Genomic DNA, 57,671 nt, shown 5'->3' with positions numbered 1-57,671 from the left:
AGAGACTGATCAGACTTACTTAGCAACAATGAAACCGAAAGTTTGGTTGACTTGGAGTGAGAGTGTAGTGATAAATGTTGGGATTATCGGGCTGACGGCTTTTTCGTATAGTCAGAGTGTACGGCTCGTTAGCGAAGGGGCTATTCCTATCTCTAATTTCGTATTGTATGCTGGAATGGTGACCATTTTAGCTCAATCTATCCTGGAATTTATTAATGTAGTAGGAAAGTTTAGTACGAGTCTAAATGAAATGGGGAAATTTAATACATTTATGGCACAAGAACCGGTCTTTTTACATGGAGAAGGAGAAAAAGTACCTAAAGAGTCACTGAATATTGAATTAAAAAATGTAACTTATACTTACCCAAACAATGAAGCGCCCACGATTAGAAATATTAATCTTCAAATCAGGCCAAATGAAAAGCTAGCGATCGTAGGAGAGAATGGTGCTGGTAAGTCTACCTTAACGAATTTAATCAGCGGTCTCCTTCAGCCAGATGAAGGAGAGATCTTGATTAATTATTTACCACAAAAATCCTTTAACATTTTGGACTATTATTCTCTATTTGCTTCTGTATTTCAAGAAAAACTTTTGTTAACTTATACGATCAAAGAAACGATCATCCAAGGACTACCATTTGATCAAAAGAAGTATGAAAAAACGATTGCGTTAAGCGGATTAAAAAAATTAATCAGTCAACTTCAGAAAGGGGATGAAACAGCGATTGTGAAGGAAGTAAACGCGGATGCTATACAGCTATCAGGGGGACAGCTGCAAAAAGTAAAATTAGCGCAAGCGTTGTACAAAGATACACCCGTGCTTATTTTAGATGAACCGACCGCGGCGCTAGATCCCATTGCTGAACATCAGATATATAAAGATTACTTCAAATTTTCTAAAGATAAAACCTCTCTATTTGTCTCTCATCGATTATCTTCTACTCGTTTTTGCGATCGAATCATCTATTTAAAGGATGGTGAAATTGCAGAAATAGGCACGCATCAGGAACTGATAGAAAAGCAAGGTGATTACTATCGGTTATATGAAGCGCAATCTTACTATTATAAACAGGATAAGGATAGTGAACAAAGAGAACGAGTGACGGGCGGTGGGACACTATGAATAAGTATCGGGTTTACGGAAGAGCAGCGAAAGATTTATTTCGAATAGGGAAAAAGCATTATCTCTACTATTCAATTATGACGATTGCGAGGCAAAGTATGCCTTTTATCGGCTTTATCTATATGAGAAAGATTATAGATACCTTAATCAGTAATCGAATAGGAGATACGCATTCACTGATTATTCAATTCATATGTACTTCCCTTATTTTACAATTAGTACAGGGAATGATGCAGCCGTTAGTGGATAATGAGCAGGAAATATCTGAGAAGAAAATGTACGCGGAAGCTAGTAGAAAGATGTTACGCATGCATTTTCATCATGCAGAAAGCACAGCGGTAAAAGAAAGACTAGAAAATATTAATCAAATGTTATTAAGCAGCCAGTCTTCGCTTCCTTTACTAAGTCTGCGATTTAAGTACGTATTTCCTTCGTTGATTTCTATTATTTGGGGGATCATTTTACTGCATCCGTTATTTATAGTAGATACTGCTGTCATACCCAGTCAATTTTGGTGGGTGCATCCTGGGGCAATTATAACCATGTTTGTTTTAGCTATTTCGATTAGTTTATTTATCCAAGTGAAATCGTCGAAAAAGTCAGCAGAGGCATTAAGTCGAACGATACATGAAGCTAGCGAATGGAGAAAACAAGCATTTTATGAAGAAAAAGTATTGGAAGACATTAAATCTGGAAAAGAAATTCGATTGTATCGATTAAGTGGACGTCTGTTAGAAAATTTTCAAAAACAACATCATTATTTAACGGATATAATGAACGGAATGTATAGAGTATTTCGAATAACAGCAGTCCCAACGAATATATTAGCACAATTAATGAGTTACATGATTTATTCATTTCTAGGCCTTCTCGTCTTGCTTGGCGCACTGAAAGTAGGGCTATTGGTTCAGTTATCTGGTGCACTAAGTCAAGTGATAACAGCCATTCCAACATGCATTCAACAATTGATGATGATGATATCAGATCCAGAATGGCTTAATGAGTATTATGCATTTATGGATTTGCCCGACGAAGAAACGATTGGATCCATACCGGTAGAAAAACGGATGGATAATCAATACGAAATAGCTGTTAGCAATCTAGCTTTTGCTTATCCTGGTTCAGAAGAACTTGTTTTGAAAAATATAACTGAACAGTTTGAAGTAGGGAAAAAGTATGCCATTGTTGGTGAAAACGGATCTGGAAAGACGACATTTATTAAATTATTGACTCGTCTATACGAACCGACTGAAGGGCTAATAAAAATGAATAAAATTGATTCCTCAAAATATGAACTTAGAGAGTATTTCAACTTATTCGGTGTAGTTTTCCAAGATTATCATTTACTTGGGTTTTCCATAGGACAAAATATCTCTGTAAATCCAGACTATAATCATTCAAAGGTAATGAATACACTAGATGAAGTAGGTCTAGGAGAATTCGTTCGTACATTACCTAAACAATCGGATACTTATTTAGGAACTGAATTTGATGATTCAGGAATGAATGTATCCGGAGGGCAAGAACAAAAAATCGCGATTGCACGTTCCTTGTATAAAGATGCTCCGATTATGATACTAGATGAGCCGACCGCTGCACTTGATCCGATAACAGAATTTGACATTTATCAGAACTTCGATAATCTGGTCAAGGATAAGACCGCTTTTTATATTTCTCATCGGCTTTCTAGTTCGAAATTTAGTGATGAAATATTAGTATTTGATAAAGGGGAAATCGTTCAGAGAGGGTCACATAAAAAGCTCGTTGAACAAGATGGTAAATATCAGGAATTATGGAATGCTCAGGCACAATACTATCAGTGAAAATAGTAGCAAGAAGGATACAGATAATACTCAATCTGTATCCTTTTTTTAGAATCTTAGTAGATGATCGGCAATCTACTTATTATTTTGGTTATAAAATGATAACGGATTCAATTTTGTTGTAGTAAAGACTAAATAGTGATACGATTCAGTTGTTATCGTAAAATTTGAAAGCTAAATGCAATCAGTAGTTAACTGCAATGAGGAGGAAAATGAATAATGGAATACACTTATCTAGGACGAACAGGATTGAAAGTAAGTAAGCTTTGTTTGGGGACCATGAATTTTGGCTCTTATACAAGCGAAGAAGATGCATTTGCCATAATGGACAGAGCATTGGATGCAGGAATCAATTTCTTTGATACAGCAAACGTGTATGGTGGTAAAGGTGAAAGAGGAAGAACAGAGGAAATTATTGGTCGTTGGTTTGCCCAAGGCGGCGGACGACGTGAAAAAGTCGTTTTGGCTACAAAAGTATATGGTGGAATGGAAGACGAAACAGAAGGACCGAATCAAGGAAGTGGACTTTCTGCCTTTAAAATCCGTCGTCACTTAGAAGAATCTTTAAAAAGACTACAAACAGACCATGTTGAACTCTATCAAATGCATCATATTGAACGTCACGCACCTTGGGAAGAAATATGGGGCGTGTTTGAATCAATCGTCAACCAAGGAAAAGCCTACTATATTGGTTCAAGTAATTTTGCGGGCTATCATCTTGTACAAGCGCAAGCAGCAGCTGAGAAGAGACAATTTCTAGGATTAGTATCTGAACAGCACAAATATAATTTACTGTGTAGATTACCAGAGTTAGAAGTGCTTCCTGCCGCAGAAGATTTGGGTATCGGTATTATTCCTTGGAGCCCTTTAGGTGGCGGTATGCTCAGTGGTAAAATGCTTGACCCGGAACCTGGTTCAAGAAGCGAAAGTCGTGCAGCTGATCTCTCTGAACAGGAACGTACACAATTGGAAGACTATGCTAAATTATGTGAAAATCTTGGTGAATCTGAACCGAATGTCGCGTTAGCTTGGTTATTGGCTAACCCAGCTGTATCCGCTCCGATTATTGGCCCGAGAACAATGGAGCAATTAGAGCAAGCGCTGAGAGCTGTGGAGATTGATCTTTCAGAAGAGACGCTGAAAGAACTGGATAGCATTTTCCCAGGTCCAGGAGGTCGTGCACCAGAAGCTTACGCTTGGTAAAATATTAAATGGTTCACTTCAAGCTTAAACAAACAACCTATACCAGACGTTCAACCTCTAAAAAAGAGATTGAACGTCTGGTATTTTCATGTGAAAATAGAATGATAAAGCGTGAATGAAATGACTTTTGATATAACCTAAAAAGCCTTATAAAAAGTAAAAGAAAAAGAGGGAAGTCATGAATGTACATTTTGGAAAAGAAAAGTGGCATCAAGCAGCTGCGTTTTATGTGCGGCTGCAAGTATTTGTACTCGAACGTGGGATTAAGCTTGTAGAAGAATTTGATTCGGATGATCACGATGAAACAGAATACGTCGTGATATATGATGAAGAAAAGCCTGTAGCAACTGGACGCTATATGCAGATAGATGATCAAACGATTCGTCTAGGAAGAATTGCTGTTTTAGCAGCACACCGCAAGCATGGACTGGGACAAATGATGATTGAGGCGTTAGAAAAAGCAGGTAGAGAAAGAGGACAGTTACAAGTCGTTATTCATGGAGAGCTGACAGCCGCTTCTTTCTATGAACAGTTGGGTTACCGTAGAGATACAGATACGTATCTTGAAGATGGTGTAACGTGTGTGACATTGAGAAAGAACATGAAGGAAGTTTAGCATCTGAGCAGTATTCATTGCGGAAATAGTTGTTTAATCCAAGCATTTTTCAAATCGTCTTACTTATTCTTGGAATTCTGTCGTTGAATTATGATATAGTAGTTTTCGGAAAAAGATACGATGGAGGAAAATGAAATGCTTGAACGTTTAAAAGATGGACTGACAAACTTTAGAAATGTGACATATGAGAAGTACAAACACCTTTATCACGATCTAGAGCAAGAGCAGCATCCTCATACATTATTTATTGCGTGTTCTGACTCACGCGTCAATCCTGAGAGGCTACTTGATAGTCAACCAGGTGAAATCTTTATGGTGCGAAATATTGCCAATACTGTTCCGGCATATGAACTAAGTCAAAATGATCCTACAACCGTTGCTTCTATTGAGTTCGCCGTAGAAGTTTTAGGAGTAAAAGAAATTATTATCTGTGGGCACTCAAACTGCGGTGGATGTGCTGCTGCAATTAGTGGACAAGAGAATCTAACGCATATTCCGTTCACACAACACTATTTGAAACCATTAGAAAGTGTTAAAGAAAAACTTGAAGCGCACAACTCTTTTCCGGATGAGAACGCCAAAGCAACACAAATGGAACACATGAATGTTATTGAACAGGTAGATCACTTGAAAAGCTATCCTAACATTAGAAAACGTCTTGAAAGTGGTACGCTAGAAATTGAAGGCTGGCATTATGATATCAAGTCTGGGAATGTGTTTATTTATGATGAGACGACTCAATCATTTTTGAAATCCGAAGAATATCAAAGCGTTCAATAAGATGTAGTTGATCATTTATAAAAGAGATTGATTGAGGTTTTGACCTCAATCAATCTCTTTTGTTTTAGTTACGGATGATTTTTACTATAGATCGATTTGAAGTGCTACTGGGCAGTGGTCAGAACCCGTATAATCTGAAAGAATATTGGAATCGACTAACTGATCTTCTAGCCTTTTTGAAACAATAAAATAATCTATGCGCCAGCCATCTTGTCGCTCTCTAGCCCCATAGCAATGATTCCACCATGAATATGCACTCTCTTGGTCAGGATAGAAATAACGAAAGCTATCAACAAAGCCTTTTTTTAGTAGACGTTTGAATTGCGCACGCTCCTCGTTCGTAAAGCCTGGACTTCTGCGATGATTTTCAGGGTCCATTAAATCAATCTCTTGATGGGCAACATTTAAGTCGCCGCATAAGATTACTGGTTTTGTGAGGTCTAAAGTCTGAATATGTGCCTGAAAGTCATTTTCCCATTCCATCCGATAAGTAAGGTTTTTTAAATGAGACTGAGCACTAGGGGTATAACAAGTAACGACGATATAATCTTTGTATTCCAACGTAATGACTCTTCCTTCAGTATCATGGGAATCAATCCCAATACCATAAGTAACATCTAATGGTTTTTCCTTAGTATAAATAACGGTCCCTGAATCATCCGTTTTATTTGCGTAATTCCAATAAGAATAATAACCATCAAATTCAAGATCGATTTCTGCTTGCTTTATTTGAATGTCTTGTAGACAAAAAAAGTCAGCGTCTAATGAGCGAAACCGTAAAAAAGAATCTTTATTTATCAGGTTTTTCAATCCATCAACATTCCACGAAATCAGTTTCATAACGAGTCCTCTCCTTAAAATCCCTATAATCATAACGAAAAACGAACTTGAAATAAAATAAAACGGGTTGCAAGTGACAAGATTTCGATGAAAGAAATGGTCGATAAGTGTGAAAACATACATAAAAGCTTGACGGTTTCTTTACAATTAACTAGAATTCTTCTACTTTCGTGGTATTCGTGTTAGAATAGTAATGATTTTGCGAACACGAAAAATTGTTTAACCAAACGTAAGCCTACCAGGATCGAACGAATGTTAATTGAGAGGGTCGTTAGGATATATGGATATTAAATCATTTAAAGAGAAATTTTCGGATTCAATTATAAAAGTCAATGAATCCTTATCACAATTCACTTATACCAAGACAGGTGGACCAGCAGATGTACTGGTTTTTCCAAGACGTAAAGAAGAAATCGCAGCAATCGTTGCTTATATTCGAGAAAAAAATTGGCCATTAACGATATTAGGTAATGCAAGCAATCTAATTGTGAAAGATGGTGGGATCAGGGGCGTAACCCTTATCTTGACTGAAATGGATCAAATTACTGTAGAAGAAGACAAAGTCATTGCACAAGCGGGTGCTGCTTTGATCGATGTCAGTAAAAGAGCGCATCACTTTAGTTTGACAGGTTTAGAATTTGCCTGTGGCATCCCCGGTAGTATCGGTGGCGCTGTTTATATGAATGCTGGTGCGTATGATGGAGAAGTCAAAGATGTCATCCAGAGCGTGACCTTATTGAGTCTAGACGGCGAACTAAAAGAAGTTGCTAAAAAAGATATGAAATTCGTTTATCGTAATAGCTTGATTCAAGAAACAGGCGATATTGTTATCGATGTCTGCTTCCAACTAGCAAAAGGTGATCAGGAAGCAATCGGAGAACGGATGGATGAATTAACATTACTCCGTACAACAAAGCAGCCATTAGAGTATCCTTCTTGTGGGTCTGTTTTCAAAAGACCAACAGGCTATTTCACTGGTAAATTAATTCAAGAAGCGGGTATTCAAGGCCTGAAATGGGGCGGCGCTCAAATATCGATGAAACACGCTGGGTTTATTGTAAATATTGATCAAGCGACAGCGACGGATTATATTGAATTGATTGATCATATCAAAGAAGTGATCTTCGAGAAAAATGGTGTTCAATTGGAGACCGAAGTTCGCATTATCGGAGAAGACCCCATTGAAAGTAATAATGAAAAAGCAAAAAATTTACTTCAAAAGGCGACCCAAGGTTTCAAGAAGAAGATCAACAAAGAAAAATCAGTGAGTTTTGCTGACGAAAGATAGAGAGAAGTACGTGCTCCAGACGAATGGATGAAAGGTTGTCTAGAGTACGTGCTCTTTTTTTGAGACTTCAATCAGATATTTTTTACTGAAACAGCATTGAAAATAGACGAATTCTCTCATGGAGGTAAAGTAATATGAAAATTGGTGTTATTGGATTAGGAACAATTGCGCAAAAAGCTTATTTACCCGTAATGATGACAGAACATGATGAAGTAGAATGGCATTTGAGCACACGTAATGAAGAAAAGCTGAATCAGCTTGGAAAACAGTATCGAATCGATGCTGCGCAATTACACACTGATTGGGAAGCGTTACTTGAAGCGGACATGGACGCAGTCTTTATCCATACCCCTACACCAACACATGCAACGATCATCGAGCAAATGTTGAACAAAGGGATTCATGTTTTCGTGGATAAGCCAATTAGTGATGACTTAGAACAGACAAAAGCATTGATTGCATTAGCTAAAGAAAAAAATGTACTATTGACTGCTGGATTTAATAGAAGATTTGCACCAAAAGTCCAAGAACTAAAAGCGATTGAAGATAAAAATATGATCTTTTTTCAAAAAAATCAAGGAAACTATACAGCGCACGCATCAAGATATCGTATTTATGATATGATGATTCATCCAGTTGATACAGCGTTGAACATGATCGATGAACCCGTTCAGATCATCAACACAGGACTAGTGGGTTCTAAAGATCACTTCCAGCGTGCTTGGGTCTTGTTAGCATCAGCATCCACACATTTAATGGTTTCGATCAATGCGGAATCCGGCGCACGTTTGGAAACGATGGAAGTGCAAAGTCCTACACAAACGGTACGAGTGGAAAATTTGTCAGAATGGACGCAGTACGATGAAAAGAAATCTATTCATCAACCTTTCGGAGATTGGGATAACACGTTGTATAAAAGAGGCTTTTCTTCTATGATTGCAGCATTTTTAGAAGCAGTCCGTACCAATGGAGAAAATCCTGTCACACTTGAATCAGCATTCACTAGTCATGAAGTATGTGAAACGATTCTGACGAATGCTGGATTATAGCAGAACGCTAGCATAAAAATAGAGAGAACCAAGCGATCGTTCATTTAGAGCGGTCGTTTTTCATCCGCTTGATGCAAGATACAAGTTGTCAGCAATAAAAAAAGATCATAGAGCAGTTGTTTTGATTGTTACAAAAGATATCATAATAGAAAATTTATCAATGGAGAGAAAAGAAGCAAAGGGAGTGTAAGGCTGTGGGGGATAAGACCATTATTTCGTTTAAAGGTGTTCATAAGCAATATGATGAAAGTATGATTTTAAAAAATGTATCATTTGATTTAGAAAAAGGGAAATTCTATACTCTTTTAGGCCCATCAGGCTGTGGAAAATCGACGATCTTAAATTTAATCGCTGGATTCACACAAGTGACTTCAGGGGATATTGTATTGGACGGTAAAAAAGTCAATGCGTTACCGCCTAATAAACGGAAAGTAAATACTGTCTTTCAAGATTATGCCTTGTTTCCACATATGAATGTGTACGACAACGTCGCATTCGGTTTGAAAATCAAAAAATTACCAAAAGACCAGATTAAAGAGAAAGTAACCGAAGCACTGAGATCGGTCAGACTAACAGGTTTTGAAAAACGCGAAATTGCGGAGATGTCTGGTGGACAGCGTCAGCGTGTTGCGATTGCAAGAGCATTAGTCAATGAACCAGAGATTTTATTATTAGATGAGCCATTATCCGCACTTGACCTTAAATTGCGAACAGAAATGCAGTATGAATTAAGAGAATTACAACAACGATTAGGTATCACATTTATTTTTGTTACGCATGACCAAGAAGAAGCCTTAGCAATGAGTGATAAAATATTCGTGATGAAAGAAGGCGAGATCGTTCAAAGTGGTACACCAATCGATATCTATGATGAACCGCTGAACAAATATGTGGCCGACTTTATCGGAGAAAGCAACATCGTTGATGGGAAAATGATCAAAGATTACAAGGTCGAATTTGCTGGAAAGACATTTGATTGCGTAGACGGTGGGATGCCTGACGATGAACCAGTCGAAATCGTTATTCGCCCTGAAGACTTCGTTGTCACTAGACCAGCTTTGGGAGACTTGACAGTGATCGTTCAATCACAACTCTTTAGAGGGGTTCACTACGAAATTATTGGGGAAGATCCAGAAGGAAATGAATGGATGGTTCATACGACACGAAAAGCAGCGGTCGGTGAAGAAGTTGGCCTAGCTTTCGAGCCAAGAGATATTCATATCATGAGAGTAGGAGAGACAGAAACAGCCTTTAATGCCCGACTAGCTGAATATGCAGTCAACAATGGTTCAAGCGTACAAGAAGCCATAGATACTGAAAAGGGAGTGGAGCTGAACTATGATAACTAAGCAAAACAGGCTCCTATTCTTTCCTTACTTTATATGGGTTGGACTATTCGTCCTCGTTCCAATCGGTCTCTTGATTTATCAGTCATTTATCGGACTAGACGGCGGATTTACGGTTGCCAATTTCGTTACGTACTTCACGTCAACGACCTATTTAACAATGACCATACAATCATTCATCTATGCTTTTATCATTACACTGATCACGCTATGCATTAGTTATCCAACAGCGTACTTTTTAACGCAGACAAAGCGAAAAGATCTATGGATGCTGTTACTGATTTTACCGACTTGGATCAATGTGCTACTTAAAGCATATGCGTTCATTGGTTTACTCAGTCAACAAGGTAGTGTCAATACGTTCTTTGACTGGATCGGTGTCGGTCGTCAGCAATTATTATTCACTAATGCTAGTTTCCTATTAGTAGCTACGTATATTGAGATTCCATTTATGCTTTTACCGATCTACAACGCTATTGAAGAGATCAATCCATCCGTTGTACAAGCGAGTAGAGACTTAGGCGCGAATACATGGGAAACTTTTAGAAATGTTATTTTCCCTTTGTCCCTTTCAGGCGTTCGTAGCGGGATCCAAGTTGTCTTCATTCCGTCTTTATCTTTATTCATGTTGACAAGGTTGATTGGTGGGAATCGTGTGATCACATTAGGTACAGCGATTGAACAACACTTCTTAGTCACACAGAACTGGGGAATGGGTTCGACGATCGGTATCGTGTTGATCGTTTTAATGATCATCATTATGGCCGGTACTGCTGGAAGAAAAAAGGGGGTACGTAGATAATGAGAAAACCAAAATTAACGTTGGCAAATCTATATCTGATCGTAATCTTTCTTTTACTTTATATGCCTATTTTGTATTTGATTTATTATTCGTTTAATCAAGCAGGAACGATGAACGAGTTCACAGGTTTTACGACTGAACATTATCAATCACTTGCGAGTGATACAAGACTGATTCGAATCGCATTGGACACGTTTAGAGTAGCGCTATTATCTTCTTTACTGGCAACGATCATTGGCACACTAGGTGCTATCGGGATTTTCTTCGTCAGAAAACGCAGCAGGCAACAGACATTACTGGGACTGAACAATGTCTTGTTGGTTTCTCCGGATGTTATTATTGGCGCGAGTTTTTTATTACTGTTCACAATGGCCGGTTTTAGATTAGGGTTTTATTCTGTTCTTTTTTCTCATATTGCTTTTAGTATACCCATTGTTGTACTCATGGTACTGCCTAAACTACAGGAAATGAATCTGAATATGGTTACTGCTGCAAGAGATTTAGGGGCAAATAATTGGGAAGTGCTGAAAAGTGTCATTATCCCTAGCATTAAACCGGGTATCCTCGCAGGTTATTTCATGGCCTTCACGTATTCAATCGATGATTTTGCGGTCACCTTTTTTGTGACAGGAAATGGCTTTGCAACATTATCTGTTGAAATATACTCTCGAGCAAGACAAGGGATCAATTTGGAAATCAATGCGTTAAGTACGATTCTGTTTGTTCTGGCACTTGGACTGGTCAGTGGCTATTACTATGTGCAACAACAACAGCGTAATCGCAAGCGTAAACTGACAGATGTTGATCCGACAAACCATCAAAAGGCGGTGTCGCCATAATGAAAAGCTTAATCCGATTAGGACTAGCAATAGTTGGTATCACAGGATTACTGTACTTGAGTAGTTTGTTTATTGAACGTTCACAAGGCGCAGCCGGAGCGGATACACTGAATATTTTTAACTGGGGAGATTATATTGATCCAGAACTCCTCGAGCAATTTGAAGAAGAAACAGGCTATCGATTGGTGTATGAGACATTCGATTCAAACGAATCGATGTACACAAAAGTCCAACAAGGCGGAACGGCTTATGACTTAACAATACCCAGTGAATATATGATTGAACGGATGATTGAAGAAGACCTCGTTCTTCCAATGGATCATTCCAAAATAGAAGGCTTAGAAAATATTGACCCTGAATTTTTAGATTTATCATTCGATCCAAATAATCAGTATTCGATTCCTTACTTCTGGGGAACGCTAGGGATTGTTTACAATGACAAGATGGTAAATGAAGATGAAATTAGTTCATGGAGTGATCTGTGGGATCCAAGATTTAGAGAAGATATTCTCTTTATAGATGGTGCGAGAGAAGTCATTGGCATCGGTCTACAAACACAAGGATATTCATTGAACTCAAAGAATGATGAGGAATTGCAAGCTTCTTTTGACTTGCTGAAAGGTTTGGCCCCGAATGCTAAGGCGCTTGTAGCAGACGAAATCAAAATGTATATGATTCAAGAAGAAGCACCGGTAGCTGTTACATTTTCTGGTGAAGCAGCAGATATGATGTGGGAGAACGAGTCTTTACACTATATTTTACCGAAAGAAGGTTCAAATCTTTGGTTTGATAACATGGTCATACCAAAAACTTCTCAGAATGTAGAAGCAGCTTATGCGTTTATCAACTTCATGTTGAGACCGGAAGTAGCCGCTCAGAATGCTGACTATATCGGCTATAGTACACCGAACGAGGCAGCGATGGCCTTACTTCCGGAAGAAACAACAGAAGATGAACAATTTTATCCATCAGAAGAAACGATTGAAAGGCTAGAAGTTTATGAAGATCTCGGACCAATATATATTGAAAAATATAACGACCTTTTTCTTGAATTTAAAATGTTGAGATAAATGAAAACAGTCAGCACCCCTTTTGTGAGGGGAGCTGACTGTTTTTTAATGAACAAGTTTAGTGTAATTCAAAGCAATACTCACAAATAGTTTGATTCCAATCGGAAAACTTGCTTCATCTAATCCAAATTTTGGATGGTGATGTGGATAATCAAACTGTTGCGCGACATTTTTTGAACCAACAAACAAATACGTGGAAGGAACGATTGCTGAAAAGGCTGAGAAGTCCTCTCCGCCTAAAAAGGGTGGAAGAGAAACAATCTGATTGGGAAATAGTGTTTGAGAAAGGTCTTCGATGATCGCTGTGGTTTCTGCGTTGTTGACTACACTGGCATATCCTCTACGGTAGTTGAAATCGTATTTAACACCGTAACTATCACAGGTTCCTTTAATGACGCGTGCCATTTCTGTCTCGATCAATTGTCTAACATCGGCATCCAAAGTACGGACGCTACCACCTAAGAGTACGGAATCTGGGATAATATTCTTTGCTTTTGGATCACCAGCTTGGAAGACGGTATTAGAAATAACGCCTGAAGAAAGAGGGTCTAATTTACGAGAGATGATTGTTTGAAATTTTTCGATGATCTGAGCCCCAATAATGACGGGGTCAATCGTTTCGTGTGGTGATGCAGCATGGCCGCCTTTTCCAAATATCGTTACATCGTATCGATCAGAATTTCCAGAACAAGGACCTGTTTTGATATCGATCAGCCCTGTTTCTAAACTAGATACGAGGTGATGACCATAGATGAAGTCGAAATCATTGAACAATCCTGTTTCAACCATTTCTTTCGCACCACCTGGCTGGCTTTCTTCAGCATGCTGAAAAATACTGTAAATTTCCCCTGCCAACTCATCAGTCATTTCAGAAAGTATTTTGGTTGCGGTCATCAACAGCGCCGTATGACCATCATGGCCACAAGCATGCATAACACCCGCTTCCTGAGACGCAAAAGGTAGATCTGGTCGATCTTCTTGAATCGGTAATGCATCCATATCAGCTCTGAGCCCGATTTTTAGGCCAGGTTTCGCACCCGTTATTTTTACAAGTACAGATGTTTTTGTAGGACGTGTCACTTCTACATGATCTAGCTTGAACATTTCATCATAGATATACTGACTTGTTCGATATTCCTTGAAAGATAGTTCCGGATATTGATGAAGGGTTCTTCTGTATTCAATGGCGATATTTTCGTAAGCTTTGATTTTTTCATCATAAGCTGGGGACCAGGTCAGTTGCATACAATCACTCCATTAAAAATATTTAATGATAATTATAGCATTATTTAATTTAAAAATGAAAGAAAGATTGAAAACAAAAAAATGCTGAAAGAGAATCAATCTGAATCGCTATCTATGTTACAATAATCAAGAAATGATAGCGGTACATAAATGATGAACAAGGAAGGGAAGCACAATGAATCTTAAAAAAATGGTTGGATATAAAGCAGCAGAATTTGTGAAAGAGGGGATGACCGTTGGTTTAGGAACGGGATCAACCGCCTTTTATATGGTGGAAGCTATCGGTAAGCGAGTCAACGAAGAAGGATTAAAGATTACAGGCGTAACGACTTCTTCAAGTACAACAAAGCAAGCGGAAGAACTGAATATTCCCCTTAAAAATATTGATGAAGTTGAAAAAATCGACGTTACGATCGATGGCGCGGATGAAATTTCGAGTGAGTACCAAGGTATAAAAGGTGGCGGTGCGGCACACTTGTTTGAAAAAACGGTCGCAAATTTATCTGATAAAAATATCTGGATCGTTGATGAAAGCAAACTAGTTGAAACCCTAGGTGCTTTTCCTTTGCCAGTAGAAGTTGTTCATTTTGGAAGCGGGCAATTGTTCAAACGCTTTGAAAAGGCTGGCTACAAACCGGCTTGGAGAATGACAGATACGGGTGAAAAGCATGTCACAGATTCAGGGAATTTGATTATTGATTTGCATATGGGACTAATTGAAGAACCCAAAACATTAGCAAGCTGGTTAGATTCTTTAACAGGTGTTGTGGAACATGGTCTATTTTTGGACTGTGTAGATACTGTTATTGTAGGAACAAGTGAAGGGATTCTTGTTGAAAAGGTTAATAGAGATTAATAAAAACAATCACATCTACTAACAGATGTGATTGTTTTTGTATATCAAAATTATTTTAATAGTTTTGTTTTCAATTTCTCAAGCATATCTGCAGTCATCCTATCAAGACTATATTGCGTATCAAACTGCCACTCTTCACGTGCTTTCGTTGTATCGATAGCATTTGGCCAAGATTCAGCAATCGTTTGGCGGATAGGATCGACATCATAGGATAGTTTGAATGCGGGCATATGAGCTTGAATTGCTTGTTCAAAGTCTTCAGGACAAACGCTCATTGCACTGACGTTAAAGGCATTGCGGTGAATCAATTTTTCACTAGGTGCTTCCATTAAAGCGATAATTGCATCAACGGCGTCAGGCATGTACATCATGTCCATGTAAGTTCCTTTATCAATAAAAGAAGTATAAGCTTGATTTTTTAATGCTTCATAATAAATATCAACAGCATAATCAGTTGTACCGCCTCCAGGTAATGCTTCGTATGAAATGAGACCAGGGAAACGGACGCTTCTAGTATCGACGCCGAACTTCATATGGTAGTAATCACAAAGTAACTCACCACTCACTTTTGTTACACCATACATTGTTGTCGGACGCTGTAAAGTTAATTGAGGTGTTTGGTCTTTTGGTGTTTGTGGTCCAAAGGCACCAATCGAACTTGGGGTGAAGAACTTCAACTCGTGGATACGAGACACTTCAAGCGCATTCATTAGCCCACCCATATTCAATTCCCATGCTAACTGAGGTTTTGCTTCAGCAGTAGCGGATAATAATGCCGCTAAGTGAATCATCGTATCGACCTCGTATTTTTCAACCATCTGCTCCATAGATAGTTGATCTGTTACATCTAAGTATTCAAAAATGCCATTTTTCACGACCGATGACGTTTCAGGATGTTGGATATCGGTTGCGATGACGTTCTCCACACCGTATTTTTCTCTCAAACGTGTGGTCAAAGCCGTTCCTATCTGACCTAATGCACCTGTAATAAGAATTGTTTTCAAATCTGCTTCCTCCATTTCATTTAAATGATTGATTGATTAAAGCATAAGAAAAAGTAGCTGACTGAGGTTGGTGTTCCTGTTTGCTTGAGCTAATCCCAGTGTATTCAACTACTTCTCTTATAACCTTTGGTTTATATGACGTTTAGTTCGTTACCGACTTTTTTGTAGATTGCGAGTACTTTATCCAACTGTTCTGTCGTGTGTGCAGCACTTGGCATATTTCTTACGCGACCCGTTCCTCTTGGGACAGTTGGGAAGACAATAGATTTTGCGTAGATGCCTTCTTCAGTTAAACGTTTAGAAAATGTTTGTGTGAGTTTTTCGTCACCAATAATACATGGGGTGATCGGTGTTTCAGATTTGCCAATATTAAATCCTAGGGCGCTTAACCCTTCTTTTAGGTACCGACCATTTTCCCATAAGTGGTCATGCTCCTCAGTAGAAGCAGACATAATATCAATTGCTTCAATACATGCAGCAGCAGCACCGGGTGTCAAAGAAGTTGAGAATAGGAAAGGACGTGCTCTTACTTTCAACCAGTCAATCAAGTTTTGCGTTCCAGCTACATAACCACCAACAACACCAACAGCTTTTGAGAGTGTACCCATTTGAAAATCAATCTTGTCTTGAAGACCAAAATGTTTAACTGTACCAGCACCTTTACCCATAACACCTGAACCGTGCGCATCATCTACATAAGTGATCAAATCGAATTCTTCAGCGATTTCAACGATTCCAGGTAGGTTTGCGACATCGCCATCCATAGAGAATACGCCATCTGTAATGTACATAACTTTTTCATATAGTCCACTTTCTGTAGCTTCTTTCGCTTTAACACGCAGATCATCCATATCTTGGTGTTTCACACGAATCACTTTAGCACCAGACAAACGGCAGCCATCAATAATGGAAGCATGGTTCAATTCATCTGATAGAATCGCATCTTTTTTGTTCATGACCGCTGAGATCGCACCCATATTACAATTGAAACCCGATTGGAAAGCAACGGCTGCTTCCGTTTGCTTGAAGTCAGCAAGCTTAGATTCAAGTTCATCGTGGATACTTTGTGTACCATTGATTGTACGAACCGCTCCTGCACCGACACCATATAAATCAGTTGCTTCATTAGCTTTAGTTTTAAGACGTACATCATTTGCAAATCCTAGATAGTTATTGGAAGACATATTAATAAGTTTTTGACCGTTAACAGTAATTTCTGCTCCATTAGGACCTTCTAATGTGTCGATCTCATTATATAGACCATTTTCCTTCAAAACATTCAGATTTTCCTCTAGAAAATGATTCAATTGCTTACTTGTCATCAAATCTCTCCTTGTTTTTAGATTATAAATTTCACATTATTCAATTTCTTCATAACTCATTATTTCACTTTAGTCATTATAACATGTATTGAAAGAGTAAAGAAGGGTATAGTATAATGGACAAATACTGTTAGGATAGAAACATTAAAATATTATTAATTATTTTATTTTAATGAGAAATAAATGTGTTTTTTAAAATAACTAGTTGTAATTATGATAAAAAGGTGATAAAGTTATCCAAGTGATTTAATGTTACTTATTTATACTCAGTAAGTTATATATTCAAGGAGGAAAAGTGGATGAAAAATAGTAAACTAGCACGTACACTAGGATTGACATTAACAAGTGCATTACTTTTAGCAGCTTGTGGTAATGGTGGAGAAGATTCAGCAGGAGATTCAAGCTCAGAGGATTCTGGCGATGAAGAACAAGTTTTAAACTTGCTTGAATCAGCTGAAATCCCATCAATGGATTCTAGTAACTCAACAGATGCTGTAAGTAACATCGTATTAAACAACGTTAATGAAGGACTATATCGTCAAGGTCCTGATAACGATCTTCAACTAGCAATGGCAGCAGAAGAGCCAACTGTTAGCGAAGATGGATTGACTTATACATTTAAAATTAGAGAAGACGCAGTATGGTCAAATGGTGAGCCTGTAACAGCCAATGATTTTGTTTATGCATGGAAACGTCTTGTTACACCTGAAACAGCAGCTGAATATGCTTATATGATGGACGGCATTGTAAAAAATGCTTCACAAGTCATTACTGGTGAAATGGATCCTTCAGAATTAGGTGTTAGTGCAGAAGACGATCAAACATTTGTTGTTGAATTGGACAAACAAGTTCCTTACTTCAAAGATTTACTATCTCTATCAATGTTCTTCCCACTTAACGAAGAATACGTAACTGAAAAAGGAAGCGAGTACGCAACAAATAGCGATAGCATGCTTTACAACGGACCATTTGAATTAACTGACTGGGATGGTACAGGTCTTAGCTGGTCAATGGTCAAAAGTGAAAATTACTGGGATGCAGATGTTGTAAAATTAGACCGTATCGATGTGAATGCCGTTAAAGAAACATCAACAGCTTTGAACTTGTACAACGCCGGAGATGCTGACCGCATGACACTTTCAGGTGAATATGTTCAAACTAAACAAGGTGCGCCGGACTTATTGACGCAACCAACTTCATCAGTATTCTACTTCAAGTTCAACCAAGAACGTAATGGAGAAGAAACACCATTAGCAAACGAAAATATCCGTAAAGGTATCGCAATGGCATTTGACAAACAAAGCTTTGCAGATACAGTATTACAAAATGGTTCTTTCCCAGCAAATGGTTTAGTACCTAAGGAATTAGCAACTGGTCCAGAATCAAATGAAGATTTCCGTGCAGAAAATGGAGACTTATTAACATTCGACGCTGAACAAGCTGCTGAGTACTTCAACAAAGGTCTTGAAGAATTAGGACAAGATTCTCTTACACTTGAAATTCTTGGGGATGACACTGAGAACTCTAAACGTTCATTAGAATTCATGCAGTCTCAACTAGAAACAAACTTACCGGGACTTTCAATCAACTTGAAAAATGTACCGTTTAAAGTTCGTCTAGATTCAAACTCAAAACAAGATTATGATATCCAATTAGCTGGATGGGGAGCAGACTATGCAGATCCAATCAACTTCTTAGAATTATTTGAAACTGAAAATGGTAACAATAAATCTGGCTACAGCAATCCTGAATACGACGCATTGATTGAAAGTGCACAAAATGATGCAAGTGATTTAGATGGTCGTTGGCAAGATATGCTAGAAGCAGAACAAATGTTACTTGATGACGCTGCTATAGCACCTATTTATCAACGTGCATATGCTGTTCTTGAAAAAGATTATGTTAAGGATCTTGTTCACCACCTTACAGGAGCAGATTATTCTTACAAATGGACATATATCGAAGGTAAATAATCTCTTCAAAATGGTTTAAGATTAAAGGCTACAAAAAAAGAGTGGATATCCACTCTTTTTTTAAGCGCCTAAATCCATTTTTTCAAGAAATAAGCTTATTCATTTTAGGTATATGTTTACGAGAATAAGTAAAAACAAAGTAAAGATAAAAGAGAAATACTCATTAAAACGAAGCCGATTTTTAATGAAATGGCAAAACCGTCTCCGATTTGTTCGGAAAGATGAGTAGGCGTTTGATCGCTCTCCTCTTCTTCTTCTGTCGATCGAGAACTACGAAATCGGTGAATCGTTTTATTGATACTATAGTGGAAGAAATCAAAAGCACCTGAGCGGAGGACTTGGCCAAAAAGCCCAAGAATCAGAAATAAGCTAGCCGGGTAAAAAAACAAGTTTGATGTATCTAGAAAGGTGATTGTACCTTGTAGTATCCATTCAACAATAAACATTAGTACGATAATACTGCTGATAATCATTAGAAATTTAGATTTTTTTTGCATGATCGTCTCCTAAAAGGGTAAAAGTCTATTCAATAATGTACCGCATCTAGTAAGAAACCTCAACTAGAGAATAGAAAATAGAAAGAAATTTTTAAGAGAACTTGTCCAAAAGTAATCTAAAAAATGAGAGGTTTATCATCTTTTTATAACAAATAATAAATAAGTGGCACACAATTAAAAAAAAATTTGCAATATTGTGTGATAGAGAATATTCTATAAGTTGTGACTTTATATAAAAAATAAAAATAATATGCTGGAGGTGTAAAATCGATGAAAAGTTATTTGAAATATCTTGGGAAACGTGTTTTTTACATGTTTATTACCTTATTTCTTATCGCATCGATTACGTTCTTTCTAAGTCAATTGCTACCAGGGACGCCTTATTCAAATGAAGATAAGTTGTCTCAAGAGCAAATTGAAATCATGAATGAACAATATGGATTGGATAAACCTGTTCCTGTCCAATACGCAATTTATATGGGTGGGTTGGTAAAAGGAGACTTAGGAACTTCTTTCCAATTTGATAATACACCTGTTTCAAAATTACTATCAACTCGAATTGGTCCTTCACTGCAACTTGGATTTCAAGCAGTTGTCTTAGGAACATTCATTGGTATTATATTAGGTGTTATAGCAGCAATGAAGCAAAATACTTGGGTAGATACAATGGCTACATTTTTTGCCATACTTGGTCGATCCATCCCTAACTTTGTATTCGCGGTATTATTACAATTGATTTTTGCTGCTAAATTAGGTTGGTTACCAATTGCACTATGGGATGGAGGATTCAAATCTTCTATTTTACCAACACTTGCTTTAGCAATCGGACCCTTAGCGGACTCAGCAAGATTTGTTCGTACAGAAATGGTTGATGTTTTAAGCAGTGATTATATCGAATTAGCAAGAGCTAAAGGGCTAAGCCGCTGGGTAGTTGCCTTCAAACACGGAATCAGAAATGCATTGATTCCATTGCTTACGATCTTAGGACCAATGGCCGTTGCGCTAATGACCGGTTCGATGGTTGTTGAAAATATTTATGCTATCCCTGGTATCGGTGAGCAATTCGTTAAGTCTATTACGACTAACGATTACCCGACGATCATGGGTGTAACGATTCTTTACTCAGCAATGCTTGTATTGATTATTTTAGTAGTAGATATTCTGTATAGCGTCGTTGATCCACGTATTCGTATTTCAGCTAAAGGAGGAGATTAGAAATGTCAACTCATGATAATCAATTATCTTCAAATGAGCATACAAAATTCTCTCCTGATATGTTTGAACAAGTCACTGCTTCTTCTACAGAAGATAACGAGAAAATTAGTGCGCCATCATTAAGTTTCCTTCAAGATTCTTGGAGACGACTCAAGAAAAATAAAGCAGCTGTCATCAGTTTAGGTATTTTGGCAGTGATTATCGTATTAGCGTTTTCAGCACCATTGATTGCGCCGCATAATCCGTACACACAAACTTCAGGACATATCAGTTTGCCACCGAAAATTCCTGGTATCAATATCAACGGGCTAAATGGAACCACTAAAGCGGGTGGTACAGAAGTTTTTGATAAATATGCCCAAATGGGTGTTGATGAAGACACTTATTATTTGTTAGGAACAGATAGTTTAGGACGCGATTTACTTTCTCGTATTTTATATGGGACACGTGTTTCCTTGATCATCGCTTTCGCCGCAGCGTTATTTGATTTAACGATTGGGGTAACGTATGGTCTTATATCAGGCTGGCTTGGTGGTCGAATCGATAACATTATGCAACGTATATTGGAAATTCTTTCTGGTGTTCCAAACTTAGTCGTGGTTATTTTGACACTACTTGTACTAAAACCGGGTATCACCTCAATCATTATTGCGCTTGCGATTACTGGTTGGATTCCAATGGCGCGTATCGTGCGGGCCCAGACGTTAAAATTAAGAAATCAAGAATATATTCTAGCTGCACAAACGTTAGGTGAATCAAGTATCAAAATTGCGGTTAAGCATTTGATCTCAAACCTATCGGGTGTCATCATTATTCAAACAATGTTCTCTATACCGTCTGCGATATTCTTTGAAGCATTCTTAAGCTTTATTGGTATCGGTATACCCGCACCTTTTGCATCATTAGGTACGTTGATCAATGACGGATATAAAACATTCCAGTTTATACCACACCTTATGTGGTATCCAGCAGGCGTGCTTTGTGTGCTCATGATCTCATTCAACTTATTGGCTGATGGTTTAAGAGACGCATTTGATCCAAAAATGAAAGATTAGCGAGGTGACGATAGATGAGTAACATTTTAGAAGTGAAAGATTTAAATATTTCTTTTGACACATACGCAGGTAAGGTACAAGCTATTCGTGGTGTCAGTTTTGATCTGAAAAAAGGTGAGACCCTAGCAATCGTTGGCGAGTCTGGTTCAGGTAAATCCGTTACTTCCAGAAGTATCATGCGCCTATTGTCTCAAAACGCCAATATCGAAAAAGGACAAATCGTTTTTGACGGTAAAGACTTAGTGCAAGCTTCAGAAAAAGAGATGCAAGCGATTCGAGGAAAAAGAATTGCAATGATTTTCCAAGATCCAATGACTTCTCTTAATCCAACAATGACGATTGAAAAACAAATTTCAGAACCACTAAAACTTCATCAAAAAATGAACAGAGCGCAATCGCGCAAAAGAACTTTACAATTGTTAGAATTAGTTGGCTTACCAGAACCTGAAAAAAGAATGAAGCAATATCCACACCAATTTTCTGGTGGACAACGTCAGCGTATCGTTATTGCGATCGCGCTAGCTTGTAATCCGGATATTTTGATTGCGGATGAGCCGACAACGGCACTTGATGTAACGATCCAAGCGCAAATTTTAGAACTAATGAAAGAACTACAAGAGAAAATCGATACATCTATCATCTTTATTACACATGATTTAGGTGTTGTGGCGAATGTTGCAGACCGTGTAGCGGTTATGTATGCCGGTAAATTCGTAGAAATGGGTACAGTAGATGAAGTATTCTACAACCCACAACATCCATATACTTGGGGACTATTAGCTTCTATGCCGACTTTGGAAACAGCAACCTCTTTATATGCTATTCCAGGTACGCCCCCAGATTTATTGGATCCTCCAAAAGGGGACGCTTTTGCGCCACGTAATGAATATGCAATGAAGATTGATACAGAACTAGCACCACCAATGTTCAAAATTTCAAAATCTCATTATGCAGCAACCTGGTTGTTGCATGAAGATGCACCAGCAATCGATCCTCCTCAAGAAATAAAAGCACGTCAGCAACTTTACATGAAAAAATTTGCTGGACGTCACAATGATGGAGGCGAGCAATAATGGAAAATGCTAAAGAAAAGATTTTAGAAGTTAAAAATTTAAAGCAGTACTTCAATCCAGGTTCAAAGAATGAAGTTCGCGCAGTAGATGGTATTACGTTTGATATCTTTAGAGGAGAAACCTTTGGACTAGTTGGTGAATCTGGTTCAGGTAAGTCAACTACTGGTCGTTCAATCATTCGTTTATATGAACCAACTGACGGAGAAATTGACTTCCAAGGTACGAAAGTACACGAGATTTCAAAGAAAAAGGATTTATTGAAGTTCAGACGCGATATGCAAATGATTTTCCAAGACCCATATGCTTCTTTGAATCCGAAGATGAAAGTGCGAGATATCATTGCAGAAGGTATCGATATTCACGGACTAGCTGATTCTAAAAAAGAGCGTAATGATCGAGTGGATGAATTGTTGAAACTTGTAGGATTGAATCCTGACCATGCGAGTCGTTATCCACATGAGTTCTCTGGCGGACAGCGTCAACGTATTGGTATTGCAAGAGCACTTGCTGTTAAGCCTAAATTCATTGTAGCTGATGAACCCATTTCTGCGTTGGATGTTTCTATCCAAGCGCAAGTTGTCAACTTACTAATGGAGCTGCAGAAGTCACAAGACTTAACGTTCTTATTCATCGCCCATGATTTATCAATGGTTAAATATATCAGTGATCGAATCGGCGTAATGAACTCTGGGAAATTACTTGAATTGGCTCCGGCTGAAGATGTATACAATAAACCACTTCATGCTTATACGGAGAGTTTATTATCAGCAGTGCCATTACCAGATCCTGATTATGAGCGTTCTCGTAAACGTACGGCTTATGTACCAAGAGTACCGAATAATGAGCCAGAAGAACTTCGAGAAATCGTACCAGGACATTATGTTTATTGTCGTGAATCAGATGTAGATCGTTTGAAAAAGAAACGTGCAGCTTACGACAACAAAAAATAATAAATGAAATAAAAGAGTATGTCTTTGGACAGAAAACCTAAATAAACCAAGAAGCATTATCTTAAATGATGATGTCTTCTTGGCTCTTTTATTTTTACCGTAAGAAGTTACTAGACAAAAATGGGTAGTGGAAATTTTTTTAGTACAAAATGAAAGAGATTACAAGATTATTCGGTCATGAGCACTAAAATATGATAAGATGATGGAATAGAAGTTGTTATAATCAAAATTGATGATGGGGGAATATACATGAGAATGATCGATTTAATTGAAAAAAAACAACATGATCAAGAATTGACTGAACAAGAAATCAAATGGATGATCAAAGAATATACAGCCGATACGATTCCAGATTATCAAATGAGTGCAATGGCAATGGTCATTTACTTTAAAGGAATGACTAAAGCAGAACGTAGCGCACTAACGATGGCAATGGTAGAATCTGGAGATCAGATCGACTTATCAGCTATCTCAGGCGTAAAAGTAGATAAACACTCAACTGGTGGTGTGGGGGATACAACGACCTTGATTCTTGCTCCACTCGTTGCAAGCGTAGGCGTCCCTGTAGCGAAGATGAGCGGACGCGGACTTGGGCATACTGGTGGGACGATCGATAAGCTAGAAGCGATACCAGGCTTCCACGTAGAAATTTCAAAAGAACAGTTCGTTGAACTTGTTAATGAAAATAAAGTGGCTGTTGTAGGTCAATCTGGTAATCTAACACCAGCTGACAAGAAACTTTACGCGTTGCGTGACGTAACGAGTACCGTTGAATCGATTCCATTGATTGCCAGCTCGATCATGAGTAAGAAAATCGCTTCTGGAGCAGATGCCATTGTCTTAGATGTTAAAACAGGTGCCGGCGCGTTTATGAAGAGTGTAGACCAAGCGAGAGAATTGGCAGAAGCAATGGTGGAAATCGGTAATGCCGTAGGTCGTAATACAATGGCTGTGATTTCTGATATGAGTCAACCTTTAGGTAACGCGATTGGTAATGGATTAGAAGTGAAAGAGGCTATCGAAACACTCAAAGGAAATGGACCAAAAGATCTAACGGAACTCTGTTTAGTCCTCGGTAGCCAAATGGCTTATCTTGGTGGAGCCGGTAACTCTCTGGAAGAAGCGCGTGCATTACTAGAAGAGAACTTGCATAACGGTAAAGCACTTGAAGCGTTTAAAGTATTCGTGAAATCTCAAGGTGGCGACGAGACTGTTGCTGACCATATGGATGAAGTCCTCCCAACGGCAGAATTTACTGCTGAAGTGACCGCTGAAAAAGCGGGCGTGGTTTCAACCATTGTTGCAGATCAGGTCGGACTGGCAGCGATGAGACTAGGTGCTGGTAGAGAAACAAAAGAAAGCGAGATCGATTTAGCAGCAGGTGTCTATTTAAATAAAAAAGTTGGTGATGCAGTTGAAATGGGCGAATCACTGGCTACACTTTATTCAAACAAACCAATTGATGAATCAACGAAGCAAACAATTACAGAGAGTATGAAAATCAGTGAAACAGCAGAGCCACTAACATTGGTATACGATATCATCAAATAACGCGAAGAGTCAGAGAAGTAACCGATATGATCTAATGAGACCTTATTGGTTACTTCTGCCAGGCTCTCTTTTTATTGTAAAGATCGTATGCGAATGAAGTTTGATAGCAGTAGAGGAAGTGAAGAATTGTTTTCAAGTAAGATGAAAAATGGCGTAGCCGCTAGTATGCCAATTATCGCTACTTATGCGGTATTGGGTATGGCATGTGGTATCGTTTTGTATGATGCTGGCGTTTCAGTGTTAGGTATTTCAATCATGAGTGTGATGGTTTATGCGGGAGCAGGGCAATTTTTAGCAGCGAGTATGCTAGTTTTAGGCGCAGCTGTACCGTCTGTTGTTATGATGGTCTTTTTTCTCAATCTTAGGCATGTATTAATGTCGGCAAGTATGTCTACATACGTTAAAGAGAAGTCATTCGGATTCATCGCTTTATTTAGTCATGTATTGACGGACGAATCCTATGGCATCAATTATACAAAGTTTAGAGAAGGAAATTGGTCACCAGAAGAAGCCATGATCACAAGTGTCATCAACTATTCAACGTGGGTTATCAGTACGATTGTCGGTGGCTTTATCGGTAGTCAGATTCAAGTCAATACGATTATCATGAATTATGCACTGATTGCCATGTTCTTATATATGATGGTCCAGCAATTTATATCAAAAGAACACCTCATAGCAGGTATTGCTTCTATAATATTAACAGTCATACTGACGATTGTATTAAAACACAATATCGCGCTTGTCATCGCCACAATCTTAGCTTCTTTTGTAGGTTATGGTTTAGAAGTAAGGAAAAACCGTCGTCAGCGACCGGTAACGAAAGGAAATGAATCGTATGACTAGTCCATGGTTGCTTATTTTAGGAATGGCAGTCGTGACGTATATCCCTCGATTCCTTCCCATGTTATTGCTGAGTAAAAAAGAAATTTCACCCTCTTTCAGTCGGTGGATGACATATATTCCTGTATCGATTTTTGCGGCCTTGGTCGCATCTGATATCTTCTTTTGGGAAGACGGTTTCACAATCAACCCAGCAATCAATATTAAATTGATTCCGTCGGTTATTGTGTTTCTGATTGCCTATAAAACAAAGAATTTAATGTGGTCTATGATTTTTGGAATCGGTGGCATCACATTACTTTGGTTTGTATTTTAAATAATCAATTGGTTTATCTTTTGAGTGCAGGTTGTTTTAGTATCTTTTCACCTAACTGATTTGCCCATGACTCGACCCAACAAAAAGAGTAGGGGACATGGTAACGTTGTCTTAATCTTTTGTATCTTGGGTGTCTTGCCCAGATAAAAGAGATAATACCAACGACAGGTAAATAAAGTGGACCTAGGAGCAGGGATTGGTACGTGTGCCCATATTCATGAACAGCCATTCTATTACAACTATCTGTAAAAGGAGCTAAGTGCGCTGAATCAGTATCATCAGGTGTGAAAATAAATAAACCTAATGATACACCGTCTAGGCGAGACCACTTAGTTCTGATTGCACCATGATAGAATAGGTGTGGTTGTTTTAAATAACGAAGAAAAAGGCAGACACCAAGTGACGTTTGGATGATTCCCCAAGTACACTGGATCAAACAGTAAAGCACAAGTTTTATATAATGAAATAGCATAAAGTAGCTCCTTTTTTTAAAAGAGAATAGACTAAAAAATACGTTTCCCGCTATGAGCGAGAAGCGTATTTTTGTATAGAGATATTTCGGGCTGCGCACCACTGAGCAGCTTGTCCTGATAAAACTAAGTCAGTTTGTTTTAAATCATTGACCGATTTTGCACCAAGTAATGTCATGATACTCGCTAATTCCGATTTCCAGGCATGAACCGTTTCAATCGTCTGATCAACATCATCTAATGCCATATGCATAAATTGACTTGAAAGACCGACCAGTTCTGCACCCATGGCAAGAGCCTTGATGATTTCCATAGGACGACGAATACCGCCGCTAGCGATGATATGCGCGCCTTTTACAGCCTCTTGTGTTTCAAGCAATGATTCAACCGTTGTCTGACCCCATGATTCAAGGTCATCTAGTTTCTGTTCTGTCCGTCGATAATTTTCGATTTGAGCAAAATTAGTACCGCCACGCCCACTGATATCAATGATTTTTACACCAATCGATTCAAGGAGATGAACCGTTTCACGGCTCATACCAAATCCAACTTCTTTAGCAATCACAGGAACATCCAGACCTTCAACGATTTCCTGCACATTTTCAATCCAATTAGAAAATTCGCGGTCACCTTCGGGCATGACGATTTCTTGCGGTGCATTGATATGAATCTGCATCGCATCAGCTTGAAGTAAATCAACCACTTTTTTTGCATTCTCAAGGCCATGTCCTGCGCCAAGGTTAGAAAATACTAGTCCATGCGGATTAGTTTCTCGAACAATTTTAAAGGTACCTTCTTGTTCAGGATCTTTTAATGCTGCACTGACCGAACCTGTCGCAATCGCCAAGCCAGTTTCGCGGGCGATAATGGCTAGTTTTTCATTTACTTTTCCAGTCCAGCGACTACCGCCAGACATTGCATTGATGAAAAAAGGCACTTCAAAATGTAAAGATGCTAGTTGCACAGCTAAATCCACATCTTTTACCGCCATCTGTGGAAAAGAATGGTGGACGAAGCGAACATCGGTAAAAGAGGACTGTCCTTGATCATAGAATTTTTCAGATAGAGATACGTGTTCATTTTTACGATTATTTTGTTTTGGCATCGTTTCTGCTCCAATATATCAGTTTGAAAAGATTCAGTACCATCGAATCTTTTAATGTTGCATCCAATACCAGTTTATCATGAACGTGTATAAACTTGTAGCGGTAATAAAGTGATCTGATGCGCTTCCCATTTAGAAACAAGATCTATAAGGCTTGATTCACGGTCAAATAAAGCAATACCGCAATCGCCACCACCTGCACCAGATGACTTGGCTGCACCTTGATAAGATTCAGCATCCTCACAGAGTTGGGCTAGTGTACTTGTTTCGATTGAAACGCCGGTGCTGTCGCTCATTGTTTTCAAAATGTGACGGTTCTTGCGAATCGCTATTTGAATATCTGGAAGAGAGCCACTACGAAACGCTTGAATCATCTGTTCTACACAAGCTTTGCTTTCGGCAAGAAACGCTTGATAACTTTGTGCTTTGGCTTCTCGTTTAGCCTTTACTTGGTCGACCAGGTCAGTCGTTGACGCTGGTGAACCAGTCCACCCGATCAACAATTTTAAATTATCTGGTGGTGTCAGTTTTTCGACCATAAAAGCAGGCCAGTCTAGTGCTACGATGGATTGGATGCTGTGTGTATTTAATTTTGCTTTTACCCATTCACGGTCGAAGCTACTGTAGGCTAGCCAGCCAGTATAAGTAGCTGCAGCAATATCTCCAAAAGAACCGTTACTTTTAACGGAGAGGTGAGCTAAGACAGAAAGTTTAAAAACGAGTTCATCTGATTCACTCATACCGTAAAACTTTAATAATACACGCACCGTTGCAACGGTAACAGCTGCACTAGAACCAAGACCATACTTCAGCCCATTTGCGCTATCAAGTTCACTTTCGACCGCGAGATGATAGATAGATAATTCATTTCCGCATTCTTTTACGTAGCGCTCTGTATAATCAATGGCCGCAAGAAGGTAGTGAAAAGGATTTTCTCGTTCATCAACGATCAACTTGCCATTTTCTCTCGTCCATTGCAGCGGAATACTCGAATAATGGGAAGAGTGGATGGTACCAACCGTTTCCGATGGACGAACTTTGACCGTCAAAAACTGATCGACGGCAACTAAGATAGCGGGGTGACCAGGTTCAACGACGGCATATTCGCCGGCAATATAAAGTTTTCCAGGAGCCGAGGCTTCTACTTGATTCATTCAATTCGTTCCTTTTTTTGGACCCCTTCTTTAAGAAGTAGTATCCTTTGGATTTTTGTTATGAAAAAAGAAAACGAAGATCAGTTTTCTCTGACATGTATGCCTGGACCAGGCTTAGCTGAAATAATTTGTTCTTCATCAAAATAAGTGATTAGTTGTTCTTTAATTGCGGACATGTCTGTTTGTCTACAAATGACTTTTACATTTGGACCAGCATCCATTGTAAAGTAAGCATCATAGCCTTCTTTTCTGATTGAACGGACTGCATCCATAGCTTTCATGCTATCAGCCGACCAATAAGTGAAGGGCGGGTTAGCTCCTAAAGTCGTAGCGTGCATTTTCAACGCATTACGTTCAGCGATCGTCCCAACCTTTTTGATAGACCGTTCTTTAATTGCTTGCTTCATGTCACTTAAGTCTTGGTCGAGTGTATTTAACCAGCCCGCGTAAAAAGGAGACGTTTCAACGGTACGACGCATACCGTCTCGGCTAGATACATCTTTTTGCGCATCTTTGACGATGATGAACAGCATACCGATATCCCAGCTGGCATCATCTACTGGCGTAGCAAAAGAGTCTTCATCATTTGTGCCTTTTTCCCATTCTGCAAAACCACCGAAGATACTGCGAGAAGCTGAACCAGAGCCATGACGCGCTAGGCGAGATAAATCTTTTTTGGATAATGTCAGTCCAGCTGCCTCGCTAGCTGCACCCGCAAGTGCCGCAAGTCCTGAAGCAGAAGAAGCAAGACCTGCTGCAGTAGGAACATAATTGATACTTTCTACTCGTGCGAATGTTTTGATTCCGGCTTGTTCTCTGACAAGGTCTAAAACAGTAGAAACTTTTTTTAATACACCACTGGCTTGCTGTTCACCGTCTAACACTAACTGATCTTCTGTCAAAGTAGCATCAAACGTCACTTTTGTGTCTGTATAAAAGGCATCAAGTGTAAGTGATAAAGAATTATTTTTTGGGATGATCAGTTCTTCATTTTCTTTACCCCAATATTTGATCAAGGCGATATTTGTATGTGCGCGAACCCATTTACTCATTTGTATCTGCTCCTAGTGAATGGATCCATGTCTCAACGGCTCCATTTTTCATTAATTCATTTGCAATGTGCTTGGCTTGGCCAAACGTTTTCGTTAAAGCAATCATGCAACCGCCACGACCACTACCCGTTAATTTTGCGCCTAAAGCACCATGTTCAATGGCTGTTTTAACAAGTTGATCGAGTTTGTCATTACTGACAGTTAGGTCAGCTAGGTGGTGATGTGCTTTTGTAAGAATTCTACCTAAGTCGGCAATGTCGTCTTGTTCGATGGCCACTCTCGCTTGAACAGTTAGCTTGCCAAGAGAATCCAGCAAAAATCTTGTTTTCCGTTTAGACTTTTTGAGGAGACTCGCTACATCTTGAACAGCTTCGCGCGTTTGTCCTTTAAGACCCGTATCGGCAGCGATCAAGTAGCCAGTCAAATGGAAATCAAAAGGCTCTGGTGTCTTAGATTTTGTATAAAACAGCGGTTGGTTTCCACTCGTGACACGAGCATCAAGACCGCTCGGATTACCATGAGCAATTTTTTCTGATATACCAATATAATGAAGCAATTGTTCGTATGCGAGTGGTTGTTCAAAAAAGTTGAATAACGCACGAACGAGCGCGGAAGCGACTGCTGCACTTGAGCCCATTCCTCGCTCAGAGGGAATCAGGCTAGAAATAGCAATACGCATACCGGATAATGCATATCCAAGATCCAAGCAAATGGCTTCTATCGTTTTGGTAAGATTCTCTAATGAAACGGGTGCACTAGAAAGTGGCCCCTCATAGTAGTTTGAGTGGATTTCACTATCTCCTAAAATGGATTCTATGGTGACTTCTACATGGGCTGCTGGGAAAGGGAGGGCGATTGCGGGTTTATTGTAAACCACAGAATGCTCTCCAATTAATATGATCTTTCCGTGAGCCGTTCCAATGGCTTGATCGGAGAGAGTTTTCATCGTGTCCACTCCTCGTAAATACTTTAATGTATCTAATGTTCTATTGTTCGTAAAGACTGTACTACAATCGTACTATACTTGACTGTTAGACTCCACTATATCGTACCAATATTAATTTAAAAATACATAAAGAATCCGTTATTCATTCAATTATACGTTCTCTTTTCAGTGCGAGTGTTCAAAAAGATGGTTTTTATTGAAGGAAGTAAACTGTTTATTAGAATATAGATAGTCAATAACGAAAAAATTTGGTAAACTTGAACACGACAAAAGACTAATAGAAGCGGAGGCATAAACCGCATGCAAGAATCAGATACATTTTATATTATTGACCGAGATGAATGGAAAGCATTAAATGAACATACGCGATTAACACTAACGGATGAAGAGTTGGAATCTTTGCGCTCACTGAATGACCGTATCTCTATGAAAGATGTTAAAGAAATTTATGTCCCAATTCTGCAAATTCTACATACGCATATCAAACATTATGATGATCGTCAGCGTGAAATGAAAACATTACTGAACCAGCCTGCTAGAAAAGATCCGTATATTATTGGAATTGCTGGGAGTGTGGCTGTTGGAAAAAGTACACTTGCGCGATTGCTTCAGACAATGATGGCACGGGCTTACTCGGATAGAAAAGTTGATTTGATCACAACAGATGGTTTTCTTTATCCCAATAAGGTACTGGAAGAGAAAGACAGCTTGGATCGCAAAGGGTTTCCCGAAAGTTATGACATGCAGCGCTTGATTCGCTTCATGGGGGACGTGAAAAGTGGTCGTCGAAACATAGAAGTACCGGTTTATTCGCACAAATACTACGATATTATTCCAGATAAATATGCGGTGATCGACCAACCAGATATTTTGATCGTAGAGGGGATCAATGTCTTGCAGTTGCCTGCAAATGAGAAAATTTTTGTCAGTGACTTTTTCGATTTCAGTTTTTATGTAGATGCTGAACCAGAACGGATCGAGAAATGGTATTTGGAACGATTCGGTTTATTGTTGGATACGGCCTTCCAGGATCCGACAAACTATTATTATGAACTTGCTACTGGAAATAGAGAAGAAGCCTTCGACATGGCACGTGGTGTTTGGAAAGCAGTCAATCTAAAGAATTTGGAAGAGTTCATTTTACCCACGCGGTTCAGAGCAGATATGATCGTACACAAAACAACCGATCACTTTATTGATCAATTGTTATTGAAAAAACATTAAGAGGTAATCTTTCATTATAAGGAATTAAAAGCATTCCCCCAATGAATTAAACAAGTATATTCTTTGCGTTTTTCTATTGGGGGCTGCTCTTGATCGGGTCTTATGCATTACCGATTTTCTTAATAGAATCAAAAAAATAGGCTTTATCAAAGGGTAAAGTAACTAAACAGTTGTTTTATATTAAATCTGTTTTAATGTCAGCAGTATGTATTCAAAATACTTAATGGAGGTTTTGAAATGTTTTTTTTGGATTATTTTTTACCGCTTGTTATTATCGCATTTTATATTGGTGTACCAGCCGTGGTGATTTATTTTATCGTTCTGTGTCATAAGATGGTTGAGCTAACAAAAGAAAAAAATAAAAAATTACAGCGCATTGCCGACACACTATCCGATATTCGAGATAATAAATCGGTTGATAGATAAATAGAAAATACCTACCGGAAGAACGATGATTTTCCGATAGGTATTTTTTTGTCTTTAAATAGTGATGCATTGCGTATGAAGGGATGATCGCTTACAATTTATTCCCTTGCATAAAGAACTGAGCCTCTTCGTAATGATATTTGATGACAGAATAATCAAAAGGTTGTCCATTATTCAAATAATAGATAGATTCAATATCAATAGAAGGATCTTGAGGGTTTAAATTGAGGTAGCGAGCTTGTTCTTCATCCAATTTGCCTAAACGCAAAAAGAAATCCGAGAAATTAATGTCTATTTTTAAATCATCTCTTAAGTAGCTGAAGATTGAATGTTGAACGATGTCTTCATTTAAATAAGGAACATAAGACTTATTATAGTATGATTCCTCAACGCAAAGTGGACGAGATTCAATCTGACGAACTCTTTTCAGGTAATAGACTGTTTCGTTTTCCTTTAATTTCAGTACTTCTGCGATATTTTCATCGGGTATGATTTCTTTTAACTCGATGACACCTGATGATAAATTAAACTCCTTGAAAATACTTTGAAAGCCATGAACGTCGGTGAGATTGACATAGCCTTTTCTGTAACGGCCACGCACATAAGTGCCACTACCTCTAACTTGATACACGATACCATGGGATTCAAGCATTTCAACTGCTTTAATAATGGTATTCTTACTAACTTGATATTCTTCAGCCAAATCATTCAAGGTAGGAAGCTTATCTCCTTGAGACAAATTGTTTTTTTGGATCAGTTGATTAATCTCTTGAGCAACCGCTTGGTATTTGTTCACCGCAAAGTCTCCTTTTTCTGAGTGTTCTTTGAATTAGTATAACACATTTTAATTATATGGGTATTGACAAATTGTATGGGTATAATTATAATATGAACTGTGGAAGCGATATTATACCCATACAATTTAAATTTATTATGTAAGCGCACTAATTTTGAAACGATAATGATTGAGCATAACAGGAGGAGAAAAAAATGGTAGAAAATAAGAACCGTAAACTTGCAGAAACGATACTGGAAGAAATTGGTGGAGAATCCAATGTATCGAACTCTACACATTGTGCGACCCGATTAAGGCTAGTATTGAATGACGAAAATGAAGAGATGGTCAATCGTGTTAAGAATATCACTGGTGTTATTGACGTTGTTCGTAAAGGCGGACAATTCCAGATCGTCATTGGTAATTCAGTAGATAAAGTTTATGAAGAGTTTTCAGATCTAGCAGGTAATTCTGAAGAGAGTAACAATAATAATGAGAACCAACCTAAAGAGAATATCGTCAACCGTATCATCGCGACGATGTCCGCAGTGTTTGCACCGTGTGTCAGTCTCTCAGCAACGATTACAGGTATCTTCGGTATTACTGAACCTGCGATTTACGGGGTAAACTTACGCTTCAAAAAACCCTTCTTTATCGGCATTATTTCTGGTGCGGTAGGTGCCTTTGTCGCAAGTTTCTTCAATGTTTACTCATTTGTTTATACAGGTCTACCCAGTATGATTACGATTATGAATAACTACAATCCGGAATATCCAGGTTCTTTCTGGGGAGTCTTGATCGGGATTGTAATTGCACTTGTATTACCAGTCATTCTCGTACAAATTTTCGGATATGGTGAAGACGAAGTTGCACAAGCAGAAACAGCTACAACACCAGCGTCAACAAACGCTACAGCAACAACTGTAACAGAAGGTTCAAATACAGAAAACGGATCAATCGTAAACGTGCATTCACCAATCAAAGGGACACTCGTTCAATTATCAGATGTTCCAGACCCTGTATTCGCTTCGGGTGCTATGGGACAAGGGATCGCTATCGAACCAATGGATCAAAAAGTTTATGCACCGTTTGATGGAGAAGTGAAAATGGTTGCGAAAACGAAACATGCGATTGGTCTATCCTCAACAGATGGTGTAGAAGTACTCATTCATATTGGATTAGAAACCGTTGAATTAGAAGGTGCACCTTATACAGTGCATGTCGAAGCGGGACAAACATTCTCTCGTGGGGATTTATTGATGGAATTTGATATCAATGCGATTGAAGAATCTGGCCGTTCAACCGTTACACCAGTTATTGTAACGAATACAGATGATTTCGAAGAAATCACTCTTTCACAGACAAAAGAAACAGAAGATATTATCATTAAAGCTAAAAAATAGGAGGAAACAAAAGATGAATACATTTCCAAAAGATTTTCTATGGGGTGGCGCGTTAGCTGCTCACCAATTTGAAGGAGGATGGGATCAAGACGGTAAAGGACCAAGTGTTATCGATGTCGTAACCGTTGGTGGACCGAAAAAAGCTCGTCGCATTACGGATACGATTGACCCAGACGAATTTTATCCTAACCACGAAGCCATTGATTTTTATAACCGCTATAAAGAAGATGTTCAATTATTTGCAGAAATGGGCTTGAAAGCTTTACGTACATCGATCGCTTGGTCTCGTATTTTCCCTAAGGGAGATGAACTTGAACCGAATGAAGCTGGACTAAAATTCTATGATGACTTATTTGATGAATTACTAGCAAATGGTATTGAACCAGTCATCACATTGACGCATTTTGAAATGCCACTTCATCTTGCACGTGAATACGGTGGTTTCCGTAGCCGTGAAGTGGTGGATCATTTCGTACGATTCGCAGAGACCGTTTTAGAGCGTTACAAAGATAAAGTCACTTACTGGATGACCTTTAACGAAATCAATAATCAAATGGACTATAACAACGATTTATTTTTATGGACAAACTCTGGACTTGTGGCTAAAGAGGGAGAAAACCGTAAAGAATTAATGTATACAGCAGGTCACCACGAGTTGATCGCCAGTGCATTAGCTGTTTCAAAAGGAAAAGAAATCAACCCGAACTTCCAGATTGGTGCGATGGTTTCTCATGTACCTGTCTATCCACTGACAGCTAATCCAAATGATGTGATGTTGGCAGAAGAATACATGCGTCTGCGCTACTTCTTTCCAGATGTTCACGTTAGAGGAGAATACCCTAGCTATACCTTAAAAGAATTTGAGCGTGAAGGGCTAAATATTCCGATTCTTGATGGGGATAAAGAAATTCTGGAAAATGGTAAAGTAGACTATCTAGGCTTCAGCTACTACATGTCAACGGCTGTAGATAGCACAAAAGAAGTTTCAAAAGATGCAGAATCAGCGGTTCATGGTTCATTAGCACACGAAATCGAAAATCCTTACATTAAATCAAGTGATTGGGGATGGGGAATTGATCCAGTAGGCTTGCGGTACACATTGAACCGTCTGTGGGATAGATACCAAATTCCATTGTTCATCGTAGAGAACGGCTTCGGTGCTGTTGATACGATTGAAGAAGACGGTAGTATTCATGATGATGAACGGATTTCTTACATGCGTGAGCACATCAAAGAAATGGAAAAAGCTGTAAACTATGATGGCGTTGAATTGATGGGGTATACACCTTGGGGCGTTATCGACATCGTATCTTTTACAACAGGAGAAATGAAGAAACGTTATGGCATGATTCACGTGGATCGTGACAATGAGGGTAAAGGAACAATGGAACGTAGCAAAAAAGATTCCTTCAACTGGTTCAAGCAAGTGATTGAATCAAACGGAGCAGAACTATAAAGTGATGACATCCTAATAAAATACCCGAAAGCCATTCAATAGATAGCTTTCGGGTATTTTTATTGTATGGAAAGATTGGAACGAACCAATGAATATATCAAAGCGGATCAATATTCAGCCGACTATCAACTAAAGCCATCACCTCATCAATGCTGATTGGTTTGTAATCAATCAAATCCACGCCGACATTGACAGCACGAGGTCCTAGAATAGAATCAAAGTGTGCTGTCCGTGTATTGTGAACATGACCGTATAAATGAATAGCACTTCTAAAATAACCATCCCATTCCAGAATAGGGTAGTGGAAGAGGACAAATTTCTTCTTATAATATTTGAGTGTATGATAATCTTTGATCCATTCAAAGTGACTAGCATCAAAATCTTTATCTTTTAAATAACTTTCATGATTTCCTTTGACTAAATATTTTTTCCCGCGAAGTTGACTTAAAATTGTATTCGCTTGTTCACCAGTTCCTCGAGATAGGAAGTCACCGATAATATAGACTTCATCTTTTGGCGACTGAACCACACTGTTCCAATTCTCGATCAACTGTTGGTTCATATCCGCTACATCCTGATAAGGACGATCTCCAAAGGTTATGGCGTTTTTATGGTGGAAATGGGTATCTGCAATAAAGTAAATCATTTAATAAATCCTCACTTTTAAAATTTATGCTAGCAGTAATAAAGCGTGCTTTTTGAAGTAGTGCAATTGAAGACAAAGCCGCGAAATAATCATTTGATTATTGACTAGAGAACGATTGCTATAACTACGAAAAACGATTAAAAAAGGTTAGCCATAGATTTATCTTAGACTCTTTGAAGTGGCCAAGCAACTTAAGCGATCATCAAACATGCTTAGCTGTGTTTTATTACAGTTAATTTTAAATTTAAGCGGTAAAATACTTTTAAGATGATAAATAAAAAGGGGATTGTTACGATGAAATCAATGAGGCATAAGCACAATAAAAGATTGATGATCAGCCTAAGTATTTCAATGATTAGTATCATCACTGGTTGGTTACTATGGGATATACTCGTACCCATTCAAGACTACAATACATCAACTGAAGAACAGTTGAGACAAGCGCAAAGAGATGCCGCGATAAATCCAGATCTGGGTAGATTTCTGTTAATCATTGGATTTATTCTTTTAGGCGTTACGTTCATAGAATACATATATCGGTATGTCCAATTGCATAGAAACAAATAAAATTAAGCTAACCACTTTTCACGATTTGATAGCACTCAAAATAGCGCCCTGTATCTTAAAGGAGACAAAGCTATGTTATACTTACCTAAAATCGATCAATAAGGAGTAACAGAATGAAAGTAGTCATTATAGGTGCTTCGTTTGCAGGGATAGCCGCTGCTTTAGAAGTACGGAAAAAGCATCCTCAGGCAACGATAATCCTGCTGGAAAAACAAACGACACTAGGATATATTCCTAATGGTCTACATTTGTACTGGGACAATAAAATTAAAGACTTGAATGAAGCACGCTTTGTGACAACAGCGCAATTAGACAATGAGCAAATTCACTATCATTTAGGGGTTACAGTAAAAAAACTAAACACGAAACAAAAACTTGTTCATTATCAGGCTGCTGAGAATGAAGACATCATGTCTTACGATAAGCTGATCATCGCAGCGGGCTCAAGACAGTTATCTGAAAAAATTACCGGTAGCCATCACGAAAGTGTCCTGAAATATAAGCGATACCACGAAGCGCAAGCTGCTTTGGAAAAAGTAGCTGATAGTCAGCACATTACGATTATTGGGGGTGGACAGGTTGGGATAGAAGCCGCTGATCTTTTAAGACGCCAAGAAAAACAGGTAACATTGATTGAAAGTATGGACTACGTATTGTTCAAATATCTGGACCAAGAACTGATACTACCATTGGAAGAAGCAATGCTCAAAGCGGGTGTCACCTTAAAATTACGGCAGACAGTTTCTTCTATCGAAACAGAGTCAGAACAGTCCGTTACAGTCCACCTTGGCAATGAATCGGTCATAACTGATGCCGTCATATTAGGCGTGAACGTTAGACCGCATCTGACATTCTTAGATGAACAAATCAAACTGCACATGGATCAGACGATCAAAGTGGATCAGTACCTGCGCACATCAGCAGAAGATGTCTTCGCAGTAGGAGACTGTATTCAATTGATGTTCGAGCCTGGAGAAGAGCGGGAATATGTTCCGCTGATTAATAATGCTGTCAGAACGGGCATCGTCGCGGCTGCTAACTTGTTAAAACCAAGTATAGCCTTTAAAGGATCGCTAAGAACGATCGGTACGCATGTGTTTGGTCATTACATTGCGAGTACAGGAATGACTGAGGCGGAAAGCTTATTTACCAACCGAGCAGTCAAAACAGTGCTTCAGAAGATAAAAGTAAATAGTTTACCGAATGCCGAAACAGTTACGATCAAATGGGTATATGAAGCAGAAAGTAAGCTATTGCTTGGTGCCCAGATGATTTCTAAAGCGAATATTCTAGAAAAAATCAATACATTAGCGTTAGCGATTCAAACGAAACAAACACTGGAAGAGTTGAAACAAAAAGACTACTTCTTCCAACCAGCCTACTCACAAATGTTGTCTACGACAAACCCGGTTTCGTGGATGGGGGAAAGGGTTGAAGAAGATGAAAACTGAACACTTTCTTGAAAAAAATGAGATTAGAGAAGTGACGATTTTTAAGCAACTCGTGTTAAACGATGGCACCTTAACATATGGAGAAATGCTGGATTATCTAAATGTATCAAAAGCGTCTTTGGAGAATGACCTAGACTCGATCACATCAAGATTACCTATCTTTGAAGGCCAAATCCGACTTGACTACGATGGGCAACAAATAAGCCTATATATGAGTGATCGTGTTTCGCTACAACAAATTTATCGACTCTATTTGAGCCAATCTGTCAAAATCGATATCATCAATTTCTTGTTCAAGCATCAAGAATTTTCGATCGTTCAATTGACACAAGAGCTAGCCATCAGTGATTCTTCTTTGTTTCGCAAAATCAAAGAGCTAAATACCTATTTAAAAGAGTTTAATATTAAAATTCGAAATGGCCAGTTACATGGTGAAGAGTTACAGATTCGCTACTTTTATTTTCAATTCTACTATTATATAGAAGATAACCTGACTTTGATCAGACAGCGCTCTGATAAGCAAATTACCCAAGCCGTTCAATCTGTGGAAAATTTTCTGCAAGTAAAGATTGCACCGGAGAACAGAACAAGACTGAACATCTGGTTATTGATCAGTAAATCGCGCATAGCCAATAAAGATAAAAAGTATAAGCAACTTCGTGAACAAATGGCACCTTATTTGAAGGATCCCCTTTACCATAAGATTCAAGTAATGGTTCTACGGTACTTTAGTCGTTATTCCGTTGAAGTGGATGAGGAAGAGGCGATGCTACATTTTGCATTCTTACTCGCTTTCCCCATTTTGACCGAGAATGACTTTCATGAATACACATTGATTCGCGACCGCCATGCACCAATCGCTTCGCTAGATACTTATATAGTCGAAACAATCATTATTCATTATAAATTCCGTAAATTACCGTATATGCTAGAGCGTGAACTGTATTATCATTTGACGCATATCCATACCCGGTTGTATTTCTTCCAAGGTGATATTGAGATCTATGAATACGAAGAAATGCTGGCAAAAGAAAAACAAGTAATTGGAAAGAACGTCGTTTCTTTCGCACATGTCTTACTAAAAACCAGTTCGGATAAATTTATGCGTGCAAATATAGAAGGCAATAGTCTGCTTAAAATGGAACTTTTAAAATATATTAGCTTGTTAGCTATTATTTCATTTGAAATGACGACTGAAATCAGAATTGGTATCGACTTGAAAATGGATGACCTTTATAAACAGACTTTAAGTCAGTTATTGATTCTTAAAATGAGACCCATCAATGGCATACAGGTTGAACGGTTCAAACCAAACAAAGTGTACGACCTTGTACTAACAAATGAAAAACCAAAAGAGCATACAACCTACAAAGAGGCTAGGGTCTATATCCTATCTGAGATCTTATCGTCTTTTGATATGCGGAATATTCAAGCCATTATCCAAGAATTAAGCACATAAAAGCTGCATAATGCCCCCCTCTCATCAAGTCGTTAATTGCCTATAAAAGCAAGTTGAAAATAGTCCGATAATTTGATAAAGTTTGGACTGTTAAATTGACTGGTACGAGGAGGGCTAGTATGGGAAAGAAAGAAGCATTAAAAGAGATAGCCGTTATTGTCGTTACTTATTTAGTGACGGTTATCATAGAACGGACGATGTTTGATTCACGCTTTATACCAAATGATACGGTCATGATGGACTTTATTTCTTGGCTAATCGTATTCGCTATCGTCTATACGATACTAAGGCTGGGTCTTTATTTTCTAACTAGGAAAAAGTAGACCCTCAATTGAAATCATTTAAAGAAATTTTCTGGAACAAGCTCAGTGTCAAGCTGACGCTTGTTCTTTTTTTGAATAAAAAATTGATTTAGATAGAAATGGTAGAAATACAGAAAAGTGATTTTTCCTCTAAAAACCTCTTTATGAAGAAAACCTTTTCAATGAAAGCTTGGATTTAAATCGTAAACGTTATCTTTGTTGATTTAAAAGCTTTTAAAAGTTTGCGAAGAAAAATAATTCAAAGAAAAAAACTCTCAAAAAATTTAAAAATTTTGAAAAAGCTGACATTTTTATTCTTAAAAAAACGGTTACAATAAACGAGTAAAGAAATCGGTTGCATAAAACAGGAGGAAAATTAATTATGACAAAGCAAAAATATATCATGGCCATTGACCAAGGAACAACAAGTTCAAGAGCGATTATCTATGACAAACAGTTAAACACGATCGGTAGCTCACAAAAAGAGTTCACACAAATCTTCCCACACAGTGGTTGGGTAGAACACAACCCAAATGAAATTTGGAACTCTGTACAGTCTGTTATCGCAGGTGCCTTTATCGAATCAGGCGTTAAACCAGAAGAAATCGCTGGTATCGGTATCACGAACCAACGTGAAACAACAATCGTATGGGACAAGAAAACGGGCTTACCAATCTATAACGCAGTTGTATGGCAATCTCGCCAATCAGCACCAATCGCAACAGAATTGCAAGAAGCAGGACATGCGGATATGATCCACGAAAAAACAGGGTTGATCATTGATTCTTACTTCTCAGCTACAAAAATTCGCTGGATCTTGGATAACGTAGAAGGTGCACAAGAGCGTGCTGAAAAAGGAGAATTACTTTTCGGAACCGTTGATACTTGGTTAGTATGGAAGCTAACAGGTGGAGAATCGTTCGTAACAGACTACTCAAATGCAAGTCGTACGATGCTTTATAACATCCACAAACTAGAATGGGACCAAGAAATCTTAGATTTACTGAACATCCCAAGTGTCATGATGCCAGAAGTTAAATCAAACTCAGAAGTATACGGTAAAACAGCTAATTACCACTTCTATGGCACAAGTACACCAATCTCTGGTATGGCAGGAGACCAACAAGCAGCCCTATTCGGTCAAATGGCATTCGAACCAGGAATGGTTAAAAACACATATGGTACTGGTTCATTTATCGTGATGAATACAGGAGAAAAACCACAATTATCAGAAAACAATTTATTAACAACAATCGGTTACGGCATTAACGGAAAAATTTATTACGCTTTAGAAGGTAGTATCTTTGTAGCTGGTTCATCTATCCAATGGCTACGTGACGGTCTGAAAATGATCGAAAACTCTGCGGACTCGCAAGCACTAGCTGAAGCGGCAGGTAATGAAAATGAAGTCTTCGTTGTTCCAGCATTTACGGGACTTGGCGCACCATATTGGGACTCAGATGCACGTGGGTCAGTATTTGGATTGACGCGTGGTACAACAAAAGAAGATTTTGTTAAAGCAACCCTACAATCAATCGCTTATCAAGCACGTGACGTTATTGACACAATGAACAAAGATGCTGGTATCGACATTCCATTACTAAAAGTAGATGGTGGTGCAGCAAACAACGACTGGTTACTACAATTCCAAGCAGATATCTTAGGGACTAAAGTACAACGTGCACACAACTTAGAAACAACTGCACTAGGTGCAGCATATCTAGCTGGTTTAGCCGTTGGATTCTGGGAAAGCATGGACGAAATCAAAGAAATGTACGAAGAAGGTGGCACTTTTGAGCCACAAATGGCCGACGACGAACGCGAAAAATTATACAAAAATTGGAAATTAGCGGTTAAAGCAACACAAGTGTTCAAGCCCGAAGCATAATAGGAGGAAAAGTTTATGGTTTTCTCAATAGAACGAAGAAAACAAGACATTCAAGCATTAAAAGAAGAAACATTAGACGTACTCATTATTGGTGGCGGGATCACAGGAGCTGGGTCTGCATTGCAGGCCAGCGCTTCTGGTCTTAAAACCGGATTAGTCGAAATGCAAGATTTTGCAGAAGGCACGTCTTCTCGTTCGACCAAACTCGTTCACGGTGGTTTACGTTACTTGAAAAACTTCGATGTTGAAGTGGTAGCCGATACCGTACAAGAACGGGCTGTCGTACAAGGCATTGCACCGCATATTCCTAAAGCTGATCCAATGATCTTACCGATATATGATGAACCAGGTTCGACGTTCTCAATGTTCTCATTAAAAATCGCGATGGATCTTTATGATCGTCTAGCGAGTGTTACAGGAACAAAATATGCCAACTACACTTTGACAAAAGAAGAAGTGTTAGAACGTGAACCACAACTAAAAAGCGAAGGCTTACTCGGCGCAGGCGTCTACTTGGATTACCGTAACAACGATGCGCGTTTAGTGATTGAAAATATCAAACGTGCCGCTGAAGATGGTGGTCACATGGTCAGCCGAATGAAAGTCGTGAACATTTTGCACGATGAAAACGGCAAAGCTAATGGCGCAACAGTAGAAGATTTATTGACGGGTGAAACATTCGATATCAAAGCACGTATCGTGATGAATACAACTGGCCCTTGGTCAGATACGATTCGTCAAATGGATGACAAGCTGGATACCGCACCACAAATGCGTCCAACAAAAGGGGTTCACTTAGTCGTTGATAACAAAAAATTGAATGTCCCTCAACCAACGTATTTCGATACTGGAAAACAAGACGGTCGAATGGTCTTCGTTATTCCACGTGAAGAAAAAACTTATTTTGGAACAACGGATACTGACTACAAAGGCGACTTTTCAAATCCACAAGTCGAGCAAGAAGATGTGGATTACTTGTTGGAAATCGTTAATGGTCGCTATCCTTCAGCAAATATTACGATCAATGATATCGAATCAAGCTGGGCAGGTTTACGTCCACTGATTGCGACAAATGGTGGATCTGACTATAACGGACGTAGCAATCAAACGATCAAAGATGAAAGTTTCGATGCTGTGATGTCTATCGTTGAACAATACCAAAAAGGTGAAGTAGAACGATATGAAGTAGCAGACGTATTGAAAAATATTGAAAGCAGCAACTCAGAAACAGAAACAAGTCCATCTACTCTTTCACGAGGCAGTTCTCTAGAGATCGATGAAGATGGATTGATCACAGTAGCCGGCGGTAAAATCACGGACTACCGTAAAATGGCATTGGGTGCTGTCAAAGCAGTAATCGAAATCTTAGAAAGAGATTTTGATACATCGTACCAATTGATCGATTCAGAAAAATATACGGTTTCTGGTGGCGATATGGATCCTCAAAAAGTCGATGATATTACGGAAGCATTAGCGCAACAAGGTGTTGAAAAAGGCTTGAACGAATCTGAAGCATTGTACTTGTCTCATTTATATGGCTCAAACACACCACATGTGTATGCTTTACTAGATGAAGTAGAACAAATCGACGGATTAACAATGGCCGATACGCTTAGCCTACATTATGCGATGCGCGAAGAGATGGCATTGACACCAAGTGACTTCTTGATTCGTCGTACAAATCACATGCTGTTTATGCGTGACACGTTAGACAGTACCATTGAACCAGTGATTTCAGAAATGGCTCGCTATCATGAATGGTCAGATGAAGTGAAAACGCAATACAGAAAAGAATTGGCATTAGCAATCGCTGAATCTGATCTAAAAACATTAAAAGGAGAATGATCTAAATGACTGGTGATACATTAACGATATTCAGTGAATTTTTAGGAACGATGATGTTGATTTTACTAGGGGACGGCGTTGTTGCGGCTGTTAGTTTAAAAGACAGTAAAGCAGAAGGCGCTGGTTGGGTTGCCGTAACCATGGGTTGGGGCGCTGCCGTAGCGATGGCAGTATACATCTCAGGTTTCATGGGACCCGCTCACTTGAACCCTGCTGTAACGATTGGTATGGCTATTATTGGTGAAATCAGCTGGGGAATGGTCTTACCATTCGCTATTGCTCAAGTAGCAGGCGCTATCGTAGGTGCTGCACTTGTATGGTTAACTTACCTTCCACACTTTAAAGCAACAAAAGATCAAGGTAGCATCCTTGGAACATTCGCAACAGGTCCGGCTATCCGTGATAACGTCAGTAACGTTATTTCAGAAGCAATCGGAACGTTTGTATTAGTATTTGGTATTATGGCATTTGGACAAAACAGCTTCACTGATGGCTTGAACCCATTAGTTGTTGGTGTATTGATTCTTTCTATCGGTCTATCACTTGGTGGATCTACAGGATACGCAATCAACCCAGCACGTGACTTGGGACCAAGAATTGCCCACCAAATCTTACCAATTGCAAACAAAGGCGACTCTCAATGGGGTTACGCTTGGATTCCAGTTGTCGCACCACTAATCGGTGCAGCATTAGCAGCATTCCTTTACATGGCGATTGTATAAATAAATCATTAATAAATAAAACCTCGAAACTTAGCTACTGCTAAATTTCGAGGTTTTTTGATTGTTTTAAATGATACAATATCTATTAGTTATAAAAAAAAGGAGTGTTATTTTGAAAAATATAGAATTAACTAAAGTGATTTCTGATGAACAACAGTGGGATGGAGAACTAATAGAATTTGATCCCGATTCATCTCCTGAAGCATGGTCATTTTTCAAAAAAATCTATACTGAAGATCAATTACCGTTCATTTCAGAATTTGATACAGAAAAGCTTAAATTAACAAAGAATAATGAAGCCAGACGCCTAGCTATTGGATTAAAGCCTGGGAGTTATTTAGCAGAAGAAGGTAAATTTTGGCCAAAATTTCGAATAGCTGGAGACTGTGATTTTAATTTTGATGAAAAGAAGGTTGAACAATTTGAATCGATACTAAAAAATAGCGAGAATATCAAGCTTTTAAGCGATTGTGCTGAGATGCATCATACCGTATTAAATTTTTCATTTATGCCCATTACTGGACGTATGAATAATTTGAAAGGCAGTCTACATGCTTTTGGAAAAAAAGAAATACATATATTGCCCGGTAAATCTTACGATAGATTAGATACTTTTATTGCAGCATTAAAAAATTATTATTGTAAAGAATCTAAAGAATCTAAAGAATCTAAAGACTGTATAAAAGACGATATTGTCTTAAAATTTGCAGGAAAAAACGAAGAACCTTTGGTTAGTTACTTAGATAAATTTAACAATGTTTATGAGTATTGTTCCAGAATTTATTTTATAAAAGATACAGAATTTGTGGATAAGTTGATAGAAAGTGGAAATCAACCGTTGTCTTCTGAGGAGAACATAAAAGAATATATGGATAATGCGATGAGTTATTGGAGAATAAGAAAAAAAGTGTTTGAAGAAAGATTATCTAATCGCCAAAATTAATGTACTTAAATCAGATCACATGTATGGAAAAAAGCCAAACTCGTCAGGAGCTTGGCTTTTTCTATGGTTAATCTAATCACTTAGGTTCTATTTTAAACAACGTTTCGACAGGTTCATCAAAGATTTTTGCTATATCGAGTGCTAATTCTAAAGAGGGATTGTATTTATTTTTTTCTAAATGACCGATCGTCTCTCGTCTCACACCAACTAGATTAGCTAATTCAGACTGTGTCATTCCTTTACTTTCTCTATATTCTTTTAAAGAAGATGTTATTCTCCCCATAGGTTAATCACCCTTAATTTCTAATGTTCTAAAAGTGGTCGCATGAATAATGAAAATAATAGCCAAGATAAAGGAGATAATACCAGAAGAAAAAATAAGATGAATATCGACAAGTAAAAGAATGATACCACTTAATAATAATAGGAATAAAAGTATAAGGATGGTCACACTGCTAGCTTTAAATAAATTATTTAATCCTCTTTCATCTAATTTATCTGTCTTTTTTAAGTATGTATTTATCCAAATGCCTACCAGGATAAGCAACATACCACCGACAAATATGTATTTCACGAATGCTGGATCAGTTGGTGGTGTGATTAAAAAGATACCAATGCTATAGAAAATCATGCCACTCAAATATTCTAATAAATAAATTCTTGCTGTTAAGTTCATAAAAAACACCCCTTTTCTTATGTGATATATTTCTAACATGTTATAAATATATCACATAGCATGGAAGAGTCAATCGTTTTTATTGAATTTATGAAAATAGGTCGATTTCTTGTCAAAAAAATGATTAATCAGTATACTGAGGGTAAATCATAAGGAGTGGATTAGATGTCAAATTACGAAATGCCAGAAGTATGGGAATGGGAATCAGACGAAAAAAGCCAGTCAGGTAATCAACCGACAGCAGGTAGTCGTTTCGATCAGACCTTACCAGTAGGCGATCAACCGCTACAAGTTTACTCATTAGGTACACCAAACGGCGTTAAAGTCGCCATCATACTAGAAGAGTTAAAAGAAGCGGGTGTGGATGCCGGTTATGACTTATACAAAATTGATATTTCAAAAGGTGACCAATTTGGTAGCGACTTTGTCGATATCAACCCGAATTCAAAAATCCCAGCAATGATGGATCACTCACAAGATGAACCTGTTCGTGTGTTTGAATCTGTGTCAATTTTATTATACCTAGCTGAAAAATTCGGTAAATTTATGCCGAAAGCATTAGCTGAGCGCACGGAATTAATGAACTGGTTATTCTGGCAAACAGGTGCAGCACCTTTCTTAGGTGGGGGATTTGGTCATTTCTACAACTACGCACCAACCGCACAAGAGTATCCAATCAACCGTTACACGATGGAAGCTAAACGCCAGCTAGACCTTTTAGACAAACACCTAGCAGACAATGAATATATTAACGGCGACACCTATACAATCGCAGACATGGCAATCTGGCCATGGTATGGTCGTCTCGTTCAAGGAGAACTATACGGAAAAGCAGATAAATTCTTGAAAGCTGACGAGTATACAAACCTAAAAGCATGGGCAGACAGAATCGCTGAAAGACCAGCTGTTAAACGTGCTTTAGAAGTAGAATATAAAAGCATTGAAAAATAGCTATACGAGAGATTAAATAAGAGACAAGCGCACTCCATCATGAGTGTGATCGTCTCTTATTTTTATGGAATCTATAAAACGGCTAGTACAAAATTGCTTTTACTAGAGTAGGAACAGTATGTTACAATTTAATATGAAATAGGACTATCAGGACTGCGCTAATGAGACTAAAGGAGTACTACTAGATGAATATTTTTGGTAAATTAAAAGAGCCAATCTTCCTTAAAGAAGACAGTAACATGCAAGAACAATTAGATCGATTAAAAGAATTAGAATCCTCTTTAACTATTGAAGGGACTAAAGTATTAAAACAAGATATCAAAAATCTTGAGTATGGAATGATAGGTGAAAATAGTATTGAATATGAATTGAAAAATAGTCATCTGCCCATGTACGTACTGCATGATATCTATTTAGAAGATGGAGACTTAAGCGCACAAATCGATTATATTGTTTTTACAAAAAAATTGATATTTGTGATTGAAAGTAAGAACCTTTATGGTGATATAGAAATAAATCAAGCTGGGGATTTTATTCGCACAACAGCGTTTAAAGGACGGAAAAAGAAGGAAGGTATTTATTCACCAATCACACAGAATCAAAGACATATCGACTTAATGAAAAAATTAAGAGTACACAGTAAAGGGAATTTTTTAACGAAATTACTTTCACAAAGAAATTTTGAAGAAATGACTAAATCTGTTGTTGTGTTATCAAATCCTAAAACCGTATTGAATGCACGCTTTGCGAAGAAAGAAGTAAAGGAAAAAGTTATACGTGCTGATCAATTAGTTAAATACATAAATGATGCGCAAAAGCAGTCTAATCGAAAGTCTTTTTCTGATAAAGAGATGTTAGAATGGGCCAATATGTACCTAAACCTACATAAAGAAGCGGTAAAAGATTACACTAAGAAGTACGAAACTTACAAAGTAGATAAAAATAGTAGAAGCTCTAAAACTCTAGAAAAAGCGGCTCAGCTTAATACAAATAAAAAATCAACTAGGCGAGAGAAGCCTTTAGAAAAAGTAGAAAAGGTAGAGAAAGTAGATATTTACCAGGCACTAAAATCCTATCGGTTAAATAAGAGTCGGGAAGATAACATTAAAGCATATTATATTTTTAGCAATAAGCAGTTGACAGCTTTGGCTGAAAAACTGCCTAAAACAAAAGATGAATTGCTTTCTATAGAAGGATTTGGAGAAGCTAAAGTCACTAAATATGGATTGGATATTATCAGAATCATACGAAAGTATTAGTTTAATTTTGCAGAGCAAAGCACGTAAGATGATTTTGAATAATATAAAAAATCCTCGTATTGTTTAGTGATGTGTTGCCGGTAGTAATGAGAGTCTGTTTATAATGAGCTAGCATAATTATTAGTACAAATAAAAAGTTAGTAAGCTTCACACTGAGAAGAAAGATGATTAGTGTGAAGCCTTTTTATAGTACATTTTAAATTTGAGAGCATATAATTTTCATAATATAAAAATATTAGATATGACCTTTAATAAATATGAAAATAGCTCACCTCATCAATATGTAAAAAGTTTTTGACATTATAAACTGCTTTTGTTATTCTGGGAATGTAAAAAGTATTTGACATATAAGGGGAGATTACTGTGCGTAAAAAAGATGAAATGGAACAGAGGATTGCAAATAAAGCTGTGAAAATAACATGGTTTGTTACTACGATGGCTTTATTTATAATAGGTGGTATTCAATATTTTATGAATAATGGGGAATCGAACCTCTATCTATTGATTGCAATACTTTCAACGGTTCTACTTATATCACTTGAACAGTATTACTTAAGTAAGATGAATGAAGATAAAAATTTCAAAAAATACATCATTGCTACCTTAGTATTATCTGTTGTATTACTTGTTGTAGGTTGGTTTTTGAGCCAATGAAAAATCAAATTAAAGTCTTACGTAAAGCAAAGAAGATGTCTCAACAAGAATTGGCCAATCATTGCAATGTTACCAGACAGACTATTAATGCAATTGAAAATGAAAAATATGATCCAACCTTACAGCTCGCTTTTGATTTAGCGAAAAATTTGAATGCGACAGTTGATACGCTATTTGTTCCGGAAGATGTTAATCTATAAAGTAGACTTTCTAAAGTTTACTCATAAGAATAAAAATAGTGCTATCTAATCTAATTATCCTGTGCAATTTATTGTAAAAAAGTAACAGTTCATTGTTCGCTATTTGAATCCGTTTTAACGACCTATTGGTATAGGTCATTGTTCGTGTTTTGGAATGAACTTGTTTATTGAAAAAGCTTTATGTACGTGTTTTATCTTTATTGTACAAATGAGATTGTTTTTCTGATGATTGGCTTTTCTTTTATTTTAGAAAGAAAATAGTAAAAAAATGAATTTATGGTACATAAAAACGAACAATCATGATACACTAGTGAAAATCATTACGTAACGGATCAAAAGAAATAAGGGGTCCGCAAAATTTGAATTAGAGGTGCAGTCATCGTGAGTGAGTCAATTACGCAACAAGTAGAAAAAATGGCCGTTTTAGATTTCGGGAGTCAGTACAACCAATTAATCACACGTCGTATTAGAGAGTTTGGTGTTTTCTCAGAACTATTGCCCCATACTGTTACAGCTCAAGAATTGAAAGAATCAAATGTTAAAGGGATTATTTTCTCTGGGGGACCGATGAGTGTCTATGATGAAAAAGCCTTTTCTATTGATCCAGAGATCTTTGAACTGGGTATTCCAATATTGGGCATTTGTTACGGCATGCAATTGATGGCGCACAAACTTGGTGGGAAAGTTGAAAAAGCGGATAACCGAGAGTACGGAAAAGCAACTTTAGAAATCAAAAACCGTTCAGCAGAACTCTTTACAACCCTTGAACAAGAAGAGACGGTTTGGATGAGTCATGGAGATTATGTAACAGGCTTACCTGAAGGTTTTGAAGTGACCGCTGTGAATCCACATTGTCCAATCGCCGCAATCGAAAACAAAGAAAAGAACTTTCATGCTGTTCAATTCCATCCAGAAGTACGTCACACAGAACATGGAAATGAAATCCTACGTAACTTCGCATTTAACGTTTGTAGCTTTGAAGGCGACTGGGATATGGGTCAGTTTATCGATCTTGAAGTAGATAAGATTCGTGAACAAGTTGGCGACCGTAAAGTGTTGTTGGGCTTATCTGGTGGGGTAGACTCGAGTGTTACGGGTGTCTTGCTGAATAAAGCGATCGGTGATCAGTTGGTCTGTATTTTTGTGGATCATGGCTTACTGCGTAAAGATGAAGGCGATCAAGTCATGAGTAGTCTTGAAGGTAAATTTGGTTTGAATATTATTCGTGTGGATGCGAAAGAGCAGTTTATGAGTAAACTTGCGGGCGTCAGCGATCCTGAACAGAAACGTAAGATCATCGGTAATGAGTTTATTGAGGTCTTTAACGATGAAGCGACGAAGCTGAAAGGTATCGACTTCTTAGCTCAAGGAACGCTTTATACGGACGTGATCGAGAGTGGAACAGCTACTGCGCAAACGATCAAATCTCACCATAACGTTGGTGGATTGCCGGAAGATATGCAGTTTGAATTGATTGAGCCAATGAACACGTTATTCAAGGATGAAGTACGTGCGCTTGGAGAAGAGTTAGGCATGCCATCAAGCTTAGTATGGCGCCAACCATTCCCTGGACCAGGACTCGCGATTCGAGTGCTTGGCGAAGTGACGGAAGAAAAACTAGAAGTCGTTCGTGAAAGTGACGCGATCTTGCGTGAAGAAATCGCCAATGCAGGACTTGACCGCGATGTATGGCAATATTTCACAGTCTTACCAGGTTTCAAATCAGTAGGTGTTATGGGAGACGGTAGAACGTATGACTATACGATCGGCATCCGTGCTGTGACTTCTATTGATGGCATGACATCAGACTGGGCAAGAATTCCATTTGATGTATTAGAGAAAATCTCTACACGCGTTGTAAATGAAGTCGATCATATTAACCGTGTAGTGTATGATATTACGAGCAAGCCACCTGCTACTATTGAGTGGGAATAAATGGTCTAAAGAAAAAAACCTCTAATATGCTCATGAAAAAAATCCTACCATTCATTGTCAGTGGTAGGATTTTAAAGTTTGAATAGAAAGTTCGTTAGAACTATTTTCTATCGAAATAATATGATATATTTAATTTAGAATAGAAGTGTTCTACTGTGAGGTCATAAATTGAATAATTATTCAGAAATTAATAAAGTATTTACGAGGAATTCGCTAAGGAAACTCATTGATGTTGGAACATCGGTTTCATACGAGAACTGTATTGAAAAGTTTATAGAACCAACTAGTTCTCTTAAAAATAATGACATAATAAAAATCCTTTACGATATTTTGAAAAAAAAATATCGAAATGAATACTACTACAAAAATACCTTGTTTAATAAATTACTTATAGGTAAACATAGTCTAAATACAGCTTCAGCTATATCGGAATTACCAATTTACAAGTCTAAAGCAGACTTTATTTTGGTAAACGATAAATCCGAAGTTTTTGAAATAAAGACCGAATTAGATACATTAGATAGACTTCCTTTGCAAATTGAAGATTATTATAAAGTTTTTCCTTTAGTATCGGTATTAACGTCTGAAACTAATTATTATAAAATTTATAAGCTCTTTAAAGGAAGTAATATTGGAATAAAAGTTTTAACGCATAGAAATACGATTAGTACGAAAAAAGAGCCTGTGCTTAACTTTAATCAACTAGATTCCGTAGCTATGTTCAAAGTTCTTAGAAAAAAAGAGTACGAGCATCTTATAATTGCTAAATTTGGTAGTTTACCACAGGTTAATCAATTTGATTATTACAAAGAATGTTTGAATTTAATTGTTTCTATTCCTGTAAGAGAGTTACAAGTTGAAATTAACAATATTTTGAGAAATAGGGTAACAACAAATATTAAGCTTTTCAATTCTGTTGTACCAATTGAGTTGAAAAGCTTAACTTATTTTTCTAATTTTTCTGAAGATGACCTGAAAAAATTGAATAATTTTTTAAAAAATGAATGGAGGTAAGTAAATGTATTTTCCATATTTAAGAGGCAAGCAATTTGAGTTGTTGGCCTTGAAAGAATTAGTCGTTAGTAATAAATTAAGTAATAAGGTAATTCCCGTAATAGAGCCACTAAAACCTTCTTCAACATTAATTAATACTTTAAAAGCTTTTGATAATGAAGAGCTTCAAGTAGCTGTTATTCCCAATCCTTCTGTAGGTAGCTTTCAATTAGAGTATCAAAAGGACGACAAAGAAGGCTTCCGAGAACAGTATGAAGTACTATTAAATCAACCATCAGTTTTATTAGCTATTAACTTAGATAATTTTGATAATTTAAACATAGAACTAGTAGAAGATTATCCGAACAAGTTAGTTAGCGTGTGTTTGAATGCTGATAGTATTCCTTTACATGTTAAATTTATAGGCGAAAAAGCTAAATTTAACTTAATAAAGGATGGTAAAGAGTTTAGTAGAGAGATTTCTCACAATAAAGTAATGTTAGAAGATAAATTTAATTCTCAAAAAAGAAATGCTGATTACTGTAGAATTCCAGATGAACTTTTCTCTTCTGACCATATTTTTTATAAAACTGAAGGATATTTGGGTTTCTCCGATTATTCAGTTGTGGGATCTGATTATACTGAAGGAGGATTTGCACCTTACGCAATAGCGATTCACATAGTTTACTTTGACGAAAATAAAAAACTTAGAATAAAGCATTTTACTTCAGATTCAAACGATGATTATGATGATCCAGCGGGGAAATTTCAAGAAGCAATATCGAAATTAGCAAATTGTAGCGAACTTGAAAAAGTACAAACAGATGGATTAAATGAACTTCGTGAATGTTACCAAAGTAAAAGATATCCTGGATTAGGTTCTGTTAAAAAAATGGCAATTAAACACCATTTGGAACTTATGAGTACATTTCTCATAGAAGAGGATCATTAATTATGATTTGTTGTGATAGATGTTTCAATGATATTGAAATAAAAAGTATAATACGTGGGTTAGATGTTCGTCAAGAAGACTGTCCTTTATGCAAAAATAATGATGTCTATATCTACGATACTGAATTGAATTCTGAATTGAAAAATCCTTTTTCTGAATTTTTATCAATTTACTCCTCTTATGATGAGATAAAGAAAGTAGCTCCTTTGTTTCATGAATTCAGCTCCTTAAAAGAAGAATTGGTAGATACGTGGAATATATTTAATTTAGATAAAGAAAAAATTATAAATGTAGTAAGAGAGATTTGTCCAGAATTTTATAATGAAAATAGTGATTTATTTTTTAAATCTGTCGCAGTAAGAGAGTATACCCAACGTTCATATATTGAGGACCATTCAATTCTCAAGTGCAATGATTGGGAAGAGTTTGTGACTGAAATTACAACTAATATAAGATTTAACATAGACTTGTTTAACAAAAAAATATTTGAAGATTTTTTAACAGCTTTTGAACGGAGTTTAGACCATAATAATACACCTAGTTACTATCGAGGTCGTATAGTTGAAAAATTATCTTATAAAGAAAACGAAATGGGAGCCCCTCCAAAAGAAAAAGCGGGTAACGGAAGAGCAAATCCTAAAGGTATACCTTGTTTGTACTTAGCGGATAGTAAAGAAACGTCAGCTAAAGAAATTAGAGCAGGACTCCATGACAAAATGACTATTGGAGTATTCTCGCTAAAAAGAGATATTAAAATTATAGATTTAGTAAACATTGATAAAGTAAGCCCGTTTTCTATAGATAATATAAAAGCGCATTACGTTAATAAAAAACATTTGAAAAGAATAAGCGCTGAACTTTCTAAAACGTTAAGAAATAATAGTAGTGATATAGAATACTTACCTACACAGTATGTTGCAGATTTTATTAAAAGTAGAGGTTATGATGGAATTAAGTTTAAAAGTACCCTACATCCTAGCGGGTTTAATTTAGCTATATTTGATGTAAAAGCTTTTGAATGCGAAAATGTTGATTCTTATAAAATTGATAGTTTGTCTGTTACTTTCGAAGCATTTTAAAGTCTAGCTATTAGTAATATCGTAATTGCTAAGTGACTCTACTACTCTAATAGATATTTACAGATAATGAACCATATTTTTTATTTTATAATATGTGGTTCATTACTGAAGTGTATGGATTTCCGGTTTTGGACGCTTCTGTTATTTTGAGGGTTAATACTTCTTGTAAACTTATCCTATTCTCTAAAATATAAACTAATTCTTGTCCATTCATGAAAAGAATTTTAGCTTCTTTATTTGAGTAATCATTGATAACTTCTTCTCTAAACCCATTAATTGCCAAAAAAAGACCTCTAGTGGAATTTAACTTTGTATCAACTTTTTGCTTCAATGAAGCAATTTTCGCAGAATCTACAAACCCACCTTCCCATTTCGCTTCAACTAAATAGTCAAATCCTTCAAATCTGAAATGACCGTCCATTTGTTGAGTGTTTTTAGTATTGCGAAAAGAATTATGATAAGGTATATCATTAATTTTAAAAAGTTTGGAGATTATTTCTTCTAATTCAAATCCTCTTTGTTGAACGTTTTGATTAGAAAACTGAGAAAAATACTTTTCCTTAAGCTCGTTCAGAGCTATAGATTTACTTTGTAATTTTTTTATCTTAAGTTCTTTTTGAGATTGATAATAAGAGTTATTAGTTTCAGGATTTTTATCGATAATGTCATTTTGAATTATAAGCTTTTTTAATTTTTTTAGAGCAGATATTCCATCGTTTCTACTAGTAGCTTCGTCTGGAACATCTCTCATTCTAAAGAACTCAGAAGCAATTTTACGGATAATTAGTTTACCCTTTTCATTTTGATTCAATTCATCTAATACACTTTTTGCCCAAATATACTTTGGTTTATCTTTCCACCTGATTATGAGAGGCTCTGGTACACCGCAAGTTCTCATAAAAGAAGCAACAGTACTTTTATAATAAAAACATTGTCCAAAACATTTAATGATTTGTTGTTGAATTTCAAATGGTATATTCTCCATAATAATATCCCTCGATTATTTATTTTATCCCATTATAACAGTTGTTAAAACGAATTCTATAATAGACTCTAAGATTTTGTTACGAAAAATATTCTCTTAATTAAGAGTTCTTTTTATTTGGTAAATAATTAGCCTTTCAAAATTAAAGTTGTAGTGATTTATGTGCATATATTTTAATTGAAAGCATAAATATTTAATTTGCTGGATTTTATAATGAAGTTAGCCACTTAGGCTAACCCACAAAAAAAACGCCATGTGAATTTCATGTTATATTGAAGTTACCGCTAACTCTCAATAGACAGGATGAATTCACATGACGCACTCTAACGATAACATATCAGCACGTAAGGGAAAACACTTATCTCATTCAGAACGTTCTCAAATTGCTATTTTAAAGACTCAGAAGTACTCCAATCGTCAAATTGCAAAGGCATTAGGATGTGCCCCGCAAACCATTAATAGCGAAATCTGTCGTGGAACCATTACGCAACTTAATCGGCAAAAACAAAACGGTAAAGTTTACGACTACTATACAACTCTCTACGATCCCGATGCCGGACAAGCAGCTTACGATAAACTACGGTTGAACTGTGGCCGTCGGCCAAAATGGGCTGATACGGATGCCTTTATTGAGTGGGCAGATGATAAATTGTTACAGGAAAAGTGGTCTCCAGATGTAGTCATTGGATTTGCGAAGACACATGACTTGTTTGACTCATCTATTATTCCCTGTACAACGACGCTCTATGGATGGATTGACAAAGGCATTATGAGAACAAAGAATATGGATCTACTCGAAAAACTATCGCGTAAACCAAAAGATACTACTTATAGAAGCCGAAGAAACAAGCGAATGCTAGGCCAATCTATTGAACAAAGACCCGCAGAAATTGATAACCGGCAGACCTTTGGTCACTGGGAAGTTGATACAGTTGTTGGAAACAAAACAAAAACCGATTCGGTTTTATTGACGTTAGTTGAACGTCAAACACGCTTTGAAATCATCCTTAAACTCAATGGTAAAGATATAGAATCTGTCAATCAGGCAATCAGTCAATTACGATATCGAGCCGGTGATACGTTCTCTAAAGTATTTAAGACCATCACTTCTGATAATGGATCTGAATTTGCCGGTCTTCATGAGGCACTTCACGAGACACTTGATGTGTACTTCAGTCATCCTTATGCTTCGTGGGAAAGAGGAACAAGCGAGAACCAGCATAAATTTATTCGCCGATTTATTCCAAAAGGAAAAGCTATCAATCAATTTAGTGAAACACAATACTTGAGAATCCAGCAATGGATGAATGACTATCCTCGGAAAATACTTGGATATAAAACACCACATGACTGTTTTGCCAATGCTCTGCGCTCTTTGTCCCAAGCAACCTGAGCACGTTAGTGCTTATCAAATAACAAGTGACGTCTTCCAATAACAAATTAAACAATCAGTTGCGGCTATCTTTTTAAACTA

At 37.5% G+C, this 57,671-nt stretch carries 56 protein-coding genes (1 of these 56 running past the window's edge); 41 read left to right on the top strand and 15 right to left on the bottom strand.

The features are described from left to right. From J5J05_RS03015 to J5J05_RS02995, 5 genes are all read left to right on the top strand, one after another. On the top strand, nt 1-1,123 hold the 3' portion of the coding sequence (locus tag J5J05_RS03015) for an ABC transporter ATP-binding protein (protein WP_208559194.1). 695 nt of this gene lie to the left of the window's left edge; only the last 1,123 of its 1,818 coding nucleotides appear in the window; its start codon lies off the left edge, out of view; it ends in the stop codon at nt 1,121-1,123. Beyond that, the gene (locus tag J5J05_RS03010) at nt 1,120-2,946 is read left to right on the top strand and encodes an ABC transporter ATP-binding protein (protein WP_208559193.1); all 1,827 of its coding nucleotides are present in this window, start codon (nt 1,120-1,122) and stop codon (nt 2,944-2,946) included. Before J5J05_RS03015 ends, J5J05_RS03010 begins: the two co-directional genes overlap by 4 nt. A 219-nt stretch (nt 2,947-3,165) precedes the next feature. Then, the gene (locus J5J05_RS03005; protein WP_208559192.1) at nt 3,166-4,149 is read left to right on the top strand and encodes an aldo/keto reductase; all 984 of its coding nucleotides are present in this window, start codon (nt 3,166-3,168) and stop codon (nt 4,147-4,149) included. Between the two features lie 178 nt (nt 4,150-4,327). Further along, a complete protein-coding gene (locus J5J05_RS03000) occupies nt 4,328-4,765 on the top strand; it encodes a GNAT family N-acetyltransferase (protein WP_208559191.1) in 438 nt (145 codons plus the stop codon). Between the two features lie 135 nt (nt 4,766-4,900). Beyond that, nucleotides 4,901-5,545, top strand: coding sequence for a carbonic anhydrase (locus J5J05_RS02995; protein ID WP_208559190.1), 645 nt, complete (start codon nt 4,901-4,903; stop codon nt 5,543-5,545). A gap of 84 nt (nt 5,546-5,629) precedes the next feature. On the opposite strand, the gene J5J05_RS02990 is transcribed toward J5J05_RS02995, so the two are convergent. Then, nucleotides 5,630-6,385, bottom strand: a complete 756-nt coding sequence (locus tag J5J05_RS02990; RefSeq protein ID WP_208559189.1) for an exodeoxyribonuclease III — start codon at nt 6,383-6,385, stop codon at nt 5,630-5,632. A 280-nt stretch (nt 6,386-6,665) separates the two neighbouring features. Here J5J05_RS02990 and murB point away from each other — a divergent pair, with 280 nt between their 5' ends. The 6 genes from murB (at nt 6,666) to J5J05_RS02960 (ending at nt 12,779) form a co-directional block, all read left to right on the top strand. Beyond that, on the top strand, nt 6,666-7,673 hold the full coding sequence (gene murB / locus J5J05_RS02985; RefSeq protein ID WP_208559188.1) for a UDP-N-acetylmuramate dehydrogenase: 1,008 nt from the start codon (nt 6,666-6,668) through the stop codon (nt 7,671-7,673). Nucleotides 7,674-7,807: 134 nt separating this feature from the next. Continuing rightward, on the top strand, nt 7,808-8,722 hold the full coding sequence (locus J5J05_RS02980; protein ID WP_208559187.1) for a Gfo/Idh/MocA family protein: 915 nt from the start codon (nt 7,808-7,810) through the stop codon (nt 8,720-8,722). Between the two features lie 251 nt (nt 8,723-8,973). Then, nucleotides 8,974-10,071, top strand: coding sequence for an ABC transporter ATP-binding protein (locus J5J05_RS02975; RefSeq protein ID WP_208559267.1), 1,098 nt, complete (start codon nt 8,974-8,976; stop codon nt 10,069-10,071). Beyond that, on the top strand, nt 10,064-10,870 hold the full coding sequence (locus J5J05_RS02970; RefSeq protein ID WP_425270341.1) for an ABC transporter permease: 807 nt from the start codon (nt 10,064-10,066) through the stop codon (nt 10,868-10,870). The genes J5J05_RS02975 and J5J05_RS02970 overlap by 8 nt, the downstream gene beginning before the upstream one ends. After that, a complete protein-coding gene (locus J5J05_RS02965) occupies nt 10,870-11,709 on the top strand; it encodes an ABC transporter permease (RefSeq protein WP_208559185.1) in 840 nt (279 codons plus the stop codon). Before J5J05_RS02970 ends, J5J05_RS02965 begins: the two co-directional genes overlap by 1 nt. Next, complete coding sequence (locus tag J5J05_RS02960; protein WP_208559184.1) at nt 11,709-12,779, top strand: ABC transporter substrate-binding protein; 1,071 nt, start codon at nt 11,709-11,711, stop codon at nt 12,777-12,779. The genes J5J05_RS02965 and J5J05_RS02960 overlap by 1 nt, the downstream gene beginning before the upstream one ends. Nucleotides 12,780-12,824: 45 nt before the next feature. Here J5J05_RS02960 and J5J05_RS02955 read toward each other — a convergent pair whose 3' ends face one another. Continuing rightward, nucleotides 12,825-14,024, bottom strand: coding sequence for an amidohydrolase (locus J5J05_RS02955; RefSeq protein ID WP_208559183.1), 1,200 nt, complete (start codon nt 14,022-14,024; stop codon nt 12,825-12,827). Between the two features lie 175 nt (nt 14,025-14,199). On the opposite strand from J5J05_RS02955, the gene rpiA reads away from it, so the two are divergent. Beyond that, nucleotides 14,200-14,880 (top strand): ribose-5-phosphate isomerase RpiA, encoded by a 681-nt coding sequence (gene rpiA / locus J5J05_RS02950; RefSeq protein ID WP_208559182.1) that lies wholly within the window; start codon nt 14,200-14,202, stop codon nt 14,878-14,880. Nucleotides 14,881-14,930: 50 nt separating this feature from the next. Here rpiA and J5J05_RS02945 read toward each other — a convergent pair whose 3' ends face one another. Next, nucleotides 14,931-15,884: an NAD-dependent epimerase/dehydratase family protein gene (locus J5J05_RS02945; RefSeq protein ID WP_208559181.1), complete on the bottom strand. Its 954-nt coding sequence runs from the start codon at nt 15,882-15,884 to the stop codon at nt 14,931-14,933. Nucleotides 15,885-16,015: 131 nt separating this feature from the next. Continuing rightward, nucleotides 16,016-17,206: a glycine C-acetyltransferase gene (locus J5J05_RS02940; protein WP_208559180.1), complete on the bottom strand. Its 1,191-nt coding sequence runs from the start codon at nt 17,204-17,206 to the stop codon at nt 16,016-16,018. Between the two features lie 299 nt (nt 17,207-17,505). Here J5J05_RS02940 and J5J05_RS02935 point away from each other — a divergent pair, with 299 nt between their 5' ends. Continuing rightward, nucleotides 17,506-19,179 (top strand): peptide ABC transporter substrate-binding protein, encoded by a 1,674-nt coding sequence (locus J5J05_RS02935; protein ID WP_208559179.1) that lies wholly within the window; start codon nt 17,506-17,508, stop codon nt 19,177-19,179. 116 nt (nt 19,180-19,295) lie between these two features. On the opposite strand, the gene J5J05_RS02930 is transcribed toward J5J05_RS02935, so the two are convergent. Next, nucleotides 19,296-19,676, bottom strand: a complete 381-nt coding sequence (locus tag J5J05_RS02930; protein ID WP_208559178.1) for a DUF3899 domain-containing protein — start codon at nt 19,674-19,676, stop codon at nt 19,296-19,298. A gap of 270 nt (nt 19,677-19,946) precedes the next feature. On the opposite strand from J5J05_RS02930, the gene opp3b reads away from it, so the two are divergent. From opp3b to J5J05_RS02895, 7 genes are all read left to right on the top strand, one after another. Next, nucleotides 19,947-20,891, top strand: coding sequence for an oligopeptide ABC transporter permease (gene opp3b, locus J5J05_RS02925; RefSeq protein ID WP_208559177.1), 945 nt, complete (start codon nt 19,947-19,949; stop codon nt 20,889-20,891). Nucleotides 20,892-20,893: 2 nt separating this feature from the next. Continuing rightward, entirely contained in the window at nt 20,894-21,946 is a 1,053-nt protein-coding gene (gene opp3C, locus J5J05_RS02920; protein WP_244244589.1) for an oligopeptide ABC transporter permease, read from the top strand. 14 nt (nt 21,947-21,960) lie between these two features. Further along, entirely contained in the window at nt 21,961-23,019 is a 1,059-nt protein-coding gene (locus J5J05_RS02915) for an ABC transporter ATP-binding protein (RefSeq protein WP_208559176.1), read from the top strand. After that, nucleotides 23,019-23,969 carry an ABC transporter ATP-binding protein gene (locus tag J5J05_RS02910; RefSeq protein ID WP_208559175.1) on the top strand — a complete coding sequence of 317 codons (951 nt, stop codon included), beginning with the start codon at nt 23,019-23,021 and terminating at the stop codon, nt 23,967-23,969. Before J5J05_RS02915 ends, J5J05_RS02910 begins: the two co-directional genes overlap by 1 nt. Before the next feature lie 249 nt (nt 23,970-24,218). Next, complete coding sequence (locus tag J5J05_RS02905) at nt 24,219-25,520, top strand: pyrimidine-nucleoside phosphorylase (RefSeq protein WP_208559174.1); 1,302 nt, start codon at nt 24,219-24,221, stop codon at nt 25,518-25,520. Between the two features lie 93 nt (nt 25,521-25,613). Continuing rightward, entirely contained in the window at nt 25,614-26,366 is a 753-nt protein-coding gene (locus J5J05_RS02900) for an AzlC family ABC transporter permease (RefSeq protein ID WP_208559173.1), read from the top strand. Beyond that, nucleotides 26,359-26,679, top strand: coding sequence for an AzlD domain-containing protein (locus J5J05_RS02895; RefSeq protein WP_208559172.1), 321 nt, complete (start codon nt 26,359-26,361; stop codon nt 26,677-26,679). The genes J5J05_RS02900 and J5J05_RS02895 overlap by 8 nt, the downstream gene beginning before the upstream one ends. A 13-nt stretch (nt 26,680-26,692) precedes the next feature. Here the strand turns inward: J5J05_RS02895 and J5J05_RS02890 are convergent, their stop codons facing one another. The 5 genes from J5J05_RS02890 to mvk all read right to left on the bottom strand — a co-directional run bounded on the left by J5J05_RS02890 (nt 26,693) and on the right by mvk (nt 31,406). Next, nucleotides 26,693-27,151, bottom strand: coding sequence for a hypothetical protein (locus J5J05_RS02890; RefSeq protein ID WP_208559171.1), 459 nt, complete (start codon nt 27,149-27,151; stop codon nt 26,693-26,695). Nucleotides 27,152-27,201: 50 nt separating this feature from the next. Further along, the gene (gene fni, locus J5J05_RS02885) at nt 27,202-28,254 is read right to left on the bottom strand and encodes a type 2 isopentenyl-diphosphate Delta-isomerase (RefSeq protein ID WP_208559170.1); all 1,053 of its coding nucleotides are present in this window, start codon (nt 28,252-28,254) and stop codon (nt 27,202-27,204) included. Nucleotides 28,255-28,331: 77 nt separating this feature from the next. After that, entirely contained in the window at nt 28,332-29,408 is a 1,077-nt protein-coding gene (locus tag J5J05_RS02880; RefSeq protein WP_208559169.1) for a phosphomevalonate kinase, read from the bottom strand. 80 nt (nt 29,409-29,488) lie between these two features. Next, complete coding sequence (gene mvaD, locus J5J05_RS02875; protein WP_208559168.1) at nt 29,489-30,460, bottom strand: diphosphomevalonate decarboxylase; 972 nt, start codon at nt 30,458-30,460, stop codon at nt 29,489-29,491. Continuing rightward, nucleotides 30,453-31,406, bottom strand: coding sequence for a mevalonate kinase (gene mvk / locus J5J05_RS02870; protein WP_208559167.1), 954 nt, complete (start codon nt 31,404-31,406; stop codon nt 30,453-30,455). The genes mvaD and mvk overlap by 8 nt, the downstream gene beginning before the upstream one ends. 300 nt (nt 31,407-31,706) lie before the next feature. Here mvk and coaA point away from each other — a divergent pair, with 300 nt between their 5' ends. Continuing rightward, on the top strand, nt 31,707-32,630 hold the full coding sequence (gene coaA / locus J5J05_RS02865) for a type I pantothenate kinase (protein ID WP_208559166.1): 924 nt from the start codon (nt 31,707-31,709) through the stop codon (nt 32,628-32,630). A 237-nt stretch (nt 32,631-32,867) separates the two neighbouring features. Beyond that, on the top strand, nt 32,868-33,056 hold the full coding sequence (locus J5J05_RS02860) for a hypothetical protein (protein WP_208559165.1): 189 nt from the start codon (nt 32,868-32,870) through the stop codon (nt 33,054-33,056). Nucleotides 33,057-33,147: 91 nt separating this feature from the next. Here the strand turns inward: J5J05_RS02860 and J5J05_RS02855 are convergent, their stop codons facing one another. After that, the gene (locus J5J05_RS02855; RefSeq protein WP_208559164.1) at nt 33,148-33,852 is read right to left on the bottom strand and encodes a GntR family transcriptional regulator; all 705 of its coding nucleotides are present in this window, start codon (nt 33,850-33,852) and stop codon (nt 33,148-33,150) included. 194 nt (nt 33,853-34,046) lie between these two features. On the opposite strand from J5J05_RS02855, the gene J5J05_RS02850 reads away from it, so the two are divergent. After that, nucleotides 34,047-35,234 (top strand): glucose PTS transporter subunit IIA, encoded by a 1,188-nt coding sequence (locus J5J05_RS02850; protein WP_208559163.1) that lies wholly within the window; start codon nt 34,047-34,049, stop codon nt 35,232-35,234. A 13-nt stretch (nt 35,235-35,247) separates the two neighbouring features. After that, nucleotides 35,248-36,690 carry a 6-phospho-beta-glucosidase gene (locus tag J5J05_RS02845; protein WP_208559162.1) on the top strand — a complete coding sequence of 481 codons (1,443 nt, stop codon included), beginning with the start codon at nt 35,248-35,250 and terminating at the stop codon, nt 36,688-36,690. 97 nt (nt 36,691-36,787) lie between these two features. Here the strand turns inward: J5J05_RS02845 and J5J05_RS02840 are convergent, their stop codons facing one another. Next, complete coding sequence (locus J5J05_RS02840; RefSeq protein WP_208559161.1) at nt 36,788-37,336, bottom strand: metallophosphoesterase; 549 nt, start codon at nt 37,334-37,336, stop codon at nt 36,788-36,790. Between the two features lie 294 nt (nt 37,337-37,630). Between J5J05_RS02840 and J5J05_RS02835 the strand changes: the two genes are divergently transcribed. From J5J05_RS02835 to J5J05_RS02800, 8 genes are all read left to right on the top strand, one after another. After that, nucleotides 37,631-37,903, top strand: coding sequence for a hypothetical protein (locus J5J05_RS02835; RefSeq protein ID WP_208559160.1), 273 nt, complete (start codon nt 37,631-37,633; stop codon nt 37,901-37,903). 113 nt (nt 37,904-38,016) lie between these two features. Continuing rightward, nucleotides 38,017-39,354 carry an FAD-dependent oxidoreductase gene (locus J5J05_RS02830; protein WP_208559159.1) on the top strand — a complete coding sequence of 446 codons (1,338 nt, stop codon included), beginning with the start codon at nt 38,017-38,019 and terminating at the stop codon, nt 39,352-39,354. After that, complete coding sequence (locus tag J5J05_RS02825; protein ID WP_208559265.1) at nt 39,344-40,813, top strand: AcpB/EbpR/MafR family transcriptional regulator; 1,470 nt, start codon at nt 39,344-39,346, stop codon at nt 40,811-40,813. The genes J5J05_RS02830 and J5J05_RS02825 overlap by 11 nt, the downstream gene beginning before the upstream one ends. A gap of 119 nt (nt 40,814-40,932) precedes the next feature. Beyond that, entirely contained in the window at nt 40,933-41,136 is a 204-nt protein-coding gene (locus tag J5J05_RS02820; RefSeq protein ID WP_208559158.1) for a hypothetical protein, read from the top strand. 361 nt (nt 41,137-41,497) lie between these two features. After that, nucleotides 41,498-43,003: a glycerol kinase GlpK gene (gene glpK / locus J5J05_RS02815; RefSeq protein ID WP_208559157.1), complete on the top strand. Its 1,506-nt coding sequence runs from the start codon at nt 41,498-41,500 to the stop codon at nt 43,001-43,003. Between the two features lie 15 nt (nt 43,004-43,018). Beyond that, nucleotides 43,019-44,848: a type 1 glycerol-3-phosphate oxidase gene (gene glpO / locus J5J05_RS02810; protein WP_208559156.1), complete on the top strand. Its 1,830-nt coding sequence runs from the start codon at nt 43,019-43,021 to the stop codon at nt 44,846-44,848. Between the two features lie 5 nt (nt 44,849-44,853). Further along, entirely contained in the window at nt 44,854-45,570 is a 717-nt protein-coding gene (locus J5J05_RS02805; protein WP_208559155.1) for an MIP/aquaporin family protein, read from the top strand. A 112-nt stretch (nt 45,571-45,682) separates the two neighbouring features. After that, a complete protein-coding gene (locus J5J05_RS02800) occupies nt 45,683-46,513 on the top strand; it encodes a hypothetical protein (RefSeq protein ID WP_208559154.1) in 831 nt (276 codons plus the stop codon). Between the two features lie 76 nt (nt 46,514-46,589). Here J5J05_RS02800 and J5J05_RS02795 read toward each other — a convergent pair whose 3' ends face one another. Together J5J05_RS02795 and J5J05_RS02790 are read right to left on the bottom strand one after the other, a co-directional pair. After that, a complete protein-coding gene (locus J5J05_RS02795) occupies nt 46,590-46,796 on the bottom strand; it encodes a helix-turn-helix transcriptional regulator (protein ID WP_208559153.1) in 207 nt (68 codons plus the stop codon). Between the two features lie 3 nt (nt 46,797-46,799). Then, complete coding sequence (locus J5J05_RS02790; RefSeq protein WP_208559152.1) at nt 46,800-47,189, bottom strand: hypothetical protein; 390 nt, start codon at nt 47,187-47,189, stop codon at nt 46,800-46,802. A gap of 165 nt (nt 47,190-47,354) precedes the next feature. Between J5J05_RS02790 and yghU the strand changes: the two genes are divergently transcribed. The 8 genes from yghU (at nt 47,355) to J5J05_RS02750 (ending at nt 55,212) form a co-directional block, all read left to right on the top strand. Next, the gene (gene yghU / locus J5J05_RS02785) at nt 47,355-48,140 is read left to right on the top strand and encodes a glutathione-dependent disulfide-bond oxidoreductase (RefSeq protein WP_208559151.1); all 786 of its coding nucleotides are present in this window, start codon (nt 47,355-47,357) and stop codon (nt 48,138-48,140) included. 185 nt (nt 48,141-48,325) lie between these two features. Then, complete coding sequence (locus tag J5J05_RS02780) at nt 48,326-49,399, top strand: HRDC domain-containing protein (RefSeq protein ID WP_208559150.1); 1,074 nt, start codon at nt 48,326-48,328, stop codon at nt 49,397-49,399. Between the two features lie 363 nt (nt 49,400-49,762). Beyond that, nucleotides 49,763-50,053 carry a DUF6442 family protein gene (locus tag J5J05_RS02775; protein WP_208559149.1) on the top strand — a complete coding sequence of 97 codons (291 nt, stop codon included), beginning with the start codon at nt 49,763-49,765 and terminating at the stop codon, nt 50,051-50,053. Beyond that, nucleotides 50,050-50,253 carry a helix-turn-helix transcriptional regulator gene (locus J5J05_RS02770; RefSeq protein ID WP_208559148.1) on the top strand — a complete coding sequence of 68 codons (204 nt, stop codon included), beginning with the start codon at nt 50,050-50,052 and terminating at the stop codon, nt 50,251-50,253. Before J5J05_RS02775 ends, J5J05_RS02770 begins: the two co-directional genes overlap by 4 nt. Before the next feature lie 414 nt (nt 50,254-50,667). Next, nucleotides 50,668-52,188 (top strand): glutamine-hydrolyzing GMP synthase, encoded by a 1,521-nt coding sequence (guaA, locus tag J5J05_RS02765; RefSeq protein ID WP_244244592.1) that lies wholly within the window; start codon nt 50,668-50,670, stop codon nt 52,186-52,188. 168 nt (nt 52,189-52,356) lie between these two features. Beyond that, complete coding sequence (locus J5J05_RS02760; protein WP_208559147.1) at nt 52,357-53,202, top strand: sce7726 family protein; 846 nt, start codon at nt 52,357-52,359, stop codon at nt 53,200-53,202. Between the two features lie 4 nt (nt 53,203-53,206). After that, a complete protein-coding gene (locus tag J5J05_RS02755) occupies nt 53,207-54,133 on the top strand; it encodes a sce7725 family protein (protein ID WP_208559146.1) in 927 nt (308 codons plus the stop codon). Nucleotides 54,134-54,135: 2 nt separating this feature from the next. Continuing rightward, on the top strand, nt 54,136-55,212 hold the full coding sequence (locus tag J5J05_RS02750; protein WP_208559145.1) for an RES family NAD+ phosphorylase: 1,077 nt from the start codon (nt 54,136-54,138) through the stop codon (nt 55,210-55,212). Nucleotides 55,213-55,297: 85 nt separating this feature from the next. Here the strand turns inward: J5J05_RS02750 and J5J05_RS02745 are convergent, their stop codons facing one another. Further along, a complete protein-coding gene (locus J5J05_RS02745) occupies nt 55,298-56,197 on the bottom strand; it encodes a restriction endonuclease (protein ID WP_208559144.1) in 900 nt (299 codons plus the stop codon). A gap of 313 nt (nt 56,198-56,510) precedes the next feature. On the opposite strand from J5J05_RS02745, the gene J5J05_RS02740 reads away from it, so the two are divergent. Further along, nucleotides 56,511-57,590 (top strand): IS30 family transposase, encoded by a 1,080-nt coding sequence (locus J5J05_RS02740; protein ID WP_208559143.1) that lies wholly within the window; start codon nt 56,511-56,513, stop codon nt 57,588-57,590. Nucleotides 57,591-57,671: the final 81 nt, after the last annotated feature.

Source organism: Marinilactibacillus kalidii (genome assembly GCF_017599325.1).
Classification (GTDB): domain Bacteria; phylum Bacillota; class Bacilli; order Lactobacillales; family Carnobacteriaceae_A; genus Marinilactibacillus; species Marinilactibacillus kalidii.
The sequence above is the reverse complement of the archived record's forward strand: the minus strand, read 5'-3'. Positions and strand labels throughout refer to the sequence as shown.

Excerpts from the sequence above, each read along its gene's own strand:
- J5J05_RS03010 (WP_208559193.1), top strand. The coding sequence starts at position 1,120 with ATGAATAAGTATCGGGTTTACGGAAGAGCAGCGAAAGATTTATTTCGA.
- J5J05_RS03005 (WP_208559192.1), top strand. The coding sequence starts at position 3,166 with ATGGAATACACTTATCTAGGACGAACAGGATTGAAAGTAAGTAAGCTT.
- J5J05_RS03000 (WP_208559191.1), top strand. The coding sequence starts at position 4,328 with ATGAATGTACATTTTGGAAAAGAAAAGTGGCATCAAGCAGCTGCGTTT.
- J5J05_RS02995 (WP_208559190.1), top strand. The coding sequence starts at position 4,901 with ATGCTTGAACGTTTAAAAGATGGACTGACAAACTTTAGAAATGTGACA.
- J5J05_RS02990 (WP_208559189.1), bottom strand. The coding sequence starts at position 6,385 with ATGAAACTGATTTCGTGGAATGTTGATGGATTGAAAAACCTGATAAAT.
- murB (WP_208559188.1), top strand. The coding sequence starts at position 6,666 with ATGGATATTAAATCATTTAAAGAGAAATTTTCGGATTCAATTATAAAA.
- J5J05_RS02980 (WP_208559187.1), top strand. The coding sequence starts at position 7,808 with ATGAAAATTGGTGTTATTGGATTAGGAACAATTGCGCAAAAAGCTTAT.
- J5J05_RS02975 (WP_208559267.1), top strand. The coding sequence starts at position 8,974 with ATGATTTTAAAAAATGTATCATTTGATTTAGAAAAAGGGAAATTCTAT.
- J5J05_RS02965 (WP_208559185.1), top strand. The coding sequence starts at position 10,870 with ATGAGAAAACCAAAATTAACGTTGGCAAATCTATATCTGATCGTAATC.
- J5J05_RS02960 (WP_208559184.1), top strand. The coding sequence starts at position 11,709 with ATGAAAAGCTTAATCCGATTAGGACTAGCAATAGTTGGTATCACAGGA.
- J5J05_RS02955 (WP_208559183.1), bottom strand. The coding sequence starts at position 14,024 with ATGCAACTGACCTGGTCCCCAGCTTATGATGAAAAAATCAAAGCTTAC.
- rpiA (WP_208559182.1), top strand. The coding sequence starts at position 14,200 with ATGAATCTTAAAAAAATGGTTGGATATAAAGCAGCAGAATTTGTGAAA.
- J5J05_RS02940 (WP_208559180.1), bottom strand. The coding sequence starts at position 17,206 with ATGACAAGTAAGCAATTGAATCATTTTCTAGAGGAAAATCTGAATGTT.
- J5J05_RS02935 (WP_208559179.1), top strand. The coding sequence starts at position 17,506 with ATGAAAAATAGTAAACTAGCACGTACACTAGGATTGACATTAACAAGT.
- J5J05_RS02930 (WP_208559178.1), bottom strand. The coding sequence starts at position 19,676 with ATGCAAAAAAAATCTAAATTTCTAATGATTATCAGCAGTATTATCGTA.
- opp3b (WP_208559177.1), top strand. The coding sequence starts at position 19,947 with ATGAAAAGTTATTTGAAATATCTTGGGAAACGTGTTTTTTACATGTTT.
- opp3C (WP_244244589.1), top strand. The coding sequence starts at position 20,894 with ATGTCAACTCATGATAATCAATTATCTTCAAATGAGCATACAAAATTC.
- J5J05_RS02915 (WP_208559176.1), top strand. The coding sequence starts at position 21,961 with ATGAGTAACATTTTAGAAGTGAAAGATTTAAATATTTCTTTTGACACA.
- J5J05_RS02910 (WP_208559175.1), top strand. The coding sequence starts at position 23,019 with ATGGAAAATGCTAAAGAAAAGATTTTAGAAGTTAAAAATTTAAAGCAG.
- J5J05_RS02905 (WP_208559174.1), top strand. The coding sequence starts at position 24,219 with ATGAGAATGATCGATTTAATTGAAAAAAAACAACATGATCAAGAATTG.
- J5J05_RS02900 (WP_208559173.1), top strand. The coding sequence starts at position 25,614 with ATGAAGTTTGATAGCAGTAGAGGAAGTGAAGAATTGTTTTCAAGTAAG.
- J5J05_RS02895 (WP_208559172.1), top strand. The coding sequence starts at position 26,359 with ATGACTAGTCCATGGTTGCTTATTTTAGGAATGGCAGTCGTGACGTAT.
- J5J05_RS02890 (WP_208559171.1), bottom strand. The coding sequence starts at position 27,151 with ATGCTATTTCATTATATAAAACTTGTGCTTTACTGTTTGATCCAGTGT.
- fni (WP_208559170.1), bottom strand. The coding sequence starts at position 28,254 with ATGCCAAAACAAAATAATCGTAAAAATGAACACGTATCTCTATCTGAA.
- J5J05_RS02880 (WP_208559169.1), bottom strand. The coding sequence starts at position 29,408 with ATGAATCAAGTAGAAGCCTCGGCTCCTGGAAAACTTTATATTGCCGGC.
- mvaD (WP_208559168.1), bottom strand. The coding sequence starts at position 30,460 with ATGAGTAAATGGGTTCGCGCACATACAAATATCGCCTTGATCAAATAT.
- mvk (WP_208559167.1), bottom strand. The coding sequence starts at position 31,406 with ATGAAAACTCTCTCCGATCAAGCCATTGGAACGGCTCACGGAAAGATC.
- coaA (WP_208559166.1), top strand. The coding sequence starts at position 31,707 with ATGCAAGAATCAGATACATTTTATATTATTGACCGAGATGAATGGAAA.
- J5J05_RS02860 (WP_208559165.1), top strand. The coding sequence starts at position 32,868 with ATGTTTTTTTTGGATTATTTTTTACCGCTTGTTATTATCGCATTTTAT.
- J5J05_RS02850 (WP_208559163.1), top strand. The coding sequence starts at position 34,047 with ATGGTAGAAAATAAGAACCGTAAACTTGCAGAAACGATACTGGAAGAA.
- J5J05_RS02845 (WP_208559162.1), top strand. The coding sequence starts at position 35,248 with ATGAATACATTTCCAAAAGATTTTCTATGGGGTGGCGCGTTAGCTGCT.
- J5J05_RS02840 (WP_208559161.1), bottom strand. The coding sequence starts at position 37,336 with ATGATTTACTTTATTGCAGATACCCATTTCCACCATAAAAACGCCATA.
- J5J05_RS02835 (WP_208559160.1), top strand. The coding sequence starts at position 37,631 with ATGAAATCAATGAGGCATAAGCACAATAAAAGATTGATGATCAGCCTA.
- J5J05_RS02830 (WP_208559159.1), top strand. The coding sequence starts at position 38,017 with ATGAAAGTAGTCATTATAGGTGCTTCGTTTGCAGGGATAGCCGCTGCT.
- J5J05_RS02825 (WP_208559265.1), top strand. The coding sequence starts at position 39,344 with ATGAAAACTGAACACTTTCTTGAAAAAAATGAGATTAGAGAAGTGACG.
- J5J05_RS02820 (WP_208559158.1), top strand. The coding sequence starts at position 40,933 with ATGGGAAAGAAAGAAGCATTAAAAGAGATAGCCGTTATTGTCGTTACT.
- glpK (WP_208559157.1), top strand. The coding sequence starts at position 41,498 with ATGACAAAGCAAAAATATATCATGGCCATTGACCAAGGAACAACAAGT.
- glpO (WP_208559156.1), top strand. The coding sequence starts at position 43,019 with ATGGTTTTCTCAATAGAACGAAGAAAACAAGACATTCAAGCATTAAAA.
- J5J05_RS02805 (WP_208559155.1), top strand. The coding sequence starts at position 44,854 with ATGACTGGTGATACATTAACGATATTCAGTGAATTTTTAGGAACGATG.
- J5J05_RS02795 (WP_208559153.1), bottom strand. The coding sequence starts at position 46,796 with ATGGGGAGAATAACATCTTCTTTAAAAGAATATAGAGAAAGTAAAGGA.
- J5J05_RS02790 (WP_208559152.1), bottom strand. The coding sequence starts at position 47,189 with ATGAACTTAACAGCAAGAATTTATTTATTAGAATATTTGAGTGGCATG.
- yghU (WP_208559151.1), top strand. The coding sequence starts at position 47,355 with ATGTCAAATTACGAAATGCCAGAAGTATGGGAATGGGAATCAGACGAA.
- J5J05_RS02780 (WP_208559150.1), top strand. The coding sequence starts at position 48,326 with ATGAATATTTTTGGTAAATTAAAAGAGCCAATCTTCCTTAAAGAAGAC.
- J5J05_RS02770 (WP_208559148.1), top strand. The coding sequence starts at position 50,050 with ATGAAAAATCAAATTAAAGTCTTACGTAAAGCAAAGAAGATGTCTCAA.
- guaA (WP_244244592.1), top strand. The coding sequence starts at position 50,668 with ATGGCCGTTTTAGATTTCGGGAGTCAGTACAACCAATTAATCACACGT.
- J5J05_RS02755 (WP_208559146.1), top strand. The coding sequence starts at position 53,207 with ATGTATTTTCCATATTTAAGAGGCAAGCAATTTGAGTTGTTGGCCTTG.
- J5J05_RS02750 (WP_208559145.1), top strand. The coding sequence starts at position 54,136 with ATGATTTGTTGTGATAGATGTTTCAATGATATTGAAATAAAAAGTATA.
- J5J05_RS02745 (WP_208559144.1), bottom strand. The coding sequence starts at position 56,197 with ATGGAGAATATACCATTTGAAATTCAACAACAAATCATTAAATGTTTT.
- J5J05_RS02740 (WP_208559143.1), top strand. The coding sequence starts at position 56,511 with ATGACGCACTCTAACGATAACATATCAGCACGTAAGGGAAAACACTTA.